The sequence below is a fragment of the Glycomyces sp. NPDC048151 genome, assembly GCF_043202775.1.
In the GTDB taxonomy this organism is placed as follows: domain Bacteria; phylum Actinomycetota; class Actinomycetes; order Mycobacteriales; family Micromonosporaceae; genus Glycomyces.
The window spans coordinates 1-56837 of sequence record NZ_JBIDBB010000010.1 but is presented as its reverse complement, the minus strand read 5'-3'; the positions used below and the strand labels follow the sequence as shown (position 1 = coordinate 56837).

52 protein-coding genes and 1 pseudogene (1 of these 53 running past the window's edge) are annotated in these 56837 nt (G+C 69.9%); 30 read left to right on the top strand and 23 right to left on the bottom strand.

Annotated features, from left to right (window positions below):
• The 6 genes from ACGGCP_RS23070 to ACGGCP_RS23045 form a co-directional block, all read left to right on the top strand.
• On the top strand, window positions 1–843 hold the 3' portion of the coding sequence (locus ACGGCP_RS23070; RefSeq protein ID WP_392969719.1) for a DUF58 domain-containing protein. It extends 516 nt beyond the left edge of the window; 843 of the gene's 1359 nt are visible here — the last part of the coding sequence; its start codon lies off the left edge, out of view; its stop codon occupies window positions 841–843.
• A gap of 62 nt (window positions 844–905) precedes the next feature.
• Window positions 906–1520 carry a hypothetical protein gene (locus ACGGCP_RS23065; RefSeq protein WP_392969716.1) on the top strand — a complete coding sequence of 205 codons (615 nt, stop codon included), beginning with the start codon at window positions 906–908 and terminating at the stop codon, window positions 1518–1520.
• 20 nt (window positions 1521–1540) lie between these two features.
• Complete coding sequence (locus ACGGCP_RS23060; protein ID WP_392969714.1) at window positions 1541–2917, top strand: NAD(P)/FAD-dependent oxidoreductase; 1377 nt, start codon at window positions 1541–1543, stop codon at window positions 2915–2917.
• Window positions 2918–2992: 75 nt separating this feature from the next.
• Window positions 2993–3682 carry an MtrAB system response regulator MtrA gene (mtrA, locus tag ACGGCP_RS23055; RefSeq protein WP_030155693.1) on the top strand — a complete coding sequence of 230 codons (690 nt, stop codon included), beginning with the start codon at window positions 2993–2995 and terminating at the stop codon, window positions 3680–3682.
• 3 nt (window positions 3683–3685) lie between these two features.
• Window positions 3686–5302, top strand: a complete 1617-nt coding sequence (mtrB, locus tag ACGGCP_RS23050; RefSeq protein ID WP_392969709.1) for an MtrAB system histidine kinase MtrB — start codon at window positions 3686–3688, stop codon at window positions 5300–5302.
• A complete protein-coding gene (locus tag ACGGCP_RS23045; protein WP_392969707.1) occupies window positions 5286–7016 on the top strand; it encodes an LpqB family beta-propeller domain-containing protein in 1731 nt (576 codons plus the stop codon). The genes mtrB and ACGGCP_RS23045 overlap by 17 nt, the downstream gene beginning before the upstream one ends.
• 48 nt (window positions 7017–7064) lie before the next feature.
• Here the strand turns inward: ACGGCP_RS23045 and ACGGCP_RS23040 are convergent, their stop codons facing one another.
• From ACGGCP_RS23040 to ACGGCP_RS23030, 3 genes are all read right to left on the bottom strand, one after another.
• A complete protein-coding gene (locus tag ACGGCP_RS23040; protein WP_392969704.1) occupies window positions 7065–7292 on the bottom strand; it encodes a DUF3107 domain-containing protein in 228 nt (75 codons plus the stop codon).
• 152 nt (window positions 7293–7444) lie between these two features.
• Complete coding sequence (locus ACGGCP_RS23035; RefSeq protein WP_392969701.1) at window positions 7445–8071, bottom strand: TetR/AcrR family transcriptional regulator; 627 nt, start codon at window positions 8069–8071, stop codon at window positions 7445–7447.
• Between the two features lie 82 nt (window positions 8072–8153).
• Window positions 8154–9359 carry an RNA-guided endonuclease InsQ/TnpB family protein gene (locus ACGGCP_RS23030; protein ID WP_392969699.1) on the bottom strand — a complete coding sequence of 402 codons (1206 nt, stop codon included), beginning with the start codon at window positions 9357–9359 and terminating at the stop codon, window positions 8154–8156.
• Between the two features lie 267 nt (window positions 9360–9626).
• On the opposite strand from ACGGCP_RS23030, the gene ACGGCP_RS23025 reads away from it, so the two are divergent.
• From ACGGCP_RS23025 to ACGGCP_RS23000, 6 genes are all read left to right on the top strand, one after another.
• Window positions 9627–11645 carry a hypothetical protein gene (locus ACGGCP_RS23025; protein ID WP_392969696.1) on the top strand — a complete coding sequence of 673 codons (2019 nt, stop codon included), beginning with the start codon at window positions 9627–9629 and terminating at the stop codon, window positions 11643–11645.
• A gap of 5 nt (window positions 11646–11650) precedes the next feature.
• A complete protein-coding gene (locus ACGGCP_RS23020) occupies window positions 11651–12637 on the top strand; it encodes an alpha/beta fold hydrolase (RefSeq protein WP_392969693.1) in 987 nt (328 codons plus the stop codon).
• 68 nt (window positions 12638–12705) lie between these two features.
• Window positions 12706–13554 (top strand): DUF3152 domain-containing protein, encoded by an 849-nt coding sequence (locus ACGGCP_RS23015; protein ID WP_392969690.1) that lies wholly within the window; start codon window positions 12706–12708, stop codon window positions 13552–13554.
• A 99-nt stretch (window positions 13555–13653) separates the two neighbouring features.
• Window positions 13654–14832: an adenylyltransferase/sulfurtransferase MoeZ gene (moeZ, locus tag ACGGCP_RS23010; protein ID WP_392969687.1), complete on the top strand. Its 1179-nt coding sequence runs from the start codon at window positions 13654–13656 to the stop codon at window positions 14830–14832.
• A 170-nt stretch (window positions 14833–15002) separates the two neighbouring features.
• A complete protein-coding gene (locus ACGGCP_RS23005) occupies window positions 15003–15899 on the top strand; it encodes a hypothetical protein (protein ID WP_392969684.1) in 897 nt (298 codons plus the stop codon).
• Window positions 15900–15992: 93 nt separating this feature from the next.
• Complete coding sequence (locus ACGGCP_RS23000) at window positions 15993–16865, top strand: hypothetical protein (RefSeq protein WP_392969681.1); 873 nt, start codon at window positions 15993–15995, stop codon at window positions 16863–16865.
• Window positions 16866–16915: 50 nt separating this feature from the next.
• On the opposite strand, the gene ahcY is transcribed toward ACGGCP_RS23000, so the two are convergent.
• Window positions 16916–18388: an adenosylhomocysteinase gene (gene ahcY / locus ACGGCP_RS22995; protein WP_392969678.1), complete on the bottom strand. Its 1473-nt coding sequence runs from the start codon at window positions 18386–18388 to the stop codon at window positions 16916–16918.
• 321 nt (window positions 18389–18709) lie between these two features.
• On the opposite strand from ahcY, the gene ACGGCP_RS22990 reads away from it, so the two are divergent.
• Window positions 18710–19744 (top strand): GNAT family N-acetyltransferase, encoded by a 1035-nt coding sequence (locus ACGGCP_RS22990; protein WP_392969675.1) that lies wholly within the window; start codon window positions 18710–18712, stop codon window positions 19742–19744.
• A 77-nt stretch (window positions 19745–19821) separates the two neighbouring features.
• Here the strand turns inward: ACGGCP_RS22990 and manA are convergent, their stop codons facing one another.
• The 5 genes from manA to ACGGCP_RS22965 all read right to left on the bottom strand — a co-directional run bounded on the left by manA (window position 19822) and on the right by ACGGCP_RS22965 (window position 24522).
• Complete coding sequence (manA, locus tag ACGGCP_RS22985; protein WP_392969673.1) at window positions 19822–20970, bottom strand: mannose-6-phosphate isomerase, class I; 1149 nt, start codon at window positions 20968–20970, stop codon at window positions 19822–19824.
• A gap of 152 nt (window positions 20971–21122) precedes the next feature.
• Entirely contained in the window at window positions 21123–22319 is a 1197-nt protein-coding gene (locus ACGGCP_RS22980) for an SIS domain-containing protein (RefSeq protein ID WP_392969670.1), read from the bottom strand.
• A gap of 73 nt (window positions 22320–22392) precedes the next feature.
• Window positions 22393–22569 carry a Trm112 family protein gene (locus ACGGCP_RS22975; protein ID WP_392969667.1) on the bottom strand — a complete coding sequence of 59 codons (177 nt, stop codon included), beginning with the start codon at window positions 22567–22569 and terminating at the stop codon, window positions 22393–22395.
• Window positions 22570–22572: 3 nt separating this feature from the next.
• A complete protein-coding gene (locus ACGGCP_RS22970) occupies window positions 22573–23952 on the bottom strand; it encodes a phosphomannomutase/phosphoglucomutase (protein WP_392969664.1) in 1380 nt (459 codons plus the stop codon).
• A 135-nt stretch (window positions 23953–24087) separates the two neighbouring features.
• The gene (locus ACGGCP_RS22965) at window positions 24088–24522 is read right to left on the bottom strand and encodes a DUF3499 domain-containing protein (protein WP_392969661.1); all 435 of its coding nucleotides are present in this window, start codon (window positions 24520–24522) and stop codon (window positions 24088–24090) included.
• Between the two features lie 121 nt (window positions 24523–24643).
• Here ACGGCP_RS22965 and ACGGCP_RS22960 point away from each other — a divergent pair, with 121 nt between their 5' ends.
• Complete coding sequence (locus ACGGCP_RS22960) at window positions 24644–25075, top strand: metallopeptidase family protein (RefSeq protein WP_392969658.1); 432 nt, start codon at window positions 24644–24646, stop codon at window positions 25073–25075.
• Window positions 25076–25396: 321 nt separating this feature from the next.
• On the opposite strand, the pseudogene ACGGCP_RS22955 reads toward ACGGCP_RS22960, so the two are convergent.
• The 3 genes and pseudogenes from ACGGCP_RS22955 to ACGGCP_RS22945 form a co-directional block, all read right to left on the bottom strand.
• A pseudogene (locus ACGGCP_RS22955) lies at window positions 25397–25648 on the bottom strand (WhiB family transcriptional regulator); the annotation flags it as partial.
• Between the two features lie 329 nt (window positions 25649–25977).
• The gene (locus ACGGCP_RS22950) at window positions 25978–26499 is read right to left on the bottom strand and encodes a hypothetical protein (RefSeq protein WP_392969655.1); all 522 of its coding nucleotides are present in this window, start codon (window positions 26497–26499) and stop codon (window positions 25978–25980) included.
• 8 nt (window positions 26500–26507) lie between these two features.
• Window positions 26508–27596 (bottom strand): mannose-1-phosphate guanylyltransferase, encoded by a 1089-nt coding sequence (locus ACGGCP_RS22945; RefSeq protein WP_392969652.1) that lies wholly within the window; start codon window positions 27594–27596, stop codon window positions 26508–26510.
• Window positions 27597–27785: 189 nt separating this feature from the next.
• Between ACGGCP_RS22945 and ACGGCP_RS22940 the strand changes: the two genes are divergently transcribed.
• A complete protein-coding gene (locus ACGGCP_RS22940; RefSeq protein ID WP_392969650.1) occupies window positions 27786–29861 on the top strand; it encodes an alpha-galactosidase in 2076 nt (691 codons plus the stop codon).
• A gap of 176 nt (window positions 29862–30037) precedes the next feature.
• Window positions 30038–30460, top strand: coding sequence for a hypothetical protein (locus ACGGCP_RS22935; RefSeq protein ID WP_392969647.1), 423 nt, complete (start codon window positions 30038–30040; stop codon window positions 30458–30460).
• Window positions 30461–30515: 55 nt separating this feature from the next.
• Here ACGGCP_RS22935 and nucS read toward each other — a convergent pair whose 3' ends face one another.
• Window positions 30516–31181, bottom strand: a complete 666-nt coding sequence (gene nucS, locus ACGGCP_RS22930; RefSeq protein ID WP_392969644.1) for an endonuclease NucS — start codon at window positions 31179–31181, stop codon at window positions 30516–30518.
• Between the two features lie 169 nt (window positions 31182–31350).
• On the opposite strand from nucS, the gene ACGGCP_RS22925 reads away from it, so the two are divergent.
• The 4 genes from ACGGCP_RS22925 to ACGGCP_RS22910 all read left to right on the top strand — a co-directional run bounded on the left by ACGGCP_RS22925 (window position 31351) and on the right by ACGGCP_RS22910 (window position 34861).
• Complete coding sequence (locus ACGGCP_RS22925; protein ID WP_392969641.1) at window positions 31351–31812, top strand: hypothetical protein; 462 nt, start codon at window positions 31351–31353, stop codon at window positions 31810–31812.
• Between the two features lie 182 nt (window positions 31813–31994).
• The gene (locus ACGGCP_RS22920) at window positions 31995–33308 is read left to right on the top strand and encodes a PQQ-binding-like beta-propeller repeat protein (protein ID WP_392969638.1); all 1314 of its coding nucleotides are present in this window, start codon (window positions 31995–31997) and stop codon (window positions 33306–33308) included.
• A 57-nt stretch (window positions 33309–33365) separates the two neighbouring features.
• Window positions 33366–34079 carry a hypothetical protein gene (locus ACGGCP_RS22915; RefSeq protein ID WP_392969636.1) on the top strand — a complete coding sequence of 238 codons (714 nt, stop codon included), beginning with the start codon at window positions 33366–33368 and terminating at the stop codon, window positions 34077–34079.
• Window positions 34076–34861 carry a hypothetical protein gene (locus ACGGCP_RS22910; RefSeq protein ID WP_392969633.1) on the top strand — a complete coding sequence of 262 codons (786 nt, stop codon included), beginning with the start codon at window positions 34076–34078 and terminating at the stop codon, window positions 34859–34861. Before ACGGCP_RS22915 ends, ACGGCP_RS22910 begins: the two co-directional genes overlap by 4 nt.
• A 73-nt stretch (window positions 34862–34934) precedes the next feature.
• On the opposite strand, the gene ACGGCP_RS22905 is transcribed toward ACGGCP_RS22910, so the two are convergent.
• The 4 genes from ACGGCP_RS22905 to ACGGCP_RS22890 all read right to left on the bottom strand — a co-directional run bounded on the left by ACGGCP_RS22905 (window position 34935) and on the right by ACGGCP_RS22890 (window position 38423).
• Window positions 34935–36272 carry a hypothetical protein gene (locus ACGGCP_RS22905; RefSeq protein WP_392969630.1) on the bottom strand — a complete coding sequence of 446 codons (1338 nt, stop codon included), beginning with the start codon at window positions 36270–36272 and terminating at the stop codon, window positions 34935–34937.
• Window positions 36269–36778: a SigE family RNA polymerase sigma factor gene (locus tag ACGGCP_RS22900; protein ID WP_392969627.1), complete on the bottom strand. Its 510-nt coding sequence runs from the start codon at window positions 36776–36778 to the stop codon at window positions 36269–36271. The genes ACGGCP_RS22905 and ACGGCP_RS22900 overlap by 4 nt, the downstream gene beginning before the upstream one ends.
• A 69-nt stretch (window positions 36779–36847) precedes the next feature.
• Window positions 36848–37624: an NAD(P)H-dependent oxidoreductase gene (locus tag ACGGCP_RS22895; RefSeq protein WP_392969624.1), complete on the bottom strand. Its 777-nt coding sequence runs from the start codon at window positions 37622–37624 to the stop codon at window positions 36848–36850.
• Between the two features lie 133 nt (window positions 37625–37757).
• Entirely contained in the window at window positions 37758–38423 is a 666-nt protein-coding gene (locus tag ACGGCP_RS22890; protein WP_392969621.1) for a hypothetical protein, read from the bottom strand.
• Between the two features lie 147 nt (window positions 38424–38570).
• On the opposite strand from ACGGCP_RS22890, the gene ACGGCP_RS22885 reads away from it, so the two are divergent.
• The gene (locus tag ACGGCP_RS22885) at window positions 38571–39371 is read left to right on the top strand and encodes a TetR/AcrR family transcriptional regulator (RefSeq protein ID WP_392969618.1); all 801 of its coding nucleotides are present in this window, start codon (window positions 38571–38573) and stop codon (window positions 39369–39371) included.
• 49 nt (window positions 39372–39420) lie between these two features.
• Here ACGGCP_RS22885 and ACGGCP_RS22880 read toward each other — a convergent pair whose 3' ends face one another.
• Entirely contained in the window at window positions 39421–40263 is an 843-nt protein-coding gene (locus ACGGCP_RS22880; RefSeq protein ID WP_392969615.1) for an alpha/beta fold hydrolase, read from the bottom strand.
• Window positions 40264–40354: 91 nt separating this feature from the next.
• Here ACGGCP_RS22880 and ACGGCP_RS22875 point away from each other — a divergent pair, with 91 nt between their 5' ends.
• Together ACGGCP_RS22875 and ACGGCP_RS22870 are read left to right on the top strand one after the other, a co-directional pair.
• Window positions 40355–40915, top strand: coding sequence for a TetR/AcrR family transcriptional regulator (locus ACGGCP_RS22875; protein WP_392969612.1), 561 nt, complete (start codon window positions 40355–40357; stop codon window positions 40913–40915).
• Between the two features lie 53 nt (window positions 40916–40968).
• Window positions 40969–44211: a DUF4132 domain-containing protein gene (locus tag ACGGCP_RS22870; RefSeq protein ID WP_392969609.1), complete on the top strand. Its 3243-nt coding sequence runs from the start codon at window positions 40969–40971 to the stop codon at window positions 44209–44211.
• 43 nt (window positions 44212–44254) lie between these two features.
• On the opposite strand, the gene ACGGCP_RS22865 is transcribed toward ACGGCP_RS22870, so the two are convergent.
• The 3 genes from ACGGCP_RS22865 to ACGGCP_RS22855 form a co-directional block, all read right to left on the bottom strand.
• Window positions 44255–44872: an ADP-ribosyltransferase gene (locus ACGGCP_RS22865; RefSeq protein WP_392969606.1), complete on the bottom strand. Its 618-nt coding sequence runs from the start codon at window positions 44870–44872 to the stop codon at window positions 44255–44257.
• 93 nt (window positions 44873–44965) lie between these two features.
• Window positions 44966–45901 (bottom strand): aldo/keto reductase, encoded by a 936-nt coding sequence (locus ACGGCP_RS22860; protein WP_392969604.1) that lies wholly within the window; start codon window positions 45899–45901, stop codon window positions 44966–44968.
• Window positions 45898–47160 (bottom strand): ROK family transcriptional regulator, encoded by a 1263-nt coding sequence (locus ACGGCP_RS22855; RefSeq protein WP_392969601.1) that lies wholly within the window; start codon window positions 47158–47160, stop codon window positions 45898–45900. The genes ACGGCP_RS22860 and ACGGCP_RS22855 overlap by 4 nt, the downstream gene beginning before the upstream one ends.
• 70 nt (window positions 47161–47230) lie before the next feature.
• Between ACGGCP_RS22855 and ACGGCP_RS22850 the strand changes: the two genes are divergently transcribed.
• From ACGGCP_RS22850 to ACGGCP_RS22820, 7 genes are read left to right on the top strand one after another with little or no spacing between them, the layout of a single operon-like run.
• Complete coding sequence (locus tag ACGGCP_RS22850; protein WP_392969599.1) at window positions 47231–48325, top strand: Gfo/Idh/MocA family protein; 1095 nt, start codon at window positions 47231–47233, stop codon at window positions 48323–48325.
• Entirely contained in the window at window positions 48322–49818 is a 1497-nt protein-coding gene (locus tag ACGGCP_RS22845) for a sugar ABC transporter ATP-binding protein (RefSeq protein ID WP_392969596.1), read from the top strand. The genes ACGGCP_RS22850 and ACGGCP_RS22845 overlap by 4 nt, the downstream gene beginning before the upstream one ends.
• A complete protein-coding gene (locus tag ACGGCP_RS22840) occupies window positions 49815–50813 on the top strand; it encodes an ABC transporter permease (RefSeq protein WP_392969593.1) in 999 nt (332 codons plus the stop codon). Before ACGGCP_RS22845 ends, ACGGCP_RS22840 begins: the two co-directional genes overlap by 4 nt.
• On the top strand, window positions 50810–51808 hold the full coding sequence (locus ACGGCP_RS22835; protein ID WP_392969590.1) for an ABC transporter permease: 999 nt from the start codon (window positions 50810–50812) through the stop codon (window positions 51806–51808). Before ACGGCP_RS22840 ends, ACGGCP_RS22835 begins: the two co-directional genes overlap by 4 nt.
• A gap of 16 nt (window positions 51809–51824) precedes the next feature.
• Window positions 51825–53021: a substrate-binding domain-containing protein gene (locus tag ACGGCP_RS22830; protein ID WP_392969587.1), complete on the top strand. Its 1197-nt coding sequence runs from the start codon at window positions 51825–51827 to the stop codon at window positions 53019–53021.
• Window positions 53018–53863: a sugar phosphate isomerase/epimerase family protein gene (locus ACGGCP_RS22825; RefSeq protein WP_392969584.1), complete on the top strand. Its 846-nt coding sequence runs from the start codon at window positions 53018–53020 to the stop codon at window positions 53861–53863. The genes ACGGCP_RS22830 and ACGGCP_RS22825 overlap by 4 nt, the downstream gene beginning before the upstream one ends.
• On the top strand, window positions 53856–54857 hold the full coding sequence (locus ACGGCP_RS22820) for a sugar phosphate isomerase/epimerase family protein (RefSeq protein WP_392969582.1): 1002 nt from the start codon (window positions 53856–53858) through the stop codon (window positions 54855–54857). Before ACGGCP_RS22825 ends, ACGGCP_RS22820 begins: the two co-directional genes overlap by 8 nt.
• 43 nt (window positions 54858–54900) lie before the next feature.
• Here the strand turns inward: ACGGCP_RS22820 and ACGGCP_RS22815 are convergent, their stop codons facing one another.
• Together ACGGCP_RS22815 and ACGGCP_RS22810 are read right to left on the bottom strand one after the other, a co-directional pair.
• Window positions 54901–56259, bottom strand: a complete 1359-nt coding sequence (locus ACGGCP_RS22815; RefSeq protein WP_392969579.1) for a permease prefix domain 1-containing protein — start codon at window positions 56257–56259, stop codon at window positions 54901–54903.
• A gap of 1 nt (window position 56260) precedes the next feature.
• Window positions 56261–56629, bottom strand: coding sequence for a PadR family transcriptional regulator (locus ACGGCP_RS22810; RefSeq protein ID WP_392969576.1), 369 nt, complete (start codon window positions 56627–56629; stop codon window positions 56261–56263).
• Window positions 56630–56837: the final 208 nt, after the last annotated feature.

The window sequence follows — 56837 nt, the reverse complement described above, 5'->3', positions numbered from 1 at the left end:
CTGCTGGAGACGACGGTGCAGCGCCTGCACGGCGCGACCGTCTGGGTCCTGCCCGTCCCCGACTGGTTCGACTCGGCCGAGTCCCTCCCGTTCGCCGACGGCGTCACCGGCGTGCACCGGTCCCGGCGCGGCGGCGACTCCGGCGAGCTCGCCGAGGTCCGCCTCTACCAGCCGGGCGACCGCCTCCGCCGCATCGACTGGCGCACCTCGATGCGCAGCCAGGACCTGTACGTCAACGCGACCCTCTCCGAACGCGACACGGACGTCACCCTCATCCTCGACCTCCAGGTCGAGGCCGGCGTCTCCGGCGGCCTGGACGGCGCGGCCTCCATCGCCGACCTCACCGTGCGCGCCGCCGGGGCCGTGGCCTCCCACTATGCGCTGCAAGGCGACCGCACCTCGTGCATCGAGTTCGGCGCGCGCGGGCGCCGGATGCGGGCCGGGGCCGGGCGCCGCCACGCGGCCGCGACGCTGCGCTGGCTCGCCTCGGTCGACATGCCCGTGGACCCCCTGCCGCCTTCCCCGGAGATGCTGCGCCGCCAGCTCGCCGGGCAGCGCTCCCTGAACGTCGTGTTCACGCCGCTGCTCACGGACCGCTCGCTGGCGCTGGTCGCCGCGATCGCCCGCGCCGGGCGGCCGGTGCTCTGCGTCGACACGCTCCCGCCGCACGTCTCCCCGCCCGACCGCACACATTGGACGCCGTACGCGGAGCGGCTGTGGCGGCTCTCGCGGGCCAACACCGTCATGGAGCTGCGGGACCTCGGCGTCGCCGTCGAACCCTGGCAGGGCTCGGCGTCGCTCGACAACGTCCTCGCCGAACTCAACCGGAGGCGCTACCGATGAACACGCTTGACGAAGTCGGCGGGTCATGGACGAGCACCCTTGACGAAACCTGCGAGTCGTAGATGAGCGACCGCCACCGGAGCCTCCTCCAGGCCCTCACCGAAGGCACCCGCCACCGCCTCAAGGCGGGCAGGGCCGGGAGCGTCTCGTGGGCCCGCCGCGTCGCGCCCGCCGGGGTCCTGCTGCGCATCACCGTCGCGATCCCGCTGTTCATCGCCGCCGAGCTCGCGGTCCCGCCCGAGTGGGCCGGGGCCGGGTTCTACGTCGGGGCCGCCGCGCTCTTCGCCCTCACCGCGGCCCTGCTCCCCGGCGGGATCGCCCCGACGCTCGCGATCCTGTTCGTGCTCGCGTCCTGGCTCATCAGCGGCGCCTTCGAGGACGGCGACCCTTCCTTGTGGACGGCCACCGCCCTCGCCTGCCTGCTGTACACCGCCCACGCCACGGCCGCCGTGACCCAGCGCTTCCGAACAACTACCGCAGTGGACGGTGAGATCATGCTCACCTGGGCCCGCCACCTGGGGCTCGTCCTCGCGTCGACAGTGGGCATCGCCTGTACCCTGGCCCTGTTCACCGCGTATTTCACCGGGTTGGCCGCGGGTCTCGTCATCGGAGCCGGGATCGTGTCCGCGGTAACAGTGATCTACGTCCTCGCGCGTTCCCTACACAAGAACCCCTGAGTAAGGACAGAATTGAACCCGTGAAACGTATAGTCGTGATAGGTGCCGGTCACGTCGGTTTCTACGTTGCCGAACGCTTGAGCAAGCTGCTGAAGAGCGATATCAAGCGCGGTCAAGTTGAACTGATGGTCATCGACCCCAACCAGCACATGACCTACCAGCCGTTCCTGCCCGAGGCGGCTGCTGGCTCCATCTCCCCGCGTCACGGTGTCGTGCCGCTCCGGCAGGCGCTCAAGCACTGCACCATCCTCACCGGTGCGGTCACCGAGATCAACCACGCCGAGCGCAAGCTCACCGTGCAGCCGTTCGCCGGCCCCACCCGCGAGGTCGAGTACGACGAGGTCATCGTCGCCCCCGGCTCCGTCACGCGCCCGCTGCCCATCCCGGGCCTGGCCGACGTCGCCATCGGCATCAAGTCGATGGGCGAGGCCATCTGGCTGCGCAACCACGTGCTCCAGCGCTTCGACATCGCCGCGACCACCGAGGACCCGGACGTGCGCCGCAAGGCCCTCACGTTCGTGACCGTGGGCGGCGGCTTCGCGGGCGCCGAGACCCTCGGCGAGCTCGAGGACCTCACGGCGAACATCGTGAAGAACTACCCGATGCTCGACGCCGACGAGATCAAGTGGTACCTCGTCGAGTACGCGAACAAGATCCTCCCCGAGGTCGGCCCCGAGATGGGCGCCTACGCGGCCCGCGAGCTCACCAAGCGCGGCGTCGACATCCGCCTCGGCACGACCCTCAAGTCCTGCATCGACGGCCACGTGATCCTCACCGACGGCGAGGAGTTCGACACCGACACCATCATCTGGACCGCGGGCGTCATGCCGCACCCGGTGCTGAAGCAGTCGGACCTGCCGATCGGCCCGCGCGGCCACCTCGAGTGCAACACCCGCCTCCAGGTCGCCTCCGGCGTCGAGGCCGGTAAGAACACGATCGGCGAGGTCGTCGACGGCGCCTGGGGCGCGGGCGACTCCACGCAGGTCCCCGACACCTCGGACTTCCCGATGGACTGGTGCACGCCTTCGGCGCAGCACGCCGTCCGCCAGGCCGCGATCCTCGCCGACAACGTGTACGCCAAGCACGTCGGCCGCGAGCTCAAGCCGTACGAGCACAAGTACATCGGCTCGGTCGCGGGCCTCGGCCTGTACAAGGGCGTCGCGAACACCTACGGCTTCAAGGCCAAGGGCCTGCTCGCCTGGCTCATGCACCGCGGCTACCACCTGTCGCGCGTGCCGGGCACCGGCCGCAAGGGCCGCGTCCTCGCGGACTGGATCGTCGGCTTCTTCACGAAGCGCGAAATGGTCCAACTCGGTGAAATCCAGGCCGGCCGCGAGCCGTTCGAGGCCATCGCCGCAGGCACCGACCCCGCACGGGCCGCCAAGTCCGTCGGATAGTCGTTACAGTTGGAGCACCACGGGTAATGCGACCCGTGGTGCTTCAGCCTTTAGCGAGGTGGAAAACTGGTGTCCATGAGAGCACGTGTACTCGTCGTCGACGACGATCCGGCCCTGGCGGAGATGCTCGGCATCATCCTCCGGACCGAAGGCTTCACCCCCACGTTCGTCACCGACGGCGAGAAGGCGCTTGCCGCGTTCAAGGAGCACCGCCCCGACATCGTCCTGCTCGACCTCATGCTCCCGGGCATGAGCGGCATCGACGTGGCGAAGGCGATCCGCGGCGAGTCCGGCGTGCCGATCGTCATGCTCACCGCGAAGTCCGACACCGTCGACATCGTGCTCGGCCTCGAGTCGGGTGCCGACGACTACATCGTGAAGCCGTTCAAGCCCAAGGAGCTGGTGGCCCGCATCCGCGCCCGCCTGCGCCGCGGCGACGACGTCACGCCCGAGCGCCTGGAGATCGGCAAGCCCGGCCTGCAGGTCCAGATCGACGTGCCCGCCCACCAGGTCACCCTCAACGGCGCGGAAGTCAAGCTCACGCCGCTCGAGTTCGACCTGCTCGTGGCCCTCGCGCGCAAGCCGCGCCAGGTCTTCACCCGCCAGGTCCTCCTGGAGCAGGTGTGGGGCTACCGGCACTCGGCCGACACCCGCCTGGTGAACGTCCACGTGCAGCGCCTGCGCGCCAAGATCGAGCCCGACCCCGAGCGCCCCCAGCTCATCCAGACCGTGCGCGGCGTCGGGTACAAAGCCGGATTGGGTTAAGCGGTGTCCGATCAGGGCCGGACTCGCGAGAGACCGGCTTGGCTGCGGCGCCTCGCCGAGGGCGCCGCGCGCTTCGCGGCCCGCGTCTCGCGTCCGCTGGTCGACCGCTTCCGCGCCTCGCTCCAGCTCCGCGTGGTCTCGTCCACCCTGATCGCCTCCACGATCCTCGTCCTCATCTTCAGCTTCGTCGTGGCCGGATCGGTCACGTCGGGCCTCCTCGCCGAACGCCGGGACACGGCCGTCGAGGAGACCGAGAACGCCGCCGAGCGCGCCGCCGAGCAGCTGGGCACCTTCTCCACCGCCTCCGACACCGCGCTGCCCGCGACCATGCAGCGGATCGTGAACGAGCTCGCCGAGGACCCGGTCTACGCGCCGTACATCATGCTGCGCACCGCCGACGGCTCGGTCGCCAAGACCCACCCGGTCTCCGGCAGCGCCGAGCCGAGCGCGGAGCTCATGGCCACGGTCGCCGACGGCAAGGTCGCGACCCAGTACGCCGAGTTCGCGATCGAGGACGACACGCCGCAGCCGTACCTCGTCGTCGGCTCCTACATCGACCTGAACATCGGGTACGAGATCTACGCGTTCTACCCGCTGGAGTCCCAGCAGGAGGCCATCGGCCTGCTGCGCACCAACCTGGCCCTGGCCGGGGTCGCCCTCGTGCTGCTCCTCGGCGTGATCGCCGCGCTCGTCACCCGTCTCGTCGTCACCCCCGTGCGCGAGGCCGCCCGCACCTCCCAGCGCCTCGCCGCCGGGCTCCTCCACGAGCGCATGGAGGTACGCGGCTCCGACGACCTCGCGCGCCTCGCCGGGTCGTTCAACCTCATGGCCGAGAACCTCCAGAACCAGATCAGGCGCCTGGAGGAGATGTCGATGATGCAGCGGCGCTTCACCTCCGACGTCTCCCACGAACTGCGCACCCCGCTCGCGACCATCCGCATGGCCGCCGACCTGCTCTACGACAACCGCGACGAGTTCGACCCGCTCACCAAGCGCTCCACCGAGCTCCTGCAGCACGAGATCGACCGCTTCGAGGACCTGCTCCAGGAGCTGCTCGAGATCTCCCGCTTCGACTCCGGGTTCGCCTCGCTCGAAGTCGAGGCCGTCGACGTCGGCCGCATCGCCGAGGACGTCGTCGAGGGCCTGTCCCGCCTCGCAGGCGAATGCGGCGTCGAAGTCCGCGTCGACAAGCCCCAGCGCCGCGTCATCGCCGAGGTCGACCAGCGCCGCGTGCACCGCATCCTGCGCAACCTCGTCTCGAACGCGATCGAGCACGCCGAGGGCAGGCCCGTCGAGGTCACCGTCGCCGAGTCCGAGACGGCCGTGGCCGTCGCCGTGCGCGACCACGGCGTGGGCCTCAAACCGGGCCACGCCGACCGCGTCTTCGACCGGTTCTGGCGCGCCGACCCCTCCCGCAACCGCAAGACCGGCGGCACCGGCCTGGGCCTGGCCATCAGCCTCGAGGACGCCAAGCTCCACTCCGGCACCCTCCAGGCCACTGGCGCCCCCGGCCAGGGCACCCTGTTCGTTCTCACCCTCCCGCTGCAGTCGGGCAACCGCGTCATCAACTCGCCGATCCCGCTGCGACTCAAGGAGGTTCCCCGTGCGACGCAGGACTAGCCTCGCCGCCGCGGCCGCCTTCAGCGCCGCCTGGGCGCTCGGCGCGTGCGGCATCCCCACTGACCGCGCGCCCGAGGTCGTGGGCGACGCCCCAACCGACTTCGACTCGTCCTCGGCCGCGAACCCGACGGTCTACGAGCCCACCGCCGACGCCGACGAGACCGTCGAGAACTTCTTCAGGGCCGCCTCGGGCGACCCCGACAGCCGCGACGACCGGCTCAACAAGTTCACCCTCAGCGGCGACGCGCAGTTCTCCGAGCCCTCCGAGGGCATCTACCTCGTCACCGCCCTCGACGTCGCCGTAGGCGACTCGAGCGACATCCACTCGGTGACCGTGCGCGTGACCGGCTCGGTCGTCGGCACCTACCTCGAGAACGGCTCGGTCCGCATGAACGCGACCGCCGCCGACTACGACGAGACCTTCACGATGCAGCGCGACGACATCTCCGACGTCTGGAAGATGAGCCAGCAGCCGGTGCGCGTCGCCCTCGACTACGGCCACTTCACCGACGCCTACGAGCAGTCCCCGATGTACTTCCAGTCCGGGCAGGAGGAGCTGCTCGTCCCGGACCTGCGCTGGATCTACTCCGAGCTCGACGCCGAGACCGGCCAGCGCCTGCGCCTCACCTGGCTCACGCTGGGCGGACCGAGCGACTTCGCGGCCGTCTCCTCGCGCAACCCGATCCCTTCCGGCACCGTCGGCAAGGTCGTCGACGGCGACGACGGCGTCGAGGTCGACCTCTCCTCCAGCGAGTCGATCGACGACGAGGACACGGTCACGGCCATCGCGGCGCAGCTGGTCTGGAGCCTCGGCATCCGCGGCGGGTTCACGCTCACCACCGACGGCGAGGTCAGGTTCACCGGCGATGCCGCCGAGTTCCGGGACTGGAACAAGATCCCGCCGAACCTGCCCGAGACCGCGTACTTCATCGCGGAGAACACGGTGTGGGAGTACTCGGTCGAAGCCGGGGTCACGCAGCAGTCCGACGAGCACCCGTGGGTCGGGTTCGAGGCGAACGGCCTCCAGCAGGTCGCGGTCGCGCCGAGCGGCAGGATCGCGGCGATCGCGGCCGGCAACGGCGGCGACGTGCTGCTCACCGGCGTGTCCACTTCGACGATGGGCGAGGTCGGTGGCCTCAGCGGTGTCCTCGCCGACCCGCAGTGGCTCGACGACGGCACGCTCCTGGTGATCGACGACGGCCAGCCGACCTTGGTGGTCGCGGCGACCGGGGCGACGCAGCGGCTCGGCATCGGCGAGGAGGCGACCGCGATGGCGCTGGCGGCGGACGGGCGGCGGCTCGCGTACGTCGAGGACGGCCACGCGTGGGTCGCGCCGCTGGGCCTCGACGGCGACGGGAACCTGACGGTGGGCGATCCGCGGCGCATCGGCCCGGACATCGAGAACGTCGCCGATCTGGCGTGGAGTTCCGAGAACTACCTGTGGGTGGCGGGGGACCGGGACGCCGACCAGCTGTTCCGGGTCGCCGTCGACAACTCGCGGACGGTGCCGCAGGCGGGGACGGCGACGTTCCTGCCGATCACGCAGATCGCGGCGAACCCGGCGGATCCGACCCAGGTGAACGCCGATCGCGGCGAGCCGGTGATCATCGTGGCGAGCTCGACGCTCTACCGCGTGTACACGAGCGGTCCCGACGGGATCAAGAACGACGGGCAGCCGGTGAACGGCACGTCGCCGTTCACGGTGCTGCAGTAGCGCGAACGGCCCGGAGCGGATGCTCCGGGCCGTTCGCTACAGCTGTGCTCAGGCGTTGCCCACGAACCCGACGGGACGCACGTTGGTCTCTGCGACCTCGACGTAGGCGATCTTCTCTACGGGGACGAACACCTGGCGGCCCTTCTTGTCCTCGAGACGGAGGACGCCGCCCTTCGTCACGGCCTGCTCGATCGTCTCGGACAGGTCCTTCGGCGACAGCTTGCTCTCCAACACCAGTTCGCGTGGGGCGTACTGGACACCGATCTTGACCTCCACGGGCCCTCCTCAATCGAAATACTGCGACGTCTCTACGGTTGCAAGACTACTAGCGGGCACCGGCCGTGACGGGTGCGGCGCAGTGCGCCGAGAGCGAACGGAACCGCGCGCAGGAAGTGGCAGGGCTCACGAGAACCGCTTCGACAACAGCTCTACGAGTGTTCGGCTTCGCCTTCTCTGGGGAAGTGCGAGATGCCCCGCCAGGCCAGGGTGCTCATGAGCTGGATCGCCTCGTCCTTGGGGATGGCGCGGCCGGAGGCGATCCACTTCCGCGCGGAGATCTCGGCGATGCCGAGCAGGCCGGTGGCGAGCAGTTCGGCGCGGGCCTTGTCGACGTGCGTGTCGCCCATGATGGTCTCGGCCATGGCGGCGACGCAGTCGGCCTCCATCTTGAGGACCCGCTCGGACACCTCGGGGTCGTTGCGCTGGTCGGACTCGAACACGAGCCGGAAGGCCTCGCCCTGGGCGTCGACGAACTCGAAGTAGGCGCGCATGGCCCGGTTGACGCGCTCTTTATTGTCCTCAGTGGAGTCAAGGGCGTGGCGCACCTGGCCGACGAGCTCGGCCGCGCGGCCGTCGAGCAGAGCCAGGTACAGCTCCAGCTTCGACGTGAAGTGCTGGTACAGCACGGGTTTGGAGACGCCGGCGTTCTCGGCGATGTCGTCCATGGAGGTGCTGTGGTACCCCTTGGACACGAAGACGTCCTGGGCGGCCCGCAGCAGCTGCGCCCGGCGTTCGCTCCTGGGCAGTCGGACCCGGCCCTCACCAGCGCTGTTCACCACGGCACCCCTTCTCGGCACATGTCGGTCATCCGTCAGTGGCCCGCTCTTGCGACCTGAACGAAGTTTACGGAAACGTCAACTACCCCGGACCGAAGGTCCGGAGTTTGTCGCTCGTGCCCGCCGCTGGCTGCGGCGTATCGGCGACATTAGGCGTATTGACGAAAGCCCAAGTGGTGCGTGCGCGGTCTCTGATGTTGATCGCGGCTACCTGGTCGGCGGGTCCAGCGAGTCCGCAACGCCGACAGGCGAAAGAGGCTTGGTTCGGCCGGTTGGCCTTCGAGATATGCCCGCAGCGCGGGCACGCCCGCGAGGTGTTCCTCGCGTCGATCACTACGACCGGTACTCCGGCCCTTTTCGCCTTGTAGGCGATGAATTTTTGGAGTTGGTAGAAGGACCATGAGTTGAGCTCGCCTCGCTGGGCGGCTGGGAGCCGTACCCGGTCGCGGATACCGGCAAGATCCTCTATGCCGATGCCGCGCCCGGTGCGTTCAGCCACTGTCACGAGCTGCTTCGCGATCCGATGATTGGTGTCTTTGACCGCCTGCGCCTCCCGGCGCGAGCGGGCCTTGAGCTTTTTCTTTGCCGACTTGGTGGCCTTCGCCTGCAGCTCGGCGCGGACCTTCGCCATCCGCTTGCGGTAGCGTCGCAGTCCTGCCCCGCAATGGTTGTCGCCGTCGGAGGTGGTCGCGATGTTCACGATGCCCATATCGACCCCGATGAAATCGACGGGGTCGGCATTAGCCTCGGCATCGGTGATGTCGACCGTCGCGAGCAGGAACCAGCTACCCTTTCGGCAAACCAGGTCAGATTCCCCACGGCGGTGCTGCTCGAGGACCTTGAGCTGGTCGGGATGGCCGATGAATCTAATGCCTCGCATACGCCCGGCCACGGTCCAGATCGACACCGTCCGCGCACCGTGGTCCCAGGACAGGCACCGGTCGTCGAAGGCCTGCGCCGCATCGGCTCGGAAGATCACCGGCTTCGATGTCGCCTTCGCCGCCCGCTTGCCCTGCAGCCGACCGGCTTTTACCAGGGACGCGATGGCCGCATATGCGTGGCAGGCCTTCTTGATCACCAGCTGCGCGACCTGAGCGCCCAGCCCACGCTCGGCCTTGAGCTGTGCGTAGGTGTGCTGGCGCAGCGCGTACTCGCGCGGCACCCCGTGCGCAAAGGCGGTCGCGGAGGTCCAGTTCGCAGCCTCGTTCACCGCGCGTAGCGTCGCGGCCAGCGCCGCCGCCTGCTCCGGCGTCGGCAGCAATTTCACCTGCACGACCTGCTTGCCCACGAGAACAACCTTAGGTCAGGTGTGCGACAAGGCTGTCTGTTCATGACCCGAATGGGTGATATGAGCGCGGTCACGTGCGGCTCGCGGTCCCGCGAAGCGGGACCGCGAGCTGGCGACCGCTGCCGATGCCTCATGGGCTGAAGCCCATGGGTTCCAGTCAATACAAGCTGAATACAGTCTCCCAGCGTACGGGGGGCGACAAACGCGGGTTCCAGTCACTGGGCACGCCACGGTACCTTGAGGGCGGGAATATGAAGGAGTTGTCTAGTGGTGTATGACCAGAACCGACCGGATGAGCCGCAGCGTCCGAGCGGGGAGGAGCGGCCCGCCCGCAGGCGCATCGGCAGGTCCTGGGGCCCGCCCGCCGAGGAGGCTCCCGAGCCCGCCGAGGAGGCGCGGCAGGGGATGGGCCAGGCGCCGGAGCAGTACCGGTTCGACCCGGACCGGGGACGCCGCCACCGCTACAGCGAGGACCCCACCGGGCAGGTGCCGAACGTTCCGGTCGAGATCGCCGAGACCGGCCCGATGGTCCCGGCCACGCGCCGTCCTTCGCCGGGGGAGCAGTTCGAGCCGATCCCGCCCGCCCCGCAGCATTCCCAACCCCAGCAGCACTTCCAGGGGGACCAGCAGCAGTCTCCGTTCGCGCCGCCAGGTGCGAACCATGAGTACAGTGCGGCGCCAGGCGCGAACCAGGAGTACAGCGCCCCGCCGCCGCAGGAGCAGAGCGCTCCCCAGCAGCAGGACTTCGGTGCGCCGCAGCAGCACCCGGGCTACAGCGCCCCGCCGATGCCCGGCGACTACGCCCCGCAGCAGCACCCCAACCAGGGCCCTCCGCAACCGAATCAGGAGTTCGGCGCGATGCCCGGCGCGAGCCAGGAGTTCGCCCCGCCGAGCGCCAACGGCTCCGCTCCCGCCGCGCAGGAGTACAGCGCGCCGCACGACCAGAACGCCCCGGCGCAGCAGTTCTACAGCGCCCCGCGCCAACAGGCCCCGAGCGCGCCGCAGCCGAACCCCCAGTTCGCACCGCCGGGTGCGAACCAGGAGTTCAGTGCGCCGCCGGGTGCGAACCAGGAGTTCAGTGCGCCGCCAGGTGCGAACCAGGAGTACAGCGCATCGCCGGGTGCGAACCAGGACTACAACGCCCAGCCGCAGCACGACTTCAACGCCCAGCAGCCGCAGCAGGAGTACAGCGCCCCGCCCGGCATGAACCAGGAGTTCGCTCCGCCCGCGAACCAGGAGTTCGCCACGCCGAGCGCCAACGGCTCCGCCCCCGCCGCGCAGGAGTTCAGCGCACCGCCCGCGACCCCCCAGGAGACCCCGGTTCCCGAAGCGCCGCAGGACCCGACCGCGCCGCCGCCGCTCCAGCCGCCCGCGCCGCAGCAGCACACCGGCCCGATCGAGCTCCCGCACCAGGCCGCGCCCCCGGCCCCGAGTGCGCCGACCCCGCTGCCGCACGCGATCCCGAACGCGGAGCAGCAGACCGAGCAGTTCCCGATCGTGCAGCCGCAGCCCCCGGTCACCGAGGTCTCGCCCGCCGCCGTCCCGAGCCCGCCGGTCACCGAGCAGGCCCCGCTGCGCACGCTGCCGGCGAACCGCCAGCCGCTGGCCGAGCCCACTCCTCCCGCGACAGTAGAGAAAGACGTGAACGACCCCGAATCCGCGCGCCTCGTCGACGCCGTGCGCCAGGTCCCCGGCGTCCGCGACGCCTTCCACGTGACCGCCCCCGACGGCAACTCCAGCCTCCGCCTCGAACTCGAGGAGGGCGTCGACCCCGACGAGGTCCACGCGGTCGTCTCGGCCGTCGTCGCCGAGCAGCGCGCGGTCGAGCCCGGCCCGCAGACCGCCGACGAGCCCGAGGTCCACGACCAGGTCGAGTCCCCGTCCGCCGAGGTCGAGGTCGCGAAGGTCGGCCCGGTCGAGCTGCGCCGCGTCGACATCGAGTCGGCCGGTCTCGAAGCCGAGGTGAGCGTGACGCTCGCGCTGGGCGACAGCGAGTCCACGGGCAAGGTCGCGGTCCCGCCGATCGACTGGCACATCCAGCACGCGGCGGCCGCCGCCACGGTCGAGGCCCTGCGCCCGCGACTGGGCGCGAGCGACGTGCGCGTCGAGGTCGAGCACGCCTCGATCGTCCCCACTGGACCGGTGAAGACCGCCGTGGTCGTCATCCTGTGGCTCGACGGCCGCTCGGTGCGCCGCCTCTCGGGCGCGTCCGTGGTCACCGCCGAACGCTCGCGCGCGGTGGTTTCAGCTACTTTGAGTGCGCTGGCCGGTGAAGTGACACACTAGATTCCATGAAACGGGCACGGCTGGCAGCGGCGGGCGAAGTTCGCACTCCCGCCCGCCCTCACCCGCCGTTTCCTGGGGCCGAGCACCAGCTCAGCCGCCGCCGACTCTTCATCCGACACACGCCGCCGACCGCGCCGGGCGCCGAGCCCGCCGTGTTCGTGCACGGCCTGGGCGGTTCGGCGCAGAACTGGACGGACCTCGCGGACGTGCTCTCCGACCTCGTCTCGGCCGACGCGATCGACCTGCCCGGGTTCGGCCACTCGGCTCCGGCCCCGCGCGTCACGGTCCCGCTCCTGGCGCAGGACGTGGCGGCGTGGATCGTCGAGTCCGGCCGGGCCCCGGTGCACCTCGCCGGGCACTCGCTCGGCGGCGCCGTCTCGGTCTACCTGGCCGCGACCCGCCCGAACCTCGTGCGCACCCTGACGCTCGTCTCGCCCGCGATGCCGTTCGCGAACCCGCGCCGCTCGCACCAGTCCCGCTACGTGCCGATGCTCGCGGTCCCGCGGATGGCCTGGTTCGCCGACCGGGCCATGCGCTCGCGCACCCCCGAGGAGGTCGTGGACGACATCGTCCTCGGCACCTGGGCCGACCCGTCCACGATCCACCCGCAGCGCCGCCGGGAGGCGATCGCCGAGGCCCGCCGCCGCCTCGCCGTCCCGTGGAACTCGCGCGCGTACATCCAGACCTACCGGGGCCTGATGGCCTCGTTCTTCCAGGCCTTCGTGCCCGGCACGCACTCGCTGTGGCGGCTCGCCCGGCACATCGAGTGCCCGGCGCTCGTCGTGTGGGGCAAGCAGGACCGGGTGATCGACGTGCGCCAGGCCCCGCCGACCGCGCTCGCGATCCCCGACTCGCGCCTGCTCATCCTCGACCAGACCGGGCACGTCGCGATGATGGAGCGCCCGCAGGCGGTCGCCCGCGCGATGGCCGCGATGTTCGAGGAGGCCCGCAACGCCTTGGCGCCCACTGATAGCCAATTGTCCGTATTGTGAACAAGAACCGCGCCACACGAGTCTCAGGTGTCGGCCCCGCGGGGCTCCGTCTGTCTTAGACTCGCGGGGTGACTGAAGGACGGCTGGAACGCAACCGCAGGCTCCGGAGGCGGCGCCGCTTCGTCTTCTTCACGATCCTCGTCCTGATGGCGGGCGCGGGACTCTACTTCGCGTTCGGCATCGGCGACGCCGAGAAGCCCCAAGCGCTCGACGAGGAGGAGCCGGTCGCGTCGCCGACCACGGTCGCCGACCCCTCGCCCTCACCCGAGATCCTCGCCTCCCCGGAAGCCGAAACCGAGGTCACCCCGCCGCTGTACTTCTCCGGCACCGGCACCTGGACCTACGCCGACCCGGTGAGCGACGCCGTCGTCGGCGCCTCCGGGACCCTCCTTCAGTACGACGTGGCCGTGGAGAACGGCCTCGAGCTCGACGCCGCCGAGTTCGGCGCGTTCGTCAACGCGACCCTCGCCGACTCCCGCTCCTGGACCGCGGGCGGCGCCTGGCGCTTCCAGCAGGTCCCCGAGGGCGCGGGCGCCGACTTCACGGTCTACCTCGCCAGCCCCGAGCAGCGCGCCTACCTGTGCGGCTCCCAGAACACGACGGTCTCGTGCCGCAACGGCGACAACGTCGTCATCAACTCGGCCCGCTGGATCACCGGCGTCGGCCACTGGGACGGCACCCTCGACTCCTACCGCCAGTACGCCGTGAACCACGAAGTGGGCCACCGCCTCGGCCACGGCCACGAGGTCTGCCCGTCCACCGGCGCGGCCTCGCCGGTGATGGCCCAGCAGACCTACCAGCTCGCGGGCTGCACCGGCAACGCCTGGCCCTACCCCGACGGCACGACCTACGTCTCCGGCCCCGTCGGCGACTACAACGGCCCCGACCTCCCGCCGGACGACTTCGTCGACCAGTAGCGTTCCATCATGCGGGACAAAGCGTCCCACGCGCGTGAAAGACCGCACACCGGGCTTCCCAGTGGAATATCCAGCCCGTGGACATGCATTATTGACGATATGAGTTTGCCGCCGCTGGTCGAACCAGCCCCAGAGCTGTCGATTGACGAGGTGCGCCGCTATTCGCGCCACCTCATCATCCCCGACGTCGCCATGGACGGTCAGAAACGACTCAAGAACGCCAAGGTGCTCTGTGTGGGTGCGGGCGGCCTCGGGTCCCCCGCGCTGATGTACCTGGCCGCGGCCGGGGTCGGCACGATCGGCATCGCCGAGTTCGACACGGTCGACGAGTCGAACCTCCAGCGCCAGATCATCCACGGCCAGTCCGACATCGGCCGCCCCAAGTCCGAGTCGGCCGCCGCCACCGTGCGCGAGATCAACCCGTACGTCAACGTCGTCATCCACAACACGGTGCTCGACAACGACAACGTCTTCGAGATCTTCGAGCAGTACGACCTCATCGTCGACGGCACGGACAACTTCGCGACCCGCTACATGGTCAACGACGCGGCCGTCCTCCTCGGCAAGCCCTACGTGTGGGGCTCGATCTACCGCTTCGACGGCCAGGCCTCGGTCTTCTGGGCCGACCAGGGCCCGTGCTACCGCTGCCTCTACCCCGAGCCCCCGCCGCCCGGGATGGTCCCCAGCTGCGCCGAGGGCGGCGTGCTCGGCGTCCTGTGCGCCTCGATCGGCTCGATCCAGGTCACCGAGGCCATCAAGCTCCTCACCGGCATCGGCGAACCGCTCGTCGGCTCGCTCATGGTCTACGACGCGCTCGAGATGGAGTACCGCAAGATCAAGGTCCGCAAGGACCCCAACTGCGCGGTCTGCGGCCCCAACGCCACCGTCACCGAGCTCATCGACTACGAGGACTTCTGCGGTTCCGTGACCGACGAGGCCGCCGAGGCCGTCATCGGCTCCACGATCACCCCGCGCGAGCTGGAGACGTGGATCAAGGAAGGCCGCGACATCGACCTCATCGACGTGCGCGAGCCCGCCGAGTACGAGATCGTGCGCATCCCCGGCTCCCGGCTGATCCCCAAGGGCGACATCATCTCCGGTGCCGCGCTCGCCGATCTGCCGACCGAGCGGCAGGCGGTGTTCTACTGCAAGGCGGGCGTCCGCTCCGCCGAGGCGCTGGCCGCGGCGAAGGCCGCCGGCCTGAAGAACGCCGTCCACGTCCAGGGCGGCGTGCTCGGCTGGATCAACCAGGTCGACCCGAGCCTGCCCGCCTACTAGGGCAGACGCGAACGCAGGGCGTGCGGCTCCGGCCGCACGCCCTTTCGCGTGCCCCCGAGCGCCCTGTTTGGTTGCCTCAGTCGGATATGAGATTTCAGACCCCTGCTGATCAGTGAATTCCCATGTTGAGGCATTGACGCTCGCTTGACCGGTTCCGTAGCCTCGCAAGGATGATCCGCAAAAGCGAAGCATCCTCACGCCGCCTCACCCCCACCCGCCGCAACCTGCTGCGGATAGGCGTGCCCGCCGCGGCCGTCCTCGTGGGCGGCGGCGCCGTCGCCACGGTCGCCGCGAACGCCGACGACGAGGGCGGCATCGACGCGATCTTCGGCCCCTCCCGCGCCGAGCTCGAAGCCGACCTCAAGACCCGGATCGACGAGTACCTCGCGAGCACCGGCACCGCGGTCGAGGCCTCCGTCGCCCTCGCACGAGGCGACCTGCGCCTCGACTACAACCCCGACCAGACCCACATCACCGCCTCCATCGCCAAGGTCGAGATCCACACGATGGTCCAGCAGTACTGGGGCTCGGTCGACGCCATCCCCGCGGACCAGCGCGAAGACCTGCAGCGCATGATGACCGAGTCCCACAACGGCTCGGCGAGCGCCCTCTACAACTACCTGGGCGGCGCGGCCGCCCTCGAAGCCGCACACGAGCGCTTCGGCCTCGACGACACCACCGTCGACCCCGAGGGCCGCTGGGGCGTCGGCTGGACCAGCGCCGCCGACCAGCTCACCGTCCTCGGCGTCAGCCTCTTCGAAGGCGTCCTCACCGCCGAGCAGGTCGGCCTCGCCCGCGAGCTCATGGGCTCCGTCGTCGAAGAGGACGCCTGGGGAGTCTCCGCCGCCGCCGCGGAAGGCGAGAGCGTCTGGCTCAAGAACGGCTGGGACGTCGAGTCACAGTTGGACGGCCTCTGGGTCGTCAACTCCATCGGCGTCCTCGGCGGCGACGGCGACGACCCGGTCGAACTCGCCGTCCTCACCAGCGGTGCGGTCGACGAGACCGAGGGCATCCCGATCGTCGAGGAGCTCGCCAAGATCGCCCGCGACGTCGCCGCGACCGCATAGCGTTCCCGCGCAAGCGAAAACAGGGGGCGCCCGGACCCGGCCAGGCCCCGGCGCCCCCTGGACAGAACATGAGGCGTTCCCTAGTCTTGCGGGGTGACCCAAGCCCCTGAACGACACCCCTTCGTCCCCTCCCGGCGCCTCATCCTCCGCGCCGGCGTCCCCGCCGCAGTCGCCCTCGTCGGAGGCACCGCCCTCTTCGGCGCCTCGACCGCCTCCGCCGCGGGCCCCACCGACGCAGAGCTCTCCGCCGAACTCGTGGCGAAGGTCAAGGCATACTTGGCCACCACCGGAACGAGTACCTATGCCTCCGTTGCGGTCTCGCGGGGCAGCCGCCGCGCCGTCTGCAACAAGAGCACCGTGCACGACACCGCCTCCATCGTGAAGATGGAGATCCTCCTGATGCTCCTGGAGAAGTACAACGGCATCGCGGCGATTCCGAGCGACATCCGCGAGCACGCGCGGCAGATGATCATCTGGTCCAACAACGACTCGACCACCAAGGTGTACAACCACCTCGGCGGCTGCAACGCCCTCAAGGCCGCCCACGTCCGCTACGGCCTGGAGTACACGAAGTCCTCCTCGGACTGCCGCTGGGGCCTGACCAAGACCAATGCCACCGACCAGTTGAAGATCATCGCGAACCTGCTCTACGCGGGCCGCCTGACGCAGGCCGAGGTCGACCATGCGCGCTGGCTCATGGGCGGCGTGGCGTCCTCGCAGGCATGGGGCATCAGCGCGGCCGCGAAGACCGGTGAGAAGGTCTGGCTCAAGAACGGCTGGGACTCTCGCTCCTCGCTCGGGGGCCTGTGGGTCGTCAATTCGTGCGGCGTCATCAACGTCCCGAACCAGACCGCGATCCGCATGGCGATCCTGACCAGCAAGGCCCCCAACCACACCAAGGGCGTCGCGATCGTCAAGGAGATCGCCAAGATCTCCCGCTCGGTCATCGACAAGGCCGTCCTCTAGGACGCACGGAAAAGGCCCGGACCTCTCGGTCCGGGCCGCTTCGCTGTCGCCTAGTAGCGGTAGTGGTCGGGCTTGTAGGGCCCTTCGACGTCCACGCCGATGTAGTCGGCCTGCTTCTTCGAGAGCTGCGTCAGCTTGACGCCGAGCGCGTCGAGGTGGAGGCGGGCGACCTCCTCGTCGAGCTTCTTCGGCAGCGTGTAGACGCCGATCGGATACTCGTCGAGCTTGGTGTGCAGCTCCATCTGCGCGAGCACCTGGTTCGTGAAGCTGTTGCTCATCACGAAGCTCGGGTGGCCGGTCGCGTTGCCCAGGTTGAGCAGGCGGCCCTCGCTGAGCACGATGATCGAGTGCCCGTCGGCGCTGTGCCCCTTGGTTCCCTTCGGGAACTGCCACTCGTGGACCTGCGGCTTGACTTCGAGCTTCTTGATCCCAGGGAAGGCGGCGAGCCCGGCCATGTCGATCTCGTTGTCGAAGTGGCCGATGTTGCCGACGATCGCCTGGTGCTTCATGCGGCGCATGTGCTCGATCGAGATGATGTCGCGGTTGCCGGTGGTGGTGATGAAGATGTCGGCGTACTCGACGGCGTCCTCGAGGGTCAGCACCTGGTAGCCGTCCATCGCCGCCTGCAGCGCGCAGATCGGGTCGACCTCGGTGACGATGACGCGGGCGCCCTGGCCGCGCAGCGCCTCGGCCGAGCCCTTGCCGACGTCGCCGTAGCCGCAGACCACGGCGGTCTTGCCGCCGATGAGCACGTCGGTGGCGCGGTTGATGCCGTCCGGCAGCGAGTGGCGCACCCCGTACTTGTTGTCGAACTTCGACTTGGTCACCGAGTCGTTGACGTTGATCGCCGGGAACGGCAGGCGGCCCTCGCGCTCCAGCTCGTACAGGCGGTGCACGCCCGTGGTGGTCTCCTCGGTGACGCCCTTGATCGCGGCGGACTTGCGGGAGAACCGCGTCGCGTCCTCCTTGATGGAGCGGGCGAGCAGCGCCAGGACGACGCCCTCCTCTTCGCTCTCGGCGGTCGAGAGGTCCGGCACGACGCCGTCGGCCTCGTACTTGGCGCCGTTGACCACGAGCATGGTCGCGTCGCCGCCGTCGTCGAGGATCAGGTTCGGCTCGGCGTCGCCCCAGTCGAGGGCGCGCTCGGTGCACCACCAGTACTCCTCCAGGGTCTCGCCCTTCCACGCGAACACCGGGACGCCCTGCGGCGCTTCGGGGGTGCCCTTCGGGCCGACCGCGATCGCGGCGGCGGCGTGGTCCTGAGTGGAGAAGATGTTGCACGAGGCCCAGCGGACCTCGGCCCCGAGCGCGGTGAGCGTCTCGATGAGCACGGCGGTCTGGATCGTCATGTGTAGGGACCCGGTGATGCGGGCACCCTCCAGCGGGCGGGACGCGCCGTAACGCTCGCGCAGGGCCATGAGGCCGGGCATCTCGTGTTCGGCCAGGCGGATCTCGTGGCGGCCGAAGTCGGCCAGCTTGAGGTCGGCAACCTTGAAGTCGTCGGCACGCAGCGTGTTCGTCATGGCAGAAATGCTACGCGCCGCGCCTGGCAGACCTGAAGAACGCCACCTCGGCGGCAGCGTGGAGCACTGCGGCGCACGCCACGGAAAAAAATTTTCCAGCAACGCGTGTTTCTGCTTGACACCGCCGAGGCTGTGGGTAATATTGCAGATACACAGCGTCACGGAGATGCGGAAGGCCCACAGGGTCGGGAACCGTCACCGAGGCGCCGGGGAATACCAAACCGGGGGGAGTGCCGGGCGGTCTGGGGTGGCCGCCCGGCACATTTTTGTGCCTTCGGTAAATCGATTGCGGGCCTTCCCGATCTGCGGGATGGTCATGTCGTGAGCAACCCTGACTTCCAGATCGTCCCGATCGATCCGCTGAACCGTGACCTGGTCAACGGATGGATCCGCGCCCAGCGCGCCGTCGTCGAGCACGACCAGCCCGAAGAGCCGCTGCCGAGCCCGGCCTTCCAGCGCCTGCGCCTCCTCCTGTGGCCCGACTCCATCGACGTCGAGCGCTACGTCGCCGTCCAGGACGGCGAGGTCGTCGGCTCCCTCCAGTACACGATGCCGAACCAGGACAACCAGCACCTGCTGGAGCTCGAACTGGACGTCAGGCCGGACCGCCGCCGCCAGGGCATCGGCACCGTGCTCAACGAGTTCACCGAGCGGCGCGCCGCCGAACTCGGCCGCGACACGATCCTCGCCTTCGCCCCCGACTCCCTCCCGGGCGCGCCGAAGTTCGACCACGCCGGCCAGCATTTCGCGAAGGCCCGCGGCTACGCCGTCGTCGACCAGGAGATCCACCGCCGCAACGACCTCACGCTCGTCGGCGACGACGAACTCGCGAAGCTCTACGCCGACGCGTGGGCGAAGGCCGCCGGATACGAACTGGTGCAGTGGACCGGCGCCTGCCCCGACGAGGTCATCGACGGTTACGCCGCGCTCAACGAGCGCATGTACACCGACCCGCCCATGGGCGAGGAGCTCGACATCCGCCCGGCCAAGTACGACGCCGCGCGCATCCGCAACCTCGAGTGGACGACCGCCGAGCGCGGCCAGGCCCGCTTCATCACCGCGATCGTCCACGTCGAATCCGGTGAGGTCGCCGGCATGTCCGGCCTCGGCACCGTCCCCGGCGAGGAGCTGCACGCCTGGCAGGAGGACACCATCGTCGAGGAGAAGCACCGCGGCCACCGCCTCGGCATGATCCTCAAGATCGCCAACCAGCGACTGCTGCGCAGGTACCGCCCGCAGATCCGCTACATCCACACCTGGAACGCCGAGGTCAACGACCACATGATCGCCATCAACGAGGCCATGGGCTACCGCGCCCTGTGCCGCGACCTCGACGTGCAGAAGAAGCTCAAGTAAGTACGCGAGTTCCCGCGTTGCAATGGGAAACCGGCCCCGGCGAAACTCGCCGGGGCCGGTCTTTTCGCTTGGGGCGCTTAGGCGCTCGCGATGAACAGCTCGCCCTCGCCGCTGGCCGTGATGGACCCGGCGGTGCCCGCCGAGAAGGCCGCGCGGCCTGGGGACAGGGCCACTTCGCCGTCGTCGTCGGCCACGGTGACGTTCCCGCCGGTGCTCAGGCAGATCCGGGGGCCGTCGATCGAGATCTCGACAGGCGCTCCTGTGAGTTCGACGCGGCGCAGCGCGAAGTCTTCGATCGGGACCGGCCACGAGCGCACCGGGCCCGCGTCCTCGATGAGCGCGCGCGGCTCGTCGATCGCATTGAAGTCCAGGACCCGCAGCAGCTCCGGCACGTCCACGCGCTTGTTCGTCAGGCCGCCGCGCAGCACGTTGTCGCTCGCGGCCATGATCTCCACGCCGAAGCCCTTGAGGTACGCGTGCAGGTTCCCCGCGGGCATGTACACGCCCTCGCCCGGCTGCAGCGTGATGTGGTTGAGCAGCAGGCTCACCAGGACGCCCGGGTCGTCGGGGTACGAGCGGGCCAGGTTCACCAGGTCCGCCGCGTCGTCGGTCGCCAGTTCGGACGCGGCCTTCGCGGCGGCGTCGATGATCCCGCGGCACTCCTCGCGGCCCAGGCCCAACAGGTCCGGGACGGCCCGGCGCAGCCCTGCTTTCGGGTCGCGCAGCGTCGCGCACAGCGCCTCGAGCTCGGGCACGCCGAGCGCCTCGATGTCGGCGGCGGCCGCGAGCGGGTCGCGGAAGCCGCACATCGCGCGGAACTCGGTGAGCGCCACCAGGAGTTCGGGCTTGTGGTTGTCGTCCACGTAGTTGCGGTAGGCCGCGTCGATGCCGATGCGCAGCTCCCGCTGGTGGCCGGAGTTGGCCTGGCGCAGGTTCGGGTGCGCCTGCAGCGACAGGGGCTTCCCGGCGGCGAGGAGCTTGAGCAGGAACGGCAGTTTCGGCCCGAAGCGGTCGAGGGCGCGCTGGCCGAGCATCTCGGCGGGGGCCGACGCGATGGCGTCGTCCAGTGGGCGGCCGTCGTGGAGCGTCGACGGTGCGCTGTGGTGGGCGCCGAGCCACTCCTCCGCTTCGGGGAGGTCGGCGGGCACCTCCCGGCCCTGCAGCTGGGCGATGTCGACTTGCGATCCCCACGCGTAGTTGCGGATGACACCGTAGAGCCCCTGCACCGCCGCTCCTCACTGTTCGGGTTGAAGGCCTCAACTCTAGCCGCCCGGCCCGTGCGGCCCGCGAGTGCGGCCGCCTCGAGCGCGGGACGCGGCAGGCCGCGGACGGCGATGCCGTCCACGGCCTGAAACCTGTTGTACCCCTTGCGTTTCCGCTAATCCGATCCGAGCGTCGCGTCCTTCATCTCGGAGACGGCCGGGACGCGCATCGGGTCGAGGCCGTGGGCGAGCGCGAGGTACACCGACGCGAAGTCGGGGACCGCGATGAGCGAGGCGAGCCGCTCCAGCGAGCAGCCGCCTTCGGCCGGGAGCACGTCGCAGCGGACGCCGCGGCGGGCGGCCAGGTCGGCGACGGCGTCGGCGCGGCGCACGTCCGGCTTGGGGCCGGAGTCGTCGCCGTCGAGGCCGTCGTCGCGCATGAGCACGATCCGCAGCCGGGTCAGCTTGTCGTCGTCCTCGGGGTCGGCGAAGATGTCGGTCTGGCCTTCGGCGAGCGAGCCGAACACGCCGTCGAGGAGGCCGACGCGGCCGCGGCCGACCTCGCCGAGCTCGCCGGAGACGACCGGGTAGCGGGAGTTCGCGGCGAGCATGTCGCCGAAGCGGCGGGCCGCGACGCCCGCGAGCGGGCTCGAGCCCCACACGACGGGGATCGACCCGGCCAGGTTCATCGCGAGCTCCTTCGCCGGGTTGACGTACGCGTCGGCGTCGGGGCGGCAGCGCTCGGCGTCCTCGTCGAGCCGCCGCGCGGTCTCGGCGATGTCCGCTTCCACGAGGTTGACGAGCCCGAGCTCCCTGGCGGCCATGAGGACCGGGACGGTGAGCGCCCACAGGCTCAGTCGCGCGGGGGCGCGGCGGGGGACCGCCACGAACGACGCGCGGGCGCGTTCGGCGAGCGCCTGCAGCTCCGAGTCGGGGGCGCCGATGGCGACGAGGCGCGCGCCGCGGCGGGCGGCGGCCTCGGCGGCGGCGAGCGCCTCGGGGCTGCGGCCGGAGGCGGAGACGGCGATGACCACGTCGGCCGCGCCGACCCAGCCGGGGACGCCCGCGGACCGGTGCCCGAGGATCGGCACGGGGCAGCGGGGCCCGGCCACGGTGGCGAGGATGTCGCCGGTGCGCGCGGCGGTGCCGACGCCCGCGACGACGACCGCCCGGGGGCGGCCCTCCTCGGCGAGCGCGGTGAGGCCCGCGTCGGCGGCGAGCGCGGCGGACTCGCGGAGCTGCGGTCCGGCGGAGGCGAGCGCCCACAGGGCGCCGCCGGGCCGGATCGACTCGCTCAGGTCGCCTTCGATGCGGCGCTCGTCGGGGAGCCGGTCGCCGGTGATCCCGGCGATGCCGTCGTCCTCAAGACCCATGCTGTACTCCTCCTTGGCCCTGCGGCCCTAGGCGGTTCGCTTCGTTGCCGGGGTGCCTCTACAAGCGAGGCGGCTATTCCGGGCCGTCGTCGAGGAGCATCACGGGGATGCCGTCCTCGACCCGGAAGACCTTGGCGCACTCCGAGCAGGTGAGCGCGTTCGCCTCGCGGTCGTACGAGAGCGGGGCGTGGTGGGGCTCGGGGCAGCGCAGCAGTTCGAGGAGCACTGGCTTGGGCGCGGTGGCGGGCATGGGCTAGTTCCTTACGGTGCGGAGGATGTCGTCCCGCAGCCGCTCCATGGACGCCTGGTCGGGGCCCTCGGCGTTGAGGCGCAGCAGCGGTTCGGTGTTGGACGGGCGCAGGTTGGCCCAGGAGCCGTCTTCGAGGGTGACGGTGAGGCCGTCGAGGCGGTCGGTCGAAACCCCTTCGCGTGCAGCGTACTGCGCGGCGACCTCTTCGATCTTGGCGTGCGGGTCGTCGACCTTCGAGTTGATCTCGCCGGAGGGGACGTAGCGCACGAACTCGTCGGCGAGTTCGGCGGCGCTGCGGTCGCCTTCGCCCACGGCCGCGAGGACGTGCATCGCGGCGAGCATGCCGGTGTCGGCGAACCAGAAGTCCTTGAAGTAGTAGTGCGCGGAGTGCTCGCCACCGAAGACCGCGTCGACCTCGGCCATGTCGGCCTTGATGTAGGAGTGGCCGACGCGGGTGCGCACAGGGCGGCCGCCGTGCTCGGCGACGATCTCGGGGACGGCCTTCGAGGTGATGAGGTTGTGGCAGATGGCGCTGCCGGGGTGCTTGGCGAGTTCGCGGGTGGCGATGAGCGCGGTGATCGCGGACGGGGTGACGGGCTCGCCGTCGGCGTCCACGACGAAGCAGCGGTCGGCGTCGCCGTCGAAGGCGAGGCCGAGGTCGGCGCCGACCTCTTTGACGCGGGCCTGGAGGTCGACGATGTTCGCCGGTTCGAGGGGGTTGGCCTCGTGGTTGGGGAAGGTGCCGTCGAGTTCGAAGTACATCGGGTCGATCTCGAGCGGGAGCCCGGCGAGAAGCTGTGAACCGAGGACGGCGGGGACGGTGTGGCCGCCCATGCCGTTGCCGGCGTCGACGACGATCTTGAGCGGCCGGATCCGGGAGAGGTCGACGAGGTCGCGCATGTGCTGGGCGTAGGCCGCGAGGAAGTCCTCGCTCGTGGTCGTCCCGGGCTTGTCGGCCTCGGGGGCCGGTTCGCCGTCGAGGATGGCCTGGGCCTTGTCGCGGATGTCGGCGAGGCCGGTGTCGAGGCCGATGGGGCGGGCCGCCGGGAGGCACATCTTCAGGCCGTTGTACTCGGCCGGGTTGTGGCTGGCGGTGAACATCGCGCCGGCGACGTTCCGCTTGCCGGCGATGAAGTAGAGCATGTCGGTCGAGCAGAGCCCGGCCTCGATGACGTCCGCTCCGGCGCGGGTCGCGCCGCGCGCGAAGGCCTCGGCGAAGCCGGGGCCGGAGTCGCGCATGTCGTGGCCCACGGCCCAGGTCGTCTCACCGGTCACGGCCACGGCGGCCGCGCCGATGGCCTCCATGACCTCGGGGGTGAGCTGTGAGCCGACGAGTCCGCGCACGTCGTAGGCCTTCACGAATTCGCTGAGGTTGGTAGCCACTCAGTTGCCGCCTTTCCGGTGTTGCGGGTCCGGTCGGGGTGCGTCGGGCGCACTCGGCGAGCCGTCGTCTGGCGCCCTCGGCGAGGCTTGCAAGCCGAAACTTGGCACCGTCGCCAAGGCCACCCCGTGACGAGACTAGCGCTGTAGGTCCTCGTCGCCGGACACCACCCGGAGGTGACGCCGGGCACCGATCTGGGGCGCGGCGGGGCGGAGCCCTTGGCGCTGAGACGCATCGGGCTCGTCGTACCGGCTCCCCGTCATGGGCGCAGACTCGACCGGCTCGACCTCGTGCCTGTCGCCGACGGCGGCCTCCCGCACGGCGTTGGCCAGTGCGACCAGGTCGTCGTCGGTGGGCATGGGCACCGTGTAGTCGCCTTGGTGGCGGACCAGTTCCCAGCCGTGGGGCACGGTGAGGCGCCGGGCGTGCGCATCACACAGGTCATAGCTATGGGGTTCCCGCGTCGTGGAGAGCGGGCCGACCACAGCCGTCGAATCCGAGTAGATATATGTCAAAGTGGCCACCGCAGGCTGGCGGCAGCCGTTCCGGGAGCAACGCCGATCCGACCTCACTCCACGAAACTACCACTCGCGGTGGCGAAGTCAGCGGCGCTGAACTGTGGTCCGATGCGGAATTGTCCGGATCGGGATCGCGGGGCCCGAATTCGTCGGCGGCGGACGCTAAGGTTTCTGCATGCGCAGAGATCGACACGGACGGGGTATGCGGGGGCCGCTGGCGCCCCGGGCCCTGCCGCTGCGTCGCACGCCCGTCGAGAAGTTCGACGCGCTGGTGATGGATTCGGTGGTCGAGATCGAGCGCCACCTCGCGGAGTCCCTCGGTTCGAAGTTCACCGACCTGCGGCACATCGAGTTCGCCGTGGACGAGGTGCCGCCGGAGTCGCAGCACTACGACGCGGACATCGTGGAGGACCGCGGGGTGCCGCTCTCGAAGCTGTACCCGGCGCAGCCGGGGACCGTGGCGGCCTCGCCGCGGATCGTGCTGTACCGCAGGCCGATCGAGCTGCGTGCCGAGGGCAAGGCCGAGATGGAGGGCCTGGTGCGGGAGGTCCTGACGGAGCAGCTCGCGTCCCTGCTGAACCTGCCGCCGGAGGACCTGGAGTTCTGATCCCGGGCACGGCGCAGGGGCGGGACTTCGATGTCCCGCCCCCGATGCTCGTTCGTAGGGATGCAGTTATGCGGCGACCGGAATGCGCTCCTGCACGGCCGGTTCCTCCGCGAGTTCGCCGATCGGAGCGGGCAGGCGGCCGCCGACCAGCTCCTCCAGCAGGCCCACCTGGCCGCCGATGCCGCTGCCGACCAGGACGGGCTCGGTGTGGCGCTGCTCGGCCGCGAAGACGACCTCCGACGCCAGCGCGGGGTTGATCATCGGGCTCGGGAAGCACACCACCACGGGCAGGCGCTCCGTGCGCCGCCGTGCCGCTTCGCGCGCCTGGCGTTTGATCTTGCGGCGCTCCCGTTCGGAGAGCCCGCCCCAGATGCCGAAGCGCTCATCGTGGTCGAGTGCGTACTGCAGACAGTTCTCTTTGACCTCGCACCTCGCGCAGATGCGTTTCGCATCCCGCGTGGACCCCCCTTTTTCGGGGAAGAACGCCTCCGGATCGGTCTGCGCGCACAATGCGCGAGCCTGCCACTCCGGAACGTTACCCAACAGGTCGGCCAAGTAGTCACGGCCGTCCATATACGTCCGCCTCCTCGTTCGCGCACCGGCAGAACCGGTGCTCCCCCCTTGCAATCACTTGCGCTGCACCGGGTTGCGGACTGGCGGGCTGGACGCGTCCCCTCCCCTGAAACGCGTACGGCCGTGCTGCGGACGAGCCGGTCGTCCGCTGGTGCCTTGTCCTGCATGGTGTGCTTCTGGTGAAGCCCGGTGCCCGCGGGCGGCCTGTAGATGGGGCCGCACCGCCATTACTCGTCGCTATGGACGATGAGTGCTCATCGCTATTCGGTCACGGTTCGATATCAGACGATAGCGCACAGTGAACTGAATGATGGAAGGACCCCTCAGACTCACGCTTGTGGGGGACTTTGCTTGACAGGTTCCGGAGTGGAGGATCGCTCGCGAGTTCCGTTCCATCGCACGAAGACCAGGCCGATACCGGCCAGGGTCAGCCACACCGCGTCGAGCAGGAGTCGCTCCACGGCGGCGCGGGTGTCGATGAAGACCTGTCCTTCCTCAGCCAACTGCCTGGCATCGTCGAATCCGTACCGGGCTGCCGACAGCGCCAGCAGTACACCGATAACGATGTAGCAGACGTAAACGAGACGGGTAACGCGAACTGTCACCCGTCCGGGTCGCGTGTCGGGCGCCAGGAACGCCGCCATTGCTGGCAGGGCGACCGGTACGACCGAGAAGAGGGTGCTCCGGGCCTCGTCGGTGAAGGCGATCCCGGCGGCGCGGCGGATCGTGTCGTCGCGCGGGTCGAGTCCGGCCCCGAACAGCCACTGGGACAAGGCGACACCGATGAACACCAGTGCGCAGGCGAGGAGGGCGGCCGCGATGACGGTCCGTTGACGTGACCCGAGCTTCATGGCCGCAATTAGACCAGATCGGTTCTATTGGCCTGCTTGAGTTCCTCGACCAGGCCCTTGACTTCCTGCGCCCGGTCGCGGGGGCACACCAGAAGCGCGTCGGGGGTGTCGACGATGATGAGGTCGTCGACGCCGACGGTGGCGACGAGCCGCCCGGCGGCCGGGACGACGACGTTCCGCTTCGACTCGGTGAGGATCGTCTGGCCCGAGCCCTTCGGCTCGACGATGACGTTCCCGACCTTGTCGTTGGCCGGGAGGACCTGGCCGAGCGTGTTGTAGTCGCCCACGTCGTGCCACTCGAAGTCGCCGGGGACGACGCCCACTTTGCCCGCGGCGGCCGCGGGCTCCATGACGGCGTAGTCGATCGAGATCTTCTCCAGGGTCGGCCACAGCTGCGCGAACAGGGCCTCGCGGCGGTTGGAGTCCCACGCGGCGGCGAGGGTGCGCACGGCGTCGTGGAGGGCGGGGCGGTGGCGCTTGAGCTCGGCGAGGTAGGCGTCGACCCGCCACACGAACATGCCGGCGTTCCACAGGTAGTTCCCGGCCGAGACGTACTCGACGGCCGAGACCTGGTCGGGCTTCTCGACGAACGCCCCGAGCTGGTAGCCGGGGCCGACCGGAGGGCCGAGCCGCAGGTAGCCGAAGCCGGTGTCGGGGCCGGTGGGGGTGATCCCGATGGTCATGAGCAGGCCCGTGGAGGCCAGCTCCATGGCCTTCTGCACGGTCTTGGCGAAGGCCTCGCCGTTGAGCACCAGGTGGTCGGCGGCGAAGGAGCCCATGATCGCGGTCGGGTCGCGCTCGGCGATGACGGCGGCGGCCAGGCTGATCGCGGCGGCGGAGTCGCGCGGGGAGGGCTCGACGAGGATGTTGTCGCCGGGGACCTCGGGCAGCTGGCGGGCCACGTCGACGGCATGGGCCGCGCCGGTGACGACGTAGACGTGGTCGGGGTCGGACAGCAGCCGGGCCCGCTCGACGGTCGATTGCAGCAACGACGAGTCGGTGCCCGTGAGGGGCAGCAGGAACTTGGGCCGTTGCGCGCGAGACAGGGGCCAGAGCCGAGTTCCGGAACCGCCCGCGGGGACCACCGCGTGAAGCATGCCAATAGTCTTGCATGCCGCTCCCACGTGCCCGTTCACCACCTGCGGCGGGCCCTGTGGAGTGACGCGGGGGTTGCGGCGGCGTGAAGAACGGGGCAACTCGGCAGCGTCTCGAGTGGTGATACCGGTTTCTATAGCGCTTGCCTCCCGGGGCAGACTGGGACTGAGTCCGATCCTTGAGGAGACCCCATGCCCATCCGCTTCGACGAAGCCGCCCTCACCTGGCACCTCACCGGGGCCGACCGCTCCTACGTCGTCGGCGTCCGCGACGGCCTGCCCCGCCAACTGCACTGGGGCCCCGCGATCCCGGACGGGGCCGTCGCCTCGCTCGTGCCCGAATGGCGCGAGGCCTACTCGTGGGACGACCGGCTCCACACCGGCGCCGAACTCCTCGGCGAACTCGGACCCCAGTTCGCGACCCCGTCCCTGCAACTGCGCCACCCCGACGGCGCCAAGGGCTTCGCGTGGAACTACGAGGATCACTCGATCGAGGACGAGCACCTCGCGATCCGCTTCACCGACCGCGACCTGGCCCTGACCCTGCACTACCGGCTCTGGGACACCGGCGTCCTCGACCGCTGGGCCTCCCTCGAGGCCGCGTCCCCGGTCGAGCTCACCCGCTTCGACGCCGCCGCCTGGACCCTCCCGCACTGGGACGACTACCGGCTCTCCCACCTCAGCGGCGAATGGGCCGCCGAATGGCAGCTGCGGCGCACGCCCCTCCCCGTCGGCGAGACCGCGATCGGCTCCCGCCGCGGACTCACCGGCCACCAGTCGAACCCGTGGACCGCCGTCGACGACGGCACCGCGACCGAGACCGCCGGGACCGTCTACTCCATGAACCTCGCCTGGTCCGGCTCCTGGCGCGTCCTGCTCCGCCGCTCCGCCCAGGGCCGCGTCTCGGTCACCGGCGGCGCCGGGCACGAAGGCCTGCGCTGGACCCTCCGCGCGGGCGAGACCTGGACGACCCCCGTCTACTCCGGGCTCTGCGCGACCGACGGCTTCGGCGGTGCCTCGCGCACCTGGCACGAGCACCTGCGCCGCCACGTCATGCCCACCCCCGAAGAGGACGCGCCCGTCCTCTTCAACTCCTGGGAGGCCGTGTTCTTCGACGTGGCCGAGGACAAGCAGCGCCCGCTCGTCGAACTCGCCGCGCGCATCGGCTGCGAGCAGTTCGTCGTCGACGACGGCTGGTTCGGCAAGCGCGTCACCGACAACGCCGGACTCGGCGACTGGCACCCCAACCCCGACCGGTTCCCCGAAGGCCTCGGGCCGCTCATCGACGCCGTGCACGCCGCCGGCATGAAGTTCGGGATCTGGGTCGAACCCGAGATGTGCAACGCCGACTCCGACCTCCACCGCGCCCACCCCGACTGGATCCACCACCAGGCCGGGCGCGACCGCACCGAACTGCGCCAGCAGCTCGTCCTCGACTACGGCCGCCCCGAAGTCGCCGCCTGGGCCTACGCGTGGCTCGACGACCTCTTGAGCGCCAACGACATCGACTACGTCAAATGGGACCACAACCGGCCCTGGACCGAGGTCGGCCGCCCCGGCGACGACGACCCCGACCGGGCTTGGTTCGAGCACGTCGAAGCCGTCTACTCCATCAAAGAACGCCTGCGCGCCAAGCACCCCCGCGTGCGCATCGAAGGCTGCGCGGGCGGTGGCGGCCGCGTCGACCCCGGCATGCTCCGCCACGTCGACCAGGTCTGGACCTCGGACAACACCGACGCGGGCGACCGCGTCGACATCCAGTACGGGTTCAGCCAGGCCTACCCCGCGCGCGCCATGGACACGTGGATCACCGACGAGCCCAGCGGCTTCAACCGGCGCACCACCTCGCTGCGGTTCCGCTTCCACGTCGCCAGCGCCGGCGTGCTCGCCGTGGGCGGCAACCTCACCGAGTGGTCCGAGGCCGAACTCGACGAGGCCGCCGAGCATGTCGCGCAGTACAAGCGGCTGCGGCCGGTCGTCCAGCACGGCGTCCAGTACCGCCTCGGCGACCCGGAGACCTCCCCGCTCACCGGGGTCCAGTACGTGCAGGGCGACCGGATCGCGGTCCTGGCGTTCAAGACCCCGCACCACTGCAACCGGCCCCTCGCGCCGCTGCGGCCCGAAGGCCTCGCGGCCGACTCGCGCTGGCTCGACGAGGACACCGGCGAGATCCACTGGGGAGCGACACTGAACGTGCTCGGGCTGCCACTGAAATGGAGCGACGCCGACTGGGACTCCGCGATCCTGCGACTGCGCAGAGTGGAATAGCGAATCCGCTCGGTAATTGCGCACGTTGTGTGATCAAGCAGGTCCGAACGGTTGCAGTGAGCGGAATCTCGTGAATTGACCGGTTAGCCGCCGTTTTGGAATTTGCACCGCTGCCATAGACTCCACGCTGTTCCGCCCGAACGATCCGATCGAACGACATCAATAGGAGTTACCCCGTGGCTTACCCGCCCGCCCCCGCGCCCATGCAGCAGCCCGTCCCCGTCAAGCAGGGCAACGGCTTCGGCGTGACCGCGCTCGTGCTCGGCATCATCGCGATTGTCGGCGCATGGATCCCGTTCGTCAACGTCGTGAGCATGATCCTCGGCGGCCTCGCCCTCATCTTCGGTATCATCGCGCTCGTCGTCGCAGGCAAGCGCAATGGCAAAGGCAAGGGCACCGGCGGCACCGGTCTCGTGCTCGGCGTCCTCGCCATCGGCGGCGCCATCGCGATGAACGTCCTGGTGTTCAACGCGATCTCCGACGAGGCCGACCAGATCGAGCAGGACACGATCGCCGACTGCGTCGAGTCCGGTGTCGGCACCGAGGAAGAGTGCCAGCAGATCTGGGACGACGCCGAAGACTCCGTCTACGGCGAGTAGTCTCACCTCACGCAAAAGGGCCGCAGCGGTTTCGCTGCGGCCCTTCGTCATTCGTCTAGAACAGCCGCGGCTGGCTCTCGTCCACGGCCCCGCGGAGGTCGTCGTAGTCCAGCACGACGCAGCGGATCCCGCGGTCCTCGGCGAGCACCCGCGCCTGCGGCTTGATGGCCTGGGCGGCGAAGACGCCGTCCACCGGGGCCAGCAGCGGGTCGCGGTTGAGCAGCTCCAGGTACCGGGTCAGCTGCTCGACGCCGTCGATCTCCCCGCGCCGCTTGATCTCCACGGCCACGTGCTTCCCGTCCGAGTCGCGGCACATGAGGTCCACCGGCCCGATCGCGGTCGGGTACTCCCGCCGCACCAGCGACCAGCCCTTCCCGAGCGGGGCCGTGTCGGCGGCCAGCAGCTCCTGCAGGTGCGCCTCGACGCCGTCCTTCTGCAGTCCCGGGTCGACGCCCAGCTCATGGCTGGAGTCGTGGAAGACCTCTTCGATCGTGATCTTCAACTGGTCGCCGGTCTTCTTCGAGGTCACCGTCCACTCGGTCGCGCCCTCGACGACCGTGCACGGCGGCGTCATCCAGTTCAGCGGCTTGTACGACCCCCCGTCGGCGTGCACCAGCACGCTCCCATCCGCCTTCCATATTAGCAAACGGGTAGCCATGGGCAAATGGGCAGAAAGCCGACCTGTGTAATCAACCTGGCACCGTGCCACCAACAAACGCATGGCAAGCACCCTACCCGTGGCGCCGCGACGCGCGGGAATGACGGGCCTGGGGCAGTGGGCTGTCGGTCTGTACTCATCCTCGGGGCGGTAACGGATTCCCGGTGTCGGTCGTTCGGGATAGCGTTCCCGGACGTGCGCGTTCTGCGCCGGACTTGGATTGGAGTTGGACATGGGTGCATCTGGATGGGACTACTCAGTGAAGTGGGAGGGCTCAATCGAGGCGACCTTCGCGAAGCTGCGACGCGACGCCTTCGAGTCGGGTGACTTCTACTGGCCTTGGGAAGACGGCGACTCGGAGAACCTGAAGCCGCGCTCGCTGGAGGAATGGGACGGCTCGAAGTATGGCAACGGCTACCCCGGGGCGCACTCGATCGTAGACATCCGCGAGGTCGTATCCGGAGTGGAGCTCGACGACCTGCTGCCCCATCAGAGCCTGGCGTTCACCGCTGAAGAGTTGGTCGCGCTGCTCGGGTCGGCGACGCCTACTACGCAGGATTGGGAGCGGATCGGCGGAGTGAAGGCCGAGGAACTCGGGGAATACGAGGCGGACACCGACAGCGCCCGACACCTTGTGCTCTGGGGAGAGGGCGAACCTGAGCTGGTCGTCTTCTGGGGGATCTCAGGAGACTGATTCACTTGACGTCTCTAGGAAGGCGGCGTACCGCGCAGCAGCTCCAGTTGGGTTAGTGTTTGATCGCCGGTCCGCATAGTCGGAACGGCAACCCCGATAACCCCGTTCCCGCTGGTGTCCCTCAAGACGGCTGATTTCCGTTCCCAGGCATCAACGGGATGAACTGGATAGTGAGCCCTTCCATGCGACGTGTCCTCGTAGGCGCGGGTCTTCCGCTGATGCTGGTGGCAGCATGCCAATCCGACGCAGGAACCGATGCGAATACCTCGGATACGGTGCCTGCGACCGAGCTTGGTGCGGATCTCGACGTATCTACGGTGGGCGCGACGACTGAACTCGCCTGGTCGGCCACGACCTTCGCGGGCATGACGGCCGTCGTAGGCGACGTAGTCGTGTACTACAGCCTGGATGAAAATCAGGAGACCGTCCTGAGCGGTGCCGCCGCCGATACCGGCGAACTTCTCTGGCAGCTCGGCCAGGGAGACGACGGGATCGAAGGCACCAGCCTCGACCGCTGGCTGCCACCAAAGCCGGAGAAGGTCGAGGCCGTCGAGGTGGACGGAGTGCCGGCTGTACTCGCTCGGGCGCTCGATGGCGACGTCAGCGACGCCTCATCGGAATGCGGAGACGCAACGGCGCAGCATGCGGTCGTGGCGATCGAGGCAGCCACCGGCGAGATCCTCTGGTCCAGCCATCCGGCCCCGCCTGGTCCTGAGAACAATTGCTTGTCCCTCTTCGAGTTCGACATGGTCACCACCGAGGACATCGCGGTGGTAAACGGCTCCGGTAACGGGTTGGGCAGCCCGCTTGCCAGCGTCGCACTCGACCTGGACTCGGGAGAGGTCCTGTGGCAGCGCGACGGCGTCGAGATGACGCGTTCGACCCGAAACGCGATCATCGGCGTCCGCAACATCACCGACGAAGCGCGCTGCGGGTTCGATTACGAATTCCTCTACACCGGATTCGACACCGACAACGGCGAACCCCTATGGGAACTCGATCCCTGCGAGGACCCCACGGTCCTTGGCCTGCTCGCCGAACAAGTGCTGTTCGAGGTCGGCGAGGGCGACACCGCGGAGCTTCGCGCGCTGGACGCGTTCACCGGAGAAGTGCTGGCGTCCCACACGGGCGGGACGCTGCCCGAGTATTGCCCGACCGACGGTGCCCGCCTGATCGTCTGCCCCGTTCCAGCCGAGAGCGCCGAAGACGGCGAGTCGGCACTGCTCCTGTATGACGCGGAGACTGCGTCCTTCACAGTGCTCGACCTTGAATCTGCATCCGATGCCGGCTTCCCCTATCTGATCTGGCAGGACCAGATCGCCTTCTACTCGAACGACGCGAACACCACGCGGCTCTTCGACATCGCGACCAGCAGCGAAACCGCCGCGTTCCCCGGCTGGTGGTCGGGCGCCGCAGGCTCGTTCCGACTGTCGACCCCTCCCGCCTACCTGGCTGAAGTCGAGTCTGAGCTTGAGGTCTACACCGTCACCGGCTGATGGCGAGTCAGTCGAAGAGCGTGTCACTCCAACAGAACCAGAACGTTCGTTTTCGATGTGCAGGAGGAACTCGGCGTAGCCATGCGTCGTAACGTACTGCTCATGCATGTTCGACAAGATGATGAAGTGCTAGACAGGTTGGCACCGAGTGCGCGCAGCTTCGTCTACTCCAACGGAGTTCGGACGAGCCCCCGGGAGTTTGACCGATATCGGGGGGACTGGATCGAAGGTGGCGTTCCTTCGGAGGTAGTTGATCGGGCGATGGAGTTTCAAAGGTTGTGGGGCGGTCTCGCGCTGCCGCCGGGTCCGTTCTATGACGGTGGCCCCAAATATTTCGAAGTCGGTGGCTTCGAACGGGCTGAGACCGGTGAGTGGCTGTTCGAAGTCGGTCCTTCCAGGACTGCTGTGCCGTACGGGTTCATGATCGGTCCCGATGGAGCGTTCGGGATCGCCACGACTCGCTGGGTGGCACTGCACGCGTCGATCGAGGGTTGGATCTGGTCGCTCTCCCTTGCGCACGACGCCTTCACTCACGCCGAGCAGGTCACCAGGTTCAGAAGTAGCCGTGTCGAATCGATCGACTTCACCGGGCTTGATCGGGTCGAGGGGACTGAGGGTCTCGTCGACACGTGGTGGCGCGGTGACGGGGCGCTTCTCGCAAGTTGCTCAGGAGAAGCCGAGGCATTCGAAGCTCCGCAGACCCGCGAGGTGTTGCGATACACGGGTGTTCCCGGCTGGCTTCTGGACTGCGGTGAGGGCCAACAAGGATGAAGGATCAGTGGAAGCGTGCTGACGGCGGTGAGGTGGCGTGGCTGGCCGAGCTCGACACGGAGTCGATCACCGGGTTCGATATCGAGCGCGGTAAGCCGGGGCCGCTGTGGATCTTGAACGCGATGTACGAGCAGGTGGCTCCAACTGACGGCGAGACCCATGATGAGCGGCACAAGCGCATGCTCGCTTCCGGTGAGGTGGAGCCGTGGCGGGTCGGGGACTGGGTCGAGACCGATTCGCCTGCGTTGACGGCGACGGGCGGAGGTCTTGGGTGGGAGGGAGATCCTGGTGCCGGGTGGCGACGCCTGCGGTGGCGTGAACTCGCTGAGCGAGTCGGCGACACGGTAGTGCCCACGCATGTGCCCGAGGGCATGCGATACCCCTCCTACCACGCGTTCCCCTCTGCAAAACGCAACAGTTCGTGGCCGGTGTCGATCCAACCGCCGACCGAAGGCAGCCTGGACCGGGAGAGCTTCCACGCGCTGGTCGAGGTGCTGCGGGCCTTCTCCGGTCCGGATACAGAGGTCTTCGCGCACTGGTCCCAGTGGATCGCACGCGATTTCGAGGTCCTCGAGGTCTACCGGGGCCTGCTTCGCGACGCGGAGTCGCTAGAGCAGCTTGATTACCAGGGGAGCCCTTCGAACATCTGGCCGGTCGACCGCTCGTGGCTGGTTTACACGGACTGGGACCTGTGGGGGACGAAGGTATCGGGTCCGCCTGAGCTCTTGTCGACGATCGAGGCCAGTGACTTCCTCGAGACCGTACGGCTGCCGCTCGACTGAGGGCGGGTCCCGGAAGGCCATTAACGGGGAACGGGCCCCTGCCGGTGGCGGGGGCCCGTTCGGGTTGGTCTGGTCAGCGGATGGTGTTCACGATCGCGTCGAGGGCTTCGAAGGGGACCGAGGGGGCTTCGGTCGAGCCGAGGGATTCGGCGCCGACGCCCACGACCCAGCCGTCGGACGCGCGGAACTCGATCGAGGTCGGGCCCGGGCGGACGTCGGTCGAGGTGCGGTGCACCAGGCCGGTCGAGTCGTCCAGCTGGGAGTAGTCGCACGTGAAGTAGGAGCAGTTCGCGTAATGCTCGGCGGGCTCCTGGGACGCGCCGCCGTCGCCGGGGGATTCGAGCGGGGTCACTTGGAGGAAGAACCTGACCTGCTCGCCGCCGTTGACGGTCGCGTCGGCGTAGGCGACGCGGGTGCCGTCGTTGCCGTAGTAGTAGCCCTCGGCGTAGGCCTCGGTCTGGTCGTGGGGGCCGAACTCGACGTCGGCGGCGTCGGGGACGACCGCGCCGGGGAACTGCGCCGCGATGCCGTCGACGAGGGCCCCGGCGAGGGCGGCGTCGTCGGGGAGGGTGTAGGTCCCGGTGTCCTCCTCTTCGACCTCCGGCGCGTCCTGGCCGACCGGGATCGCCTGCGCGACACCGGCGAGCTGCTCGGGCGTGGTGCTGAGCGTGCCTTTCCGCTGCCCCTCTTCGAATTCGACATGAACGATGACGCCGCCGCCGAGTTCGACAAGGGCGGCCCGCACCGGAACCTGAACGCCGTCGGGGTTCTCCTCCGCGTCCACGTTCAGCGTCCGGGTCTCCTCGACCAGCAGCGTGGGTACGGTCTCGTCCGTCTCGTCCCAGGTGCACTCCACCCCGGGGTCGCCGCATTCGGCGAGGCTCTCCATGCGGACTGCGGTCTCGATGTCGTTCGGCTCCCAGACGTCGACCCGCACGGTCGCGTGTTCGCCGGTGGCGCGGAAGATCGCGAACTCCTCGTAGCGGTAGCCGCCTGCTTCGGCGTCGAAGTAGAAGCCGTCGTAGTTGGGCCCGGAGTCGTCGCAGTAGCCGCCGGGGGTGCCTCCGATCGCGGTCACCGCCGCGTCCAGCGCCTGGCCGTACATCGCGGCGACGGCCTTCTGCTCGTCGGTCTGGTCGTCGGGGGCCTCGCACGAGTCCCCCGACTCCTCTTCGCTGTTGCCCAGTCCTGCGGCGTCGAGCAGGCCTGGCCTGCCGGAGAACGCCAGCGGGATCGCCACGGCCGCAGTGAGTGCCGCGATGCCCGCGATCGCTCCGGCCCCGACCGCCGCGCGGCGGCGCAGGACGCGGCGCCGCCCGGCGGTCACGATGTGGTCCGTGCCCGAGGTCGGGGCCGGACCGGCCCCGTCGAGTGCTTCGTTGAACAGCCCGCGCATGTCGTCTGGGTTCATGATTCGGCTCCTTGGCCTGCGAGATCGGCATTCTCATACAGGTCGCGCAGCGTCTGCAGCCCCCGCGCGGTCTGGCTCTTGACGGTGCCGGCCGAACAGCGCAGGATCCGCGCCGTCTCCTCGACCGGCAGGTCCTCCCAGAAGCGGAGGACCAGGGTGGCCCGCTGCCTGGGTGGCAGCTGGGCGAGAGCGGAGACGGCGGCGAGGCGTTCCTCCGGACGGCTGCCGTCGATGATCCCGTCGGGCAGTTCCGAATATGAGCGCTCGCGGCGGAACCAGCCGCGCCGGGACTCGTCGATCAAGGTGTTGGTGACGATCCGCCGCGTGTACGCGTCGGCCGTCTCCGGCTTGGTCTTCGCCCAGGCCCCGTAGAGCTTGATCATCGAGCTCTGCACGGCGTCCTCGGCCCGGTGCCAGTCGCCGCACATCAGGTACGCGGTTCGGAGCAGGCCGGGACGGCGTGCCTGGACGTACTCGCGGAATTCGCGTTCCTGCTGCGGAGTCATGGGGGCCCTTCGTCGCGTCTCTGTCCCCGTTTCTACGGAACCGGGGCCACCGCGGGTTGCAGGGCCCCCTCAGATTTTCGGGCCGGCGGTGTGGAGCGCGAATCCGGTGGTGCCCGGAGTTTCGCGGCCGGGGACGAGTTCGGAGCCGTCCGGATACGTGAGGCCGGTGTAGTCGCCGCCGGTCTCGGACCGGTAGGGGATCGGCTCGGTGGTGAAGGCGGTGGCGAGGCGCAGGCGGAAGCGGGCGGCGATGTCGTCGTACTGCTCGGTGGTGAGGTGGACGGCGCTGTGTGCGGTGAAGGGAGGGAGGACGTCGAAGCCGGTGAAGTGCAGGACGCCGTGGTTGAGCGGGAAGAGCAGGTCGTCGACGGGGCCGTTGACGCCGCGTGCGGTGTAGTGGCCGGCGCGGCCGCCGGTGAGGGTGGCGAGCATGGCGCGCTTGCCGGAGAGCGGGCCTTCGTTGCCGTAGCGGCCGAGGTCGGCGCCGTACGCGAAGTTGTAGGTGAATACCCGGTCGATCCATCCTTTGAGGATGGCGGGGACGGTGAACCACCAGAGCGGGAAGAGCAGGACGACGAGGTCGGCGTCGCGCAGCTTCTGCTGTTCCGCCTGGATGTCGGCGCTGAGGCGGCCGGTCGCGTAGGCGGTGCCGGAGGCGTGCATGAAGTCCGGGCCGGTGATCCCGTCGAAGTCGGTGTAGTCGGCCGCCGACTCCCACTTCATGGCGTACAGGTCGGAGACGACGACCTCGTGGCCTTCCTCGCGGAACGCGTTCACGGCGAGGTCTTTCAACGAGGAGGTCAGGGAGTTCGCGTCAGGGTGCGCGTGGACGATCAGTACGTTCATGCCCGCAATCCTGAGCCGGACGGCCGGTTCCGGCCAGAGTCCGCTTGTCCTGCGGACCGGTCTTCCTAGGACCGGCAGGCCTGTGTTCCCGTGCGGCCCCGGGTTTCCGGGCGGGGCCGCACGGGTTCGGGCGTCAGCGGGCGGTCCGGTGGCGGCGGACCGCACGGGTGGCGAGGAAGGCCGTGAGGGCCAGGAGGACCAGGCCGACGCCGTAGACGGCGCCGATGATCCACGGCAGGCTCGGGATGTCGAAGTAGACGGTGACCTCGCCTGCGACGGCGGGGGAGCCGTCGGCGTTCATGACGATCGGAACGTACTCGCCCTCAAGGTTCTCGGTGTCGAGTTCGAGGGTCTGGACGCCGGAGCCGGTGGTCTGGGCGGTCCAGATGTCGGCCTCGCCGGGGAGGGTGGTCGGGGCGTCGCCGGGGACGGCCTCGGTGGTGGGGCCGCCGGCGTCGGTGGCGCGGTGGATGAGGGTGTGGTCGACGCCGTCGAGGAATGCCTGGGCGCCTTCGGGAGTGGCGAACCCGGCGAAGACCTCCTGGTCGGTGGCGGGGTCGACTTCGATGCGGATCGCGTCGATGAGGCCGAGGCCCGTGTAGTTGGACTCGTCCCACGAGTCGCCCACGGCCGCATAGCTGTCGACGTCGTAGGCGCCGGTCTCGTAGTCGAGCGCGCCGCCGTCGGCCATGTCCTGCACGGCGAAGCCGACGGCGAGGGCGGTGAGTGCGAGCAGGGCGAGCAGGCCCTGGCCGATGAAGGCCCTGACGAGGCGGCCGGTGCTGCTGGGTGCGGTCACGTTGGTGCTCCTTGGTGGTGGGTGCTGGTAACCTCGCGCGAAGAAGTTGGAGATTAAGATACCAAACTTGAGACATCATGTCTCAAATGAATTGGGGGAGCCTTGTCACAACCGTCCTCGGGCGGGCCCACGCGCCGCCGTCAACGCTTGTCCGACAAGGAGACCGAGGAGCGGATGCTCGCCGCCGCCGAAGCCATGGTCAACGCGACCGGGCTGACCGTGAGTCTGGAGCACCTGAGCCTGGAGGACGTCATCCGCGAGGCCGGCGTCGCCCGCAGCGCGGTCTACCGGCGCTGGCCCTACAAGGACCTGTTCTTCTCGGACCTGCTGCGGGCCTTGGCCAAAGGCGGGTCGCCCGCCGATTTCGGGTCGGAGGCGTCGCTGCGGGGCATTGTGCGCGCGGTGCTCGACCGGACCGAGCTGCTCGGGACCGAGGAGGGGCGCGCGGCGGTGTTCGCGGAGATGCTGCGGGCGAACCGGGACTTCGAGCAGGTCCGGGAGTCGTCCACCTGGCGGACCTACCTGGCGCTGCACGCGACGTTCCTGAGTCTGGACGACGGGCCGCTGCGCACCGATGTGCAGGCGGCGCTCGCCGAGACCGAGCGGGGCTTCGTGGAGCGGATCGCCGCGTCGCACCGGATGCTCGCCGAGCTGCTGGGCTACCGGATCCGGCCCGAGATGGGCGCGGGTTTCGAGGAGCTGGCGACGCTCTTGAACGCGACGTTCCGGGGCCTGCTGCTCATGAGCCCTACCGTGCCGGAGCTGGGTGTCGTGACGTTGCGCGCCAAGCCGTTCGGCGCTTGGGAGGAGGCTGAATGGTCGCATGCCGCGATCGCCGTGGCCGCCATCGAGACGGCGTTCCTCGAACCTGACCCCGGCGTCGAGTGGACGCCCGCCCGCATCGCCGAGGTCTCGGATGCGCTGCGGCGCTTGGCGGAAGGCCGCTGACCGACGGGGCCGGGCCCCCTCGCGTCGGCGAGGGGGCCTCGATGGTGGGTTAGGAGCGGACGAACCGCAGCAGGGCTTCGTTCACCTCGTCGGCGTGCGTCCACAGCAGGCCGTGCGGCGCGCCTTCGATCTCGACGTACTCGGCTTCGGGGAACGCCTTGTGGAAGCGGCGGCCTGTAGCGTCGATCGGCAGGATGTTGTCCTTGTCCCCGTGCAGGATCAGCGAGGGCTTGCCCGCGGCGCGGACGGCGGCGACGTCCTCTCGGAAGTCCTCGATCCAGGAGGACACGACCGCGTAGGCGGCGACGGGCGCCGAGGTCGTGGCGGTGTTCCAGTTGGCGGTGACGACCTCCTGGCTGATGCGGTCGCCCAGGGTCTCGTCGAGGTTGTAGAAGTCCTTGTAGAACTGGGTGAACCAGGCGTACCGGTCGTTCTTCGCGGTCGCGGCGATGCCGTCGAAGACCTCCTGCGGGACGCCCTCGGGGTTGTCCTCGCGCTGGACCAGGAACGGCTCGAGCGAGGCGAGGAAGGCGAGCTTGGCGACCCGCTCGTGGCCGTGGTTCTTGACGTAGCGGGCGAGTTCGCCGGTGCCCATGGAGAAGCCGACGAGGATGACGTCGCGCAGGTCGAGCGTCTCGAGGACCTTGTCGAGGTCGGCGGCGAAGGTGTCGTAGTCGTACCCGCTGCCGACCTTGCTCGACTGGCCGAAGCCGCGGCGGTCGTACGTGATGACGCGGTACCCGGCGGCCAGAAGCTCGCGGGTCTGGCGCTCCCAGCTGTGGCCGTTGAGCGGGTAGCCGTGGATGAGGACGACGGGCTGCCCCTCGCCCTGGTCCTCGTAGTAGAGCTCGATGGGGGCGGAGTTCTCGGTGCCGACGGTGACGGTGGCCATTTCCGTGGTCCTTCCTTGGTGGAGAACGGTCGTTCTCAGTGGTTGTAGACTACGATAGAGAACGACCGTTCTCATGGCAAGGAGATCTTCTGTGATTGACGACACTGCCGCCCGGGCGCAGCTCATCGAGGCCGCTGACCAGCTGTTCTACGCCCGCGGGGTGCAGGCGGTCGGCATGGACGCGGTGCGGACCGCCGCGGGCGTCTCGCTCAAGCGCATCTACGCGCTGTTCCCTTCGAAGGACGCGCTCATCGCCGCCGTGCTCGAACGCCGCCGCGCCCAGTGGACCGCAGGGATCGCGGCCAGCGCGGAGCGCGCCGCCACCGCGCGGGAGAAGATCCTCGCCGTGTTCGACTTCCTCGACGCCTGGTTCCGCGAGCCCGACTTCAACGGCTGCGCGTTCATCAATGCCTACGGGGAACTGCACGACGGCAATCCCGACGTGACCCGCACCGTGCGCGAGCAGAAGGCCTCGTTCCAGCGGTACGTGGCCGACCTCGTGCGCGACGCGGGCGGCCCCGAGACCCTCGCCGCACAGATCGCGATCCTCGCCGAAGGGGCCCAGACCACCGCCGCGATCGCGGGCACCCCCGACGCCGCCGCGCAGGCCCGCGCCGCCGCCGCGACGCTGCTCGACGCCGCGCTCGACTGAACGCCGCGCCGCTGCCGAGAACGGTGTCGTACCCGGTTCCTATGCTCATCAACGTGACTGGAACCAATCCCTCAGACGACCGCGTGGCATACCGCGACGAATGGCACGAATACCTCCTCGACCGGCGCGGGCGCGGCACGCCGCGGGCCGTCACCGTCGACCCCGATGCGCCCCAGTGGCTCGAAGCGCTCTTCGCGAAGCACGCCGATGACATGGAAGAGGTCATCGCGGTACTGGACGTCCCCGGCTACGAAGGCATGATCAGGTACGGGATCGCCGGAGACCCGAACCCGACCGGCGCTGCGCTCGCGCTCGGCTTCCTCGCCCGGGTCGCGGAAGGCGACTACCGCGTCATCGAGCGGCGCGGGCGCGACGCCTGGATCGCCAAGCACGGCCTCGCCTTCGCGTGCCGGGCCGCGGTCGAGGCGATGGGTTACGAGGTGCACTGGTGGGGCGACCGGCGCTACCGCCAGGGGGTCGCGCGCATCAGCGAGCCCGGGGCGCAGCGCGTCGCCCTCATGAACGAGTACCTGCCGCTGGTCGCGCCGCTGCGCTCCCTCCTTGCGGCCCTTCCGCAAAGCGAGTACGACGCGGTCAGGGACGCCGTCGCGCCGCACCGCGTCGGCGACGCGAAGAAGTTCGCCGCCGCGCTCCTCATGCCCGACCAGGAGGACTGGGTCCGCGAGGCACTCGACCTCCACAAGGGATCCCGCAACGGCCGCTACGGCTACGACCTGATCTGGGCGATCGCCCGGAACCGCCAGGACGCCGAACGCGCCGAAGCGCGCGTACTCGGCGTCTACGCCAACGTCGTCCAGCGGATCGCCCTCCTCGTCGACGCGCTCGGCGCAGACGCCCTGCCGGTCCTCGTCAACACCATCGAAGCCGACCCACGCCCGGACGTGCGGGTGCGCGAACTGGTCTACGACGCGATCGGCCGCCTCCCCTCCGAAGCGGCCGCCGCGTACCTCCTCGGCGACCTCACCAACCCGCTCGGCTTCGCCGCGGCGCAGGCGTTCGCGGCTCGGTTCCCGGTCCGCGCGCTGCGCGCGATCCTCACGCTCGCCGCGAACGCCCACGCCGCCACCAGGGTCCGCCTCGGCGGATTCGTCCGCGCGAACGGCCTGCTCGAAGCGGTCGACGCGCTCGCCGAGGCCGAGCAGGAGCGGATCGCCGAGCTGCTGCGGCGGCGCCACCCCGACACCGCCGACCTGCCCGAGGTCTTCGCCACGCCCCCTTGGACGCCGTACGCGAAGTCCGCCCCCAAGCGCGCCGTCCTCGAACTCGCCCCGCCCGACACCGACGAACTGCGCTGGGCCCCAGGGGAGCAGGAGGAGTGGCGCGAGGTCACCGGATATGTGGCCACCTATTGGAGCAACAGCAAGAACTGGCACGGCAGGGACGTCGAGAACCCGAAGGACTGGGCCTTCAACTTCGTCGTCGCCTACGCCCCCGAGGAGGACTCCCGACGCGCGCTCGCGAAATGGGACGGCACCTCCGAATCGCTCAGCGTCTCCGCGCTCAAGGCGATCCTCGCCCGTTACGGCGACGAGGCCAAAGCGCACGCGACGGCCCTCCTCAAGCGCAAGACGTCTTTCCGTGAAGCGTTGGCGCCCTTCGTGAACCTGGACGCCGCGCGCCTCACCGCGGGCTGGCTCTCGCGCGGCCGCAACGAGCGCGCCACCGCCAAGGCCTGGTTCGACCGGCACCCGGAGGCAGCGGCCGCGTTCCTCATCCCCGACGCCGTCGGCAAGGACCCCAAGCTCCGCAAGGCCGCCACCGACGCGCTCCGGTACCTCGACCGGTCCGTTGTGGACGTTGAGGCGGCCCGCTACGGCGAGGAGGCCGCCGCGGCCGTCGCCGCGCTGCTCGACGCCGACCCGTTCGACCCGCAGCTGCCCCGCATCCCCAAGCCCGGCAAGTGGGCCGACCCGGCGATGCTCCCGCAGGTGCTCCTGGCCGACCGCACTGCGGCCCTTCCCGATCCGGCGGTCGTCACGCTCATGACGGCGCTCGCGATGGACGACGCCGAGCGGCTGTACCCGGGCGCGGACGCGCTCGCCGCCGAGTGCGACCCGGCCTCGCTCAGCCAGTTCTCGTGGGGCCTGTTCGAGCTGTGGCTCTCGGCGGGGTCGCCGTCGAAGGACGCGTGGGCGATGGACCAGCTGCGCCGCTTCGCCGACGACTACGCGGTGCGCCGCCTGGACGCGCTCATCCGCGAATGGCCCGGCCAGAGCCAGAACCGCAAGGCCGTGCGCGGCCTGGAGGTCCTGGGCGGGGTCGGCTCGGAGGCCGCGCTGCGCACCGTGCACGCGATCGCGCAGAAGGCGAAGTTCAAGGCGCTCAAGAGGACCGCGACCGAGCAGATCGAGGTCATCGCCGAGCGGCTGGAGCTCACGCTCGACCAGCTCGGGGACCGGCTCGTGCCCGACTTCGGGCTCGCGGAGGACTCGCTCGTCCTCGACTACGGGCCCCGCTCGTTCACGATCAAGTTCGACGAGGCGCTGAAGCCGTACGTGATCGACGGCTTGGGCAAGCGGAAGGCGAGCGCGCCCAAGCCGAACGCGAAGGACGACCCGGAGCTGGCGCAGCCCGCGTACGAGCGGTTCGCCGCGCTCCGCAAGGACCTCAAGGCCACGGCCGCCGAGCAGGTGAAGCGCCTCGAGACGGCGATGGGCACCGCCCGCACCTGGACGGGCGCGGAGTTCCGGGAGTTCCTGGTCGACCACCCGCTCATGTGGCACCTGTCGAGCCGCCTCGTGTGGCAGGCCGGGGACGCGTCGTTCCGCCTCGCCGAGGACCGGACGCTCGCCGACGCCGAGGACGAGCCCTTCGAGCTGCCCGAGGGCGCAGTAGTGCGCCTGGCGCACCCGATCACCTTGGGCGGAGCCGTCGCGACGTGGGCGGAGGTGTTCGCCGACTACGAGATCCTGCAGCCGTTCGACCAGCTCGCCCGTCCCGCCTTCGAACTGTCCGAAGACGAGCGCAAGACGGGGCGGCTCCGGTTCGAGGGCGCGCAGGCCGGCGGCGGGCCGATGATCGGCCTGCTCAGCCGCGGCTGGAAGTACGGCGGGCCCGTCGGGCGCGGCGGCGGCTACGGGCTCTTCCGCGAGTTCCCCGAGGGCGGCTACGTGTACCTCGACTCGACTCCGGGCGTGCACCCCGGCTACGGGTACGACAACAGCACCGAGCAGATGCTGGAGAACGTCGAGCTGAAGCTCCCCGAGGACGGATCGGTCGACCCGGTCGTGATCTCGGAGGCCATGCTGGTGATCGCGCGGCTCAGCCGCTCATAGCGGCGGGGTTCCCCGGGGCTCCTGCCCCGGGGAACCGGGCCTCTCAGACCTCGGTCATCTCGATGTCGGTGAACCGGCCGTTGTGCGTCACCTTGTTCACCATGAAGTCCGTGCCCTTGTCGAAGAGGATCTCCTCTTCGTCGTGGTCGGAGTACTCGGTGACGTTCTTGCCGTTCTTGCCGTTCACCGTGAACCGCGTGTCCTTGGCGAACTGCCCGGACTCGGTGATCCCCGGGTTCTTCGAGGTGCTCGTGAACGCGTCCTCCCGCACGATCTCGCCTTCGCGGTACTTCGCGAGCTCTTCGGGGCGCTTCTGGAGGTTCGACCCGCGGTAGGTCTTCCCGGGCTCGGCCGGCAGTTTCGACAGGGAGTCGGAGACGGCGTCGGCCTTGTCCTGGAACTTCTGGCGGAAGGGTTTGCCCGTGCCTTCAGGGTTGCGCAGGTACGGGTTGATCTGCAGGTATCCGCCGTTGGTGTAGGTGCGCAGGTTCGCCGTGTCGGTGTCGTTGAACGGCCTGAGCCGGTTCGGCTTCGGCGGCGGGGGCGGCGGGGTCTTCTTGAGGCCGTCGGTGGTGCGGAACGTCGCGGGGTCGTCGAGGACCTTGGAGAGGATCTTCCCTCCGACCGACCCGCTGCGCGTCGGCGATGGCGTTCTAGGCATGGGTCACCGTTCCTCCCAAGGGCGTTCGCTTCAGGACGGACCGAGTCTATCCGGGCGAAAGCCCTCAGGAGGAACCCGAAGCGTTGCCGCCGTTCAGATCTTGGCCTGCGGGGCGAGCGACTCCAGCTCCTCCCAGAGGGATTCGGGGATCTCGACGTCGAGGAGCGCGATGGTCTCGGCGGCGCGCTCGGGCCGCGAGATCCCGACGACGGTGGAGTCCACGAGCGGCGAGCGGGTGGAGAACTGGAGCGCGGCGGCGATGAGCGGGACGCCGGCGCGCTCGCACGCCTCGGCCATCTGGTACGCGGCGGCCGCGATGGCCTCGTCGCGTTCGCCGTAGCAGTACTTCGGCTGCTGCGCGGGGCCCTTGGCGAGCATCCCGCCGCCGTAGGGGGCGGCGTTGAGGACGCCGAGGCCGTCGGCGCGGGCCTTGGTGAACAGCTCCTCTGCCTCGCGGTTGAGCAGCGTGTACCGGTTGTGGTTGAGCACGAGGTCGAACTCGCCGGTGTCGAGGTACTTCTGGCTGAGCGCGACGTCCCCGGAGGCGACGGCGAGGTAGCCGACGGCGCCGGACTCGCGGAGCTCGACGAGCGCTTCGAGGGCGCCGCCGGGGGCGAAGCCGTCCTGCTTCATGAACTCGGGGTCGTGGAGGGCGAGGATCGGCACGTAGTCGAGGCCGAGGCGCTCGAGGCTCTCTTCGAGGGAGCGGCGCACCCGCTCGCCCGAGTAGTCCCCGGTCTCCGGGTTAGCGTCCACTTTGGTCTGGAGGACGAAGCCCTCGGGGAGGCCCCCGCGGCGGCGGATGGCCTCGCCGATGCGCCGCTCGGACAGGCCGTCCTTGCCGTAGTTGTTGCCGGTGTCCAGGTAGTTGACCTCGCTGTCGAAGACCGCGAGGATCGTCTGCACGGCCCGCTCGTCGTCCACTTCGTACCCGTACACCGAGTCGAACCCGGCGAGCGTGCTGGTGCCGATGCACAGCGGGGTGACTTCGAGGCCGGTGCGGCCGAGGGTGTTCTTCAGCATGTTCATCCGTTCGATTTGAGGTCGGTGGTGGCGTCGAGGCGGGCGGGGTCCAGGGCGTGCTCGATGACCATGACGCCCGCGCCGATCGCGCCGCTGGACTCGCCCGTGCGGGCGGCGGCGATGCGCAGGTGCCTGGTGGCCAAGGGAAGCGAGCGCTGGTAGATGACCTCGCGGACGCCCGCGATGAGGTGGTCTCCGGCGAGCGCGAGGGAGCCGCCGATGACGATGATCGACGGGTTGAAGAAGTTGACGGCCCCGGCGAGGACCTCGCCGATGTCCCTGCCCGCCTGGCGGACCAGGCGCAGGGCCGGGACGGAGCCGGAGCGGGCGAGTTCGACGACGTCGAGCGACCCGCTCGCCTGGACGCCCTGCTCGGTGAGGCGCTTGGCGATGGCCGCGCCGCTCGCGACGGCTTCGAGGCAGCCGGTGTTGCCGCAGCGGCAGTGCACGTCGTCGGCGCCCGCGACGCGGATGTGCCCCATGTCGCCCGCCGCGCCCTGCGCGCCCCGGTAGACCTGGCCGGAGGCGATGATGCCGCACCCGATGCCGGTGGCGGCCTTGATGAACAGCAGGTGCTCGTACTCGGGCCAGGCGGCGAAGTGCTCGCCGAGGGCCATGATGTTCACGTCGTTGTCGACCATCACGGGCACGGGGATGCGTTCGCGCACGTAGGCGGGCACGTCGAAGCCGTCCCAGCCGGGCATGATCGGCGGGTTGACGGCGCGGCCGGTGTCGTGCTCGACGGGCCCGGGGAGGCCGATGCCGACGCCGAGGAGGTCTGAGGCGGGGCGGTCGACCTCGGCGAGGAGCGCGAGGCCGTGTTCGACGGTCCAGTCGAGGACCGCCTTGGGGCCCAAGGCGATGTCGAGGTCGGCGTTGGTGACGGCGAGGACGTTCCCGGCGAGGTCGGTGACGGCGAGCCGGGCGTGGGTGGCGCCGAGGTCGGCGCCGAGGACGATGCGCGCGGCGGGGTTGAACGCGAAGGTCGCGGGCGGGCGGCCGCCGGTGGAGGCGGTCTCGCCGGTGGGGGCGATGAGCCCGGCGGCCAGGAGCGCGTCGACGCGGGAGGTGACGGTGGAGCGGGCGAGGCCGGTGATGGCGGAGAGCTCGGAGCGGGTCCGGGGCGCGCCGTCGCGCAGGAGCTGGAGCAGCGCCCCGGCGCCGACCGAGGCCCCGGGGGCGCCGCGGCGGGGCGCGGTCGGTGGAGGCGCTGCCGAACCATCTGTCACACCAATAGTGAACCACACGGGTTTCGACGGAGTCATGACGTAACTGTTTCATAACGCCGACAACTTTTGCTTGTGCTCTGTCATAAGTCTGCCCTACGGTCGTCATATGGCTCACGTCACGATCACTCGGCGGGACTACCGCGCGGCCGTCATCGGCACCGGCTTCATGGGCCGGGTCCACGCCCGCGCCATCGCCGTCGCCGGGGGCTCGGTCGCCGGACTCATGGGGTCCTCGCCCGAGCGCGCCCGCGCGGCCGCCGCCGACCTCCGCGCCGAGGCCGTGTTCGACGACCTGGAGGCGGCGATCGATGCCGCCGACGTCGTCCACGTCTGCGTCCCCAACCACCTCCACGCCCCGATCGCCTTGGCCGCCATAGCCGCCGGGAAGCACGTCGTGTGCGAGAAGCCCCTCGCCACCGACGCCCCGACCGCCCTGGCGATGACCCTGGCCGCCGAGAAGGCCGGGGTCGTGGCCACGGTGCCGTTCGTCTACCGCTTCCACCCGATGGTCCGCGAGGCCCGCGCACGAGTCGCAAGTGGACAGATCGGCCGCCTCACCCTCGCGCACGGCTCCTACCTCCAGGACTGGCTGCTGCGCCCCGGCGACGACAACTGGCGCGTGGACGCCGACAAGGGCGGGGCGCTCCGCGCCTTCGGCGACATCGGCTCCCACTGGTGCGACCTCCTCGAGTTCGTCACCGGCGACCGCATCACCGCCGTCAACGCCCAGCTCGCCACCGCCAACCGCCGCCGCTCCGGCCGCGACGTCTCCACAGAGGACATCGTGACGCTGCAGTTCGCCACCGCCGCCGGGATGGTCGGCTCCACCGTCATCAGCCAGGTCTCGGCCGGACGCAAGAACCGGCTGCTGCTTGAGATCTCGGGAACCGAATCCACTCTGGCCTTCGACCAGGAGCGGCCCGAGACCCTCTGGATCGGCGGCCGGGACCAGAACGCGATCGTCATGCGCGACCCCGACCGCCTCAGCCCCGACGCCGCCCGCCTCGCCCGCGTCCCCGCCGGGCACGCCCAGGGCTACCAGGACTGCTTCGACGCGTTCGTCGCCGACACCCGCGCCGCCACTGACGGCGACGCCCCCGACGGGCTCCCGACCTTCGCCGACGGCCTGCGCGCCGCGAACCTCGCCGAAGCCGTCTTCGCCTCCGCGCGCACCCGCGACTGGGCGGAGGTCCCGCGATGACCGCCGTACTCGCCATGCGCGGCATCGGCAAAGCCTTCCTCGGCGTCCCCGTCCTCTCCGCAGTGGACCTCACCGTGCATCGGGGGGAGGTCCACGCCCTGGTGGGGGAGAACGGCGCCGGCAAGTCCACGCTCATGAAGATCCTCGCGGGCGTCCACACCGCCGACGCCGGCACCATCGAGCTGGACGGCCGCGCCGTCTCCTTCGCCCACCCCGCCGCCGCCCAGCGCGCCGGGATCGCCACCGTCTTCCAGGAGTTCAACCTCCTGCCCGAGCTCACCGTCGCCGAGAACGTCCACCTCGGACACGAGCCGCGCCGCCGGGGCCGCCTCGACAGGCGCGCCATGAACGAGGCCACCGCCGCCGCGCTCGCCGACCTCGGCGTCCCCGACCTCGCCCCCACCGCGCGGGTCGGCTCGCTCTCGGTCGCCCACCAGCAGATCACCGAGATCGCCAAGGCCCTCTCCCACGGTGCGGACCTCATCTGCATGGACGAGCCGACCGCCGCGCTCGCCGACGCCGAAGTGGCCCTGCTGTACCGGCTCGTCGAGCGGCTGCGCGAACGCGGCGTCGCCGTCCTCTACGTCTCCCACCGGCTCCGCGAGATCTTCGACCTGTGCGACCGGATCACGATCCTCAAGGACGGCCGCCTCGTCGACAGCGTCGCGACCGCCGACATCAACCCCGACGAACTCGTCACCCGTATGGTCGGCCGCCGCATCGAAGCCCAGTTCCCGCCCCGCCTGCCCGGCACCGAGACAGGCGACGTGCGCCTGCGGATCACGGACGGCGGCAACGACTTCATCGACGCCGTCGACCTCGAGGTGCGGGCGGGGGAGATCGTCGGCCTCGCCGGGCTCCAGGGCTCGGGCCGCACCGAGATCGCCGAAGCGGTCTTCGGGATCACCCCGTTCACGCGCGGCACCGTCCAGGTCGACGGCCGGGACGTGCGGATCACGCGCCCCCGCAAGGCCATCGCGGCCGGGATCGCGCTCGTCACCGAGGACCGCAAGGCCCAGGGCCTCGCCCTGCGCCAGTCGGTGAAGGCCAACGCCCGCATGGTCCTCGACGCGAACGCCCGCGTCCACTCCCGGCGCCGCCTCGACCGCATCGAAGGCCTCCTCTCCAGCCTCGACCTCGTCGCCCGCGGTGGCGACCAGGAGGTCCAGTTCCTCTCCGGCGGGAACCAGCAGAAGGTCGTCGTCGCCAAATGGCTCGCGGCCGAACCCGGCGTCATCGTCCTCGACGAGCCGACGCGCGGCATCGACGTGGGCGCCAAGCACAAGCTGTACGCCGTCATCCGCGACCTCGCGGCCGAAGGCCTCGCCGTGCTCCTCATCGCCTCCGAGCTCATCGAGGTGATCGGCCTGGCCGACCGGATCGCCGTCCTCCACGACGGCCGCATCGCCGGGACCCTCCCCGGCGGCGCGTCCGAGCAGGAGGTCATGGCCTACGCGACCGGCCGCAGCGGCGAAGGGACCGAACCGGAATGAAGACCCTCGCCCCTCGCCTCACCACCACGGCCCTCATCTACCTCGCGCTCGTCGGCGTCCTCGTGCTCGGCGCCGCCGCCGTCGCCCTCGACGGCGGGAACCTCTTCGCGACCGCGAACCTCGTCGACATGCTCACCCGCACCAGCCTCACCGGGTTCCTCGCCATCGGCATGACCCTCGTGATCCTCTGCCGGTCGCTGGACCTCTCGGTCGGCTACACCGCGGCCCTCTCCAGTCTCGTCGCCGCCACCACCATGGACGGCCAGGCGGGGAACATCCCGCTCGCGGTCGCGCTCGTCCTGCTCGTCTCCGGCCTCATCGGCGCAGCGAACGGCGCGATCGTCGCCTACCTCAAGGTGAACCCGTTCATCGCGACCCTCGGTACCGGCCTCATCCTCAAGGGCTACCTCGACACCGAGTACAAGGGCCCCGCGGGCGACGTCCCGGCCGCGTTCCAGCAGTTCGGGTACACGCGCATCGCGTTCGTGCCCGTCTCCGCGCTGGTCATGCTCGCCGTCGCGGCCGCCGCGATCTGGTTCCTCCGGTCGACGCGCACCGGCCACCACATATACGCCGTGGGCGGCGACGCCGACGTGGCGCGCATGTCCGGCATCCGCACCAACCGGGTCCTGCTCGCCGCGCACGTCCTGTGCGGCATGTGCGCCGGGCTCGCGGGGCTCCTCCTCGCCGCCCGGTTCGGCACCGGCTCGGCCGAGGCCTACACGAACCTGTACGAGCTGGACGCGATCGCCGCGGTCGTCCTCGGCGGCACGCTCCTCCTCGGCGGCAAGGGCGGCGTCGCCGGAACCGTCGCGGGCGTAGCGATCCTGGCCGTCCTCGACACTGTCTTCAACGTCATGCAGATCGACCCGTTCGCCAAGGACGTCCTGCGCGGGGCCGTGATCATCACGGCTGTCGCCCTCTACGCCCGCCGCCAGCTCGACCGCACCGCCCGCAGACCCCGCTTCGCAACGGCCGCAAGGAGGTCGTCATGACGCGGCTCCGCCACTTCGGCGCCGCCCTCGTCGGCGGCGGCACCGGCACTGTGTTCCTCCTCCTCGCCCTGGTCTTCGCGGGCATCCTCGCGATCAACCCCGGGTTCTTCGAGGGCCCCTCGCTCATGGCGTTCCTCAAGCAGGCCGCGCCGCTCGTGATCCTCGCGGCCGGGCAGTACTTCGTGATCGTCTCTGGCAACTTCGACCTCTCCGTCGGCGCGCTCGTCGGCGCGCAGGTCGTCATCGCCGCGCGGCTCATCGACGGCGAGGAGTCCCGCACGGTCCCCGTCCTGCTCGTCATGCTCGCCTTCGGCATCGGCGTGGGGCTCGTGAACGGCTTCATCACCACCGTCCTCAAAGTCCAGTCGTTCATCACGACCCTCGGGATGCTCCTGGTCCTCTACGGCGCGATCCGGCTGTGGACCGGCGGCGCCCCCACCGGCGCGCTCTCCGAATCGTTCCGCACCCCCGGCCGCCTCGGCATCGAGGACGTCCCGCTCGTCGGCCAGATCCCGTGGGCGCTGCTCATCATGCTCGCCCTCGGCGCGGGCGCGATCCTGCTCATGCGCACCAGGTTCGGCCGCATCCTCATGGCCTCGGGCGACAACGAGCTCGCCGCGAAGCTCTCCGGCGCCCGCGTGGACGCCGCCCGCACCGCCGCGTTCGTCCTCTCCGGCGTCTCCGCCACCGTCGCGGGCGTCCTCATCGGCGGATTCGCCGGAGTCAGCGCCCAAGTCGGCGAAGGCCTCGAGTTCACCGTCATCACCGCCGTCGTCCTCGGCGGCGTCGCCCTCGGCGGCGGACGCGGCACCGCGCTCGCCGCCATGGCCGGAGCGCTCGCGATCGAAGCCCTGTTCACCCTCTTCAACCAGATGGCGCTGCCCGCGACGCTCCGCCCCGCCGTGCAGGGCGTCATCATCGTCGCCGCCGTCGCCTACGCCGCCCGGCGGCGCACCCGGCCCGCCGCCGTACCCGCAACCGCCAGTCCCTCATGAAAAGAAGGTCCGCATCATGCAGACGACACGCCTAGCCTCCGCCACGGCAGCCGCCCTCGGGCTGCTCCTCGCGACCGGCTGCACCACCGACACGCCGACCGAACCCGAAGCCGAGACGACCACCGCCGAATCCGGCGACGAATGGTTCGTCCAAGCCGAATACGACGAGCAGCTCGCCCAGCGCGACATCGCACCCGAAGGCGACCCCGCCGCCCCCTGGCTCCAGGCCATCGAACCCGAATGGGTCGACACGACCGAGTTCAAACGCGACGGCGGCGACGCCACCGTCTGCTTCTCCAACGCCTCCGTCTCCAACCCCTGGCGCGTCACCGGCTGGATCACCATGCAGGAGCAGGTGAAAGTCCTCCAAGAGGCCGGAGCCATCGGCGAGTTCCGCACCTCGGACGCCGGCGACGACGACGACCAGCAGATCTCCGACATCCAGGCGTTCGTCGACTCCGGCGAATGCGACGCGCTCATCATCTCGCCCTCCACCACCGCGACCCTCACGCCCGCAGTCGAGACCGCCTGCGCCTCAGGCATTCCTGTGATCGTGTTCGACCGCGGCGTCAACACCGACTGCGCCACCACGTTCATCCACCCGATCGGCGGCTACGCGTACGGCGCCGACGCCGCCGAGTTCCTCGTCGACAACCTCGAACCCGGCTCCAAAGTCCTCGCCCTGCGGATCCTCCCCGGCGTCGACGTCCTCGAACACCGCTGGGCCGCCGCCCAGCAGATCTTCGGCGACTCCGAACTCGAAGTCCTCGGCAACGAGTTCACCGGCGGCGACGCCGCCGAGATCAAGAACATCGTCACCCAGTACCTCCAGCGCGGCGACGTGGACGGCATCTGGATGGACGCCGGCGACGGCGCCGTGGCCGCCATCGAGGCGTTCGAGGACGCCGGGAAGGACTACCCGGTCATGGCCGGGGAGGACGAGCTCTCCTTCATGCGCAAGTGGAAGGAGACCGGCATGACCGCCATCGCCCCGGTCTACTCGAACTTCCAGTGGCGCACACCGGTGCTCGCTGCCACAATGATCTTGAACGGCGAGCAGGTCCCCGCGGAGTGGGTGCTGCCGCAGGAGCCGATCACGGAGGCCGAGTTGGACGACTACCTCGAACGCAACGCCGACATGCCCTCGCTGCACTACGCGAAATTCGGCGGCGAGGACCTGCCCGGCTTCCCCGACGCCTGGCGCGACCGTTGACCCGAGCGATCGGCGTCAACACCTGGGTCTGGGCCTCGCCGCTCGACGACGAGGCCCTGGCCCGGCTCGCGCCCGCGATCAGCGACTGGGGGTTCGACGCGATCGAACTCCCCGTCGAGTCCCCCGGCGACTGGGACCCGCTGCGCGCCAAGGACCTCCTCGACGAACTCGGCCTCGACGCCACCGTCGTCCTCGTCATGGGCCCCGGCCGCGAACTCGTGGCCGCCCCGCACGCCGTCGTCGCCGAGACCCAGGACTACCTGCGCCGCGTCGTCGACACCGCAGTCGCCGTGGGCTCCAACGTGATCGCAGGCCCCGCGTACGCCTCCGTCGGCCGCACCTGGCGCATCGAGGACCGCTCCGCGGCCTACCGCGAACTGCGCCAGCACCTCGCGCCGGTCGCCGACTACGCGGCCGAACGCGGAGTCACCGTCGCCGTCGAACCCTTGAACCGCTACGAGACCAGCCTGGTCAACACCGTCGACCAGGCGCTGGAAGCACTCGACGGCCTCGCGGGAACCGCGCTGGCCCTCGACGTCTACCACATGAACATCGAGGAGACCGACCTCCCGGCCGCGGTCGTCCGCGCCGGGGACAGGATCGGGCACGTCCAGGTCTGCGCCAACGACCGGGGTTCCCCGGGGCGCGACCACCTTGACTGGCGGGCCCTCCTGCACGCGCTCGACCTGGCCGGATACCCCGGCCCGCTCGTGATCGAGTCGTTCACCTCGCACAACGCCACGATCGCCACGGCCGCCTCGATCTGGCGGCCGCTGGCACCGAGCCAAGACGCCCTCGCCGTCGACGGACTCGCCTTTCTGAGGAGTCTCACCGATGACTAGACCGATCACGCTGTTCACCGGCCAGTGGGCCGACCTGCCGTTCGAGGAGGTGTGCCGCCTCGCCGCGGGCTGGGGCTACGACGGGCTCGAGGTCGCCTGCTGGGGCGACCACCTGGACGTGGTGCGGGCCGCCGAGGACGACGACTACGTGGCCGAGCGCAAGGCGATCCTCGAATCGCACGGGCTCGGCCTGTGGACGATCTCGAACCACCTTGTGGGCCAAGCGGTCTGCGACGACCCGATCGACGAGCGGCACCGCGCGATCGTCCCGTCCCGCGTCTGGGGCGACGGGAAGCCCGAGGGCGTGCGCGAGCGCGCCGCCGAGGAGATGAAGGCGACCGCGCGCGCGGCCGCGAAGCTCGGCGTGGACACCGTGGTGGGCTTCACCGGCTCCGCGGTGTGGAAGTACGTGGCGATGTTCCCGCCCGTCTCGGAGGCCGTGATCGAGGAGGGCTACGACGACTTCGCGGCCCGCTGGAACCCGATCCTGGACGTGTTCGACGAGGTCGGCGTCCGGTTCGCGCACGAGGTGCACCCCTCGGAGATCGCCTACGACTACTGGTCGACGCACCGCGCGCTCGAAGCGGTCGGGCACCGGACCGCGTTCGGGCTCAACTGGGACCCGAGCCATATGGTGTGGCAAGACATCGACCCGGCCGCGTTCCTGTGGGACTTCCGGGAGCGGATCTACCACGTCGACTGCAAGGACACGCGCCGCCGCTTCGACGGCCGCAACGGGCGGCTCTCCTCGCACCTGCCGTGGGGCGACCCGCGGCGCGGGTGGGACTTCGTGTCCACCGGCCACGGAGACGTGCCGTGGGAGGACTGCTTCCGCGTGCTCAACGCGATCGGCTACGCGGGCCCGATCTCGATCGAGTGGGAGGACGCCGGGATGGACCGCCTGCGCGGCGCGCCTGAAGCCCTCGAATACGTGCGGGGCTTGAACTTCGACAAGCCCGCGGCCTCGTTCGACGCCGCGTTCAGCTCCGAATAGGACGAACCCCCGGGCCGCTGAGGCCCGGGGGTTCGCTCTCGCTTTATGCGAAGGCGAAGAGCGGCGGGAAGACCAGCACCACGGTCCACGCCCACGCGGCGTACACCGGCACGTAGTCGGTCTGCCACTGCTCGAGCCGCGCGAACTTCTTGCGGCCCTTGACGATCCGCCAGTACAGCCAGGCCGTCCAGGCGAGGTTCACGAACAGGACCAGGTTCTCGCCGAGCGCGGCGCTCTTGTTCGGCGTGAAGCCCCATTCGGTGATGCGGCCGGTGATCGCGATGAGCACGAGCACGTCGATGAGCAGGGCCGCCACGACGAGCGCGAGCTGCATCCAGTCGAAGAACCCGGGCGGCGCGCCCGGGTCGCGGGCCGAGATCGAGTACAGGACCAGGCCGAGCACGACCACCAGGAGCAGGTCGAACAGGATGAGCATGTCGCGCTCGACGTCGATCGCGTTGGTGGTCACGCCGATCGCGACGAGCACCGCCACGAGCGTCACCGCGAACAGCGGCGTGAACACGCGGGTGAGCACCGGCGCCATGTTCTCGATGACGGACTGCTTCGCCTCGACCAGCCACGCCGCGACGACCACGGCGGCCGCGCCGCCGCACGGGATGAGCCATTCGCTGATGAACGTCTCGGCGTCGATCCCGATGGCGCTGAACGTGCCCATGGTGATCGCGGTGAGCACGCCGCCGCCGAGGCAGATGAGCACGAGGTAGATGAACCACTCGCCGGTGAACCGGATGAAGTCCATGCGCTTCTGGCCCGAGCGCCATTCGCCTGCGGCGTAGGCGATCCCGACGACGAGCCACAGCGCCAGCGGCAGGTGGATCGCGGTGAGCACTATGGACTGCGAGTCCGCGTCGAGCGGGTACGCGTTCGCGGCGATCGCGCCGAGCGCGAACAGCCCGGCCAGCGCGAGCACCGTGCCCCGGCTCGTCTCGCGCCGCCAAGCGAAGTAGGCGGTGAGCGGGGCGAGCACGAGCAGGCCCAGGTTGCGGCCGTAGAACTCGGCGCTCTCGTCGAATCCGAAGCCGAACAGGGCCGGGAGTTTCACCGCGAGCGCGGCCAGGGCCGCGCACACGACCATGACGAGGAGGCCGCGGCGGCGTTCGGCCGCGGCGGCGGCGTCCTCGTCGGTGAGGACGAGCTGCTTCCACAGCCGGTCGGAGTGCTCGCGGGCGAACTCGCGGGAGAGCTCGTCCATGCGGCCCATGCGCTTCACGGCGATGAGGAAGGCCTCGTCGGCGTGGAGGCCCGTGGCGGTGAGGTCGGCGACGCGCTCACGGAGGTGGTCTTCGAGCTCGTCGACGTCGGCGGTGGCGACGGCGCGGCGGCGGAGCATGTAGGAGCGCCATTCGGCGATCTGCGTCTCGAGGTCGTCGTTCTCGGTCATGTCACCCCTCCAGTACGGGCCCGGTGATCGGCGCGGCCGATCGCGTGGCCTTCCAGATGTCTTGCAGCGCTTCGGTGACGGCGTCCCACTGCTTGCGCTGCTCGGCGAGTTCGCCGAGGCCTTCGGGGGTGATGGCGTAGTACTTGCGGCGGCGCCCGCCCTCGGGGGTGCGCCAGTTGGACTCGACGTAGCCGAGCCGTTCGAGGCGGTGGAGGAGGGGGTAGAGCAGGCCTTCGGTCCATTCGAGGCGGCCGCCGGAGCGCTCGCTGATGGCTTTGAGGATCGCGTAGCCGTAGCTCTCCTCTTCGGCGAGGATGCCGAGGACGAGCGGTGTCGCCGAGGCGGCGACGAGGTCTTTGGCGATGTGCATGGGGGGCGCCTCCTAACCCTAGTAGTTCTATGCCTTGAGGTTCTATGCATAATAGCGCCAGGGTTAGCCTTCGTGCAAGCGGCAGGCGGCGGGGGCCGGGGCGGCCCCCCCCCCCCCCCCCCCCCCCCCCCCCCCCCCCGGGGGGCCCCCCCCCCCCCCCCCCCCCCCCCCCGGGGGGGGGGGGGCCCCCCCCCCGCGGCCCCCCAAA

Excerpts from the sequence above, each read along its gene's own strand:
- ACGGCP_RS23065 (WP_392969716.1), top strand. The coding sequence starts at position 906 with ATGAGCGACCGCCACCGGAGCCTCCTCCAGGCCCTCACCGAAGGCACC.
- mtrA (WP_030155693.1), top strand. The coding sequence starts at position 2,993 with ATGAGAGCACGTGTACTCGTCGTCGACGACGATCCGGCCCTGGCGGAG.
- ACGGCP_RS23020 (WP_392969693.1), top strand. The coding sequence starts at position 11,651 with ATGAAACGGGCACGGCTGGCAGCGGCGGGCGAAGTTCGCACTCCCGCC.
- moeZ (WP_392969687.1), top strand. The coding sequence starts at position 13,654 with ATGAGTTTGCCGCCGCTGGTCGAACCAGCCCCAGAGCTGTCGATTGAC.
- ACGGCP_RS23005 (WP_392969684.1), top strand. The coding sequence starts at position 15,003 with ATGATCCGCAAAAGCGAAGCATCCTCACGCCGCCTCACCCCCACCCGC.
- ahcY (WP_392969678.1), bottom strand. The coding sequence starts at position 18,388 with ATGACGAACACGCTGCGTGCCGACGACTTCAAGGTTGCCGACCTCAAG.
- ACGGCP_RS22980 (WP_392969670.1), bottom strand. The coding sequence starts at position 22,319 with ATGGGTCTTGAGGACGACGGCATCGCCGGGATCACCGGCGACCGGCTC.
- ACGGCP_RS22975 (WP_392969667.1), bottom strand. The coding sequence starts at position 22,569 with ATGCCCGCCACCGCGCCCAAGCCAGTGCTCCTCGAACTGCTGCGCTGC.
- ACGGCP_RS22960 (WP_392969658.1), top strand. The coding sequence starts at position 24,644 with ATGCGCAGAGATCGACACGGACGGGGTATGCGGGGGCCGCTGGCGCCC.
- ACGGCP_RS22950 (WP_392969655.1), bottom strand. The coding sequence starts at position 26,499 with ATGAAGCTCGGGTCACGTCAACGGACCGTCATCGCGGCCGCCCTCCTC.
- ACGGCP_RS22945 (WP_392969652.1), bottom strand. The coding sequence starts at position 27,596 with ATGCTTCACGCGGTGGTCCCCGCGGGCGGTTCCGGAACTCGGCTCTGG.
- ACGGCP_RS22940 (WP_392969650.1), top strand. The coding sequence starts at position 27,786 with ATGCCCATCCGCTTCGACGAAGCCGCCCTCACCTGGCACCTCACCGGG.
- nucS (WP_392969644.1), bottom strand. The coding sequence starts at position 31,181 with ATGCGTTTGTTGGTGGCACGGTGCCAGGTTGATTACACAGGTCGGCTT.
- ACGGCP_RS22925 (WP_392969641.1), top strand. The coding sequence starts at position 31,351 with ATGGGTGCATCTGGATGGGACTACTCAGTGAAGTGGGAGGGCTCAATC.
- ACGGCP_RS22920 (WP_392969638.1), top strand. The coding sequence starts at position 31,995 with ATGCGACGTGTCCTCGTAGGCGCGGGTCTTCCGCTGATGCTGGTGGCA.
- ACGGCP_RS22910 (WP_392969633.1), top strand. The coding sequence starts at position 34,076 with ATGAAGGATCAGTGGAAGCGTGCTGACGGCGGTGAGGTGGCGTGGCTG.
- ACGGCP_RS22905 (WP_392969630.1), bottom strand. The coding sequence starts at position 36,272 with ATGAACCCAGACGACATGCGCGGGCTGTTCAACGAAGCACTCGACGGG.
- ACGGCP_RS22900 (WP_392969627.1), bottom strand. The coding sequence starts at position 36,778 with ATGACTCCGCAGCAGGAACGCGAATTCCGCGAGTACGTCCAGGCACGC.
- ACGGCP_RS22895 (WP_392969624.1), bottom strand. The coding sequence starts at position 37,624 with ATGAACGTACTGATCGTCCACGCGCACCCTGACGCGAACTCCCTGACC.
- ACGGCP_RS22880 (WP_392969615.1), bottom strand. The coding sequence starts at position 40,263 with ATGGCCACCGTCACCGTCGGCACCGAGAACTCCGCCCCCATCGAGCTC.
- ACGGCP_RS22865 (WP_392969606.1), bottom strand. The coding sequence starts at position 44,872 with ATGCCTAGAACGCCATCGCCGACGCGCAGCGGGTCGGTCGGAGGGAAG.
- ACGGCP_RS22860 (WP_392969604.1), bottom strand. The coding sequence starts at position 45,901 with ATGAACATGCTGAAGAACACCCTCGGCCGCACCGGCCTCGAAGTCACC.
- ACGGCP_RS22855 (WP_392969601.1), bottom strand. The coding sequence starts at position 47,160 with ATGACTCCGTCGAAACCCGTGTGGTTCACTATTGGTGTGACAGATGGT.
- ACGGCP_RS22850 (WP_392969599.1), top strand. The coding sequence starts at position 47,231 with ATGGCTCACGTCACGATCACTCGGCGGGACTACCGCGCGGCCGTCATC.
- ACGGCP_RS22845 (WP_392969596.1), top strand. The coding sequence starts at position 48,322 with ATGACCGCCGTACTCGCCATGCGCGGCATCGGCAAAGCCTTCCTCGGC.
- ACGGCP_RS22840 (WP_392969593.1), top strand. The coding sequence starts at position 49,815 with ATGAAGACCCTCGCCCCTCGCCTCACCACCACGGCCCTCATCTACCTC.
- ACGGCP_RS22835 (WP_392969590.1), top strand. The coding sequence starts at position 50,810 with ATGACGCGGCTCCGCCACTTCGGCGCCGCCCTCGTCGGCGGCGGCACC.
- ACGGCP_RS22830 (WP_392969587.1), top strand. The coding sequence starts at position 51,825 with ATGCAGACGACACGCCTAGCCTCCGCCACGGCAGCCGCCCTCGGGCTG.
- ACGGCP_RS22820 (WP_392969582.1), top strand. The coding sequence starts at position 53,856 with ATGACTAGACCGATCACGCTGTTCACCGGCCAGTGGGCCGACCTGCCG.
- ACGGCP_RS22815 (WP_392969579.1), bottom strand. The coding sequence starts at position 56,259 with ATGACCGAGAACGACGACCTCGAGACGCAGATCGCCGAATGGCGCTCC.
- ACGGCP_RS22810 (WP_392969576.1), bottom strand. The coding sequence starts at position 56,629 with ATGCACATCGCCAAAGACCTCGTCGCCGCCTCGGCGACACCGCTCGTC.